Origin of the sequence: Pseudomonas sp. ERMR1:02, assembly GCF_002277815.1 — a bacterium.
Taxonomy (GTDB): domain Bacteria; phylum Pseudomonadota; class Gammaproteobacteria; order Pseudomonadales; family Pseudomonadaceae; genus Aquipseudomonas.
The window spans coordinates 1-57,671 of record NZ_NKJI01000009.1 but is presented as its reverse complement, the minus strand read 5'-3'; the positions used below and the strand labels follow the sequence as shown (position 1 = coordinate 57,671).

At 58.5% G+C, this 57,671-nt stretch carries 38 protein-coding genes, 1 other RNA gene and 13 pseudogenes; 10 read left to right on the top strand and 42 right to left on the bottom strand.

Annotated features, from left to right (window positions below; all coding sequences use genetic code 11):
• Positions 1 to 27: 27 nt before the first annotated feature.
• Positions 28 to 576 carry an adenine phosphoribosyltransferase gene (locus CES87_RS17470; RefSeq protein ID WP_128607114.1) on the top strand — a complete coding sequence of 183 codons (549 nt, stop codon included), beginning with the start codon at positions 28 to 30 and terminating at the stop codon, positions 574 to 576.
• 137 nt (positions 577 to 713) lie between these two features.
• On the opposite strand, the pseudogene CES87_RS17465 reads toward CES87_RS17470, so the two are convergent.
• The 6 genes and pseudogenes from CES87_RS17465 to CES87_RS17440 all read right to left on the bottom strand — a co-directional run bounded on the left by CES87_RS17465 (position 714) and on the right by CES87_RS17440 (position 8,432).
• Positions 714 to 1,860, bottom strand: a pseudogene (locus CES87_RS17465) (acyl-CoA dehydrogenase family protein).
• Between the two features lie 184 nt (positions 1,861 to 2,044).
• Positions 2,045 to 2,645, bottom strand: a pseudogene (gene recR, locus CES87_RS17460) (recombination mediator RecR).
• A 61-nt stretch (positions 2,646 to 2,706) separates the two neighbouring features.
• Positions 2,707 to 3,739, bottom strand: a pseudogene (locus CES87_RS17455) (NADP-dependent oxidoreductase).
• A gap of 269 nt (positions 3,740 to 4,008) precedes the next feature.
• Positions 4,009 to 4,347, bottom strand: coding sequence for a YbaB/EbfC family nucleoid-associated protein (locus CES87_RS17450; protein ID WP_007933349.1), 339 nt, complete (start codon positions 4,345 to 4,347; stop codon positions 4,009 to 4,011).
• Between the two features lie 67 nt (positions 4,348 to 4,414).
• Positions 4,415 to 6,489, bottom strand: a pseudogene (gene dnaX / locus CES87_RS17445) (DNA polymerase III subunit gamma/tau).
• A gap of 242 nt (positions 6,490 to 6,731) precedes the next feature.
• A complete protein-coding gene (locus CES87_RS17440) occupies positions 6,732 to 8,432 on the bottom strand; it encodes a bifunctional diguanylate cyclase/phosphodiesterase (RefSeq protein WP_128607113.1) in 1,701 nt (566 codons plus the stop codon).
• Positions 8,433 to 8,727: 295 nt separating this feature from the next.
• On the opposite strand from CES87_RS17440, the gene CES87_RS17430 reads away from it, so the two are divergent.
• Positions 8,728 to 9,042, top strand: coding sequence for a helix-turn-helix domain-containing protein (locus tag CES87_RS17430; protein WP_128607112.1), 315 nt, complete (start codon positions 8,728 to 8,730; stop codon positions 9,040 to 9,042).
• 174 nt (positions 9,043 to 9,216) lie between these two features.
• Here CES87_RS17430 and ffs read toward each other — a convergent pair.
• From ffs to CES87_RS17400, 6 genes and pseudogenes are all read right to left on the bottom strand, one after another.
• Positions 9,217 to 9,312, bottom strand: an RNA gene (ffs, locus tag CES87_RS17425) — signal recognition particle sRNA small type.
• 259 nt (positions 9,313 to 9,571) lie between these two features.
• Positions 9,572 to 10,737 (bottom strand): annotated as a pseudogene (locus CES87_RS17420) (putative zinc-binding metallopeptidase).
• Positions 10,738 to 10,903: 166 nt separating this feature from the next.
• On the bottom strand, positions 10,904 to 13,261 hold the full coding sequence (ligA, locus tag CES87_RS17415; RefSeq protein ID WP_128607111.1) for an NAD-dependent DNA ligase LigA: 2,358 nt from the start codon (positions 13,259 to 13,261) through the stop codon (positions 10,904 to 10,906).
• Between the two features lie 176 nt (positions 13,262 to 13,437).
• Positions 13,438 to 14,298: a cell division protein ZipA gene (gene zipA, locus CES87_RS17410; RefSeq protein WP_128607110.1), complete on the bottom strand. Its 861-nt coding sequence runs from the start codon at positions 14,296 to 14,298 to the stop codon at positions 13,438 to 13,440.
• Positions 14,299 to 14,555: 257 nt separating this feature from the next.
• Positions 14,556 to 18,044: a chromosome segregation protein SMC gene (gene smc / locus CES87_RS17405; RefSeq protein ID WP_128607109.1), complete on the bottom strand. Its 3,489-nt coding sequence runs from the start codon at positions 18,042 to 18,044 to the stop codon at positions 14,556 to 14,558.
• Between the two features lie 2 nt (positions 18,045 to 18,046).
• Positions 18,047 to 18,705 (bottom strand): annotated as a pseudogene (locus CES87_RS17400) (GntR family transcriptional regulator).
• Between the two features lie 309 nt (positions 18,706 to 19,014).
• Between CES87_RS17400 and xdhA the strand changes: the two are divergent.
• The 5 genes and pseudogenes from xdhA to guaD all read left to right on the top strand — a co-directional run bounded on the left by xdhA (position 19,015) and on the right by guaD (position 25,113).
• Positions 19,015 to 20,420: pseudogene (gene xdhA, locus CES87_RS17395) on the top strand (xanthine dehydrogenase small subunit).
• On the top strand, positions 20,413 to 21,123 hold the full coding sequence (locus CES87_RS34350) for a molybdopterin cofactor-binding domain-containing protein (protein ID WP_371858219.1): 711 nt from the start codon (positions 20,413 to 20,415) through the stop codon (positions 21,121 to 21,123). Before xdhA ends, CES87_RS34350 begins: the two are co-directional and overlap by 8 nt.
• Positions 21,059 to 22,808, top strand: a pseudogene (gene xdhB, locus CES87_RS17390) (xanthine dehydrogenase molybdopterin binding subunit). The gene CES87_RS34350 and the pseudogene xdhB overlap by 65 nt, the downstream one beginning before the upstream one ends.
• Positions 22,809 to 22,925: 117 nt before the next feature.
• Positions 22,926 to 23,783 carry a xanthine dehydrogenase accessory protein XdhC gene (xdhC, locus tag CES87_RS17385; protein ID WP_128607108.1) on the top strand — a complete coding sequence of 286 codons (858 nt, stop codon included), beginning with the start codon at positions 22,926 to 22,928 and terminating at the stop codon, positions 23,781 to 23,783.
• A 25-nt stretch (positions 23,784 to 23,808) separates the two neighbouring features.
• Complete coding sequence (guaD, locus tag CES87_RS17380) at positions 23,809 to 25,113, top strand: guanine deaminase (RefSeq protein ID WP_128607107.1); 1,305 nt, start codon at positions 23,809 to 23,811, stop codon at positions 25,111 to 25,113.
• Positions 25,114 to 25,283: 170 nt separating this feature from the next.
• Here guaD and CES87_RS17375 read toward each other — a convergent pair whose 3' ends face one another.
• A complete protein-coding gene (locus tag CES87_RS17375; RefSeq protein ID WP_096512714.1) occupies positions 25,284 to 26,048 on the bottom strand; it encodes a GntR family transcriptional regulator in 765 nt (254 codons plus the stop codon).
• 328 nt (positions 26,049 to 26,376) lie between these two features.
• On the opposite strand from CES87_RS17375, the gene CES87_RS17370 reads away from it, so the two are divergent.
• Positions 26,377 to 27,567, top strand: a complete 1,191-nt coding sequence (locus CES87_RS17370) for a benzoate/H(+) symporter BenE family transporter (protein WP_128607106.1) — start codon at positions 26,377 to 26,379, stop codon at positions 27,565 to 27,567.
• Between the two features lie 164 nt (positions 27,568 to 27,731).
• Here the strand turns inward: CES87_RS17370 and CES87_RS17365 are convergent, their stop codons facing one another.
• Complete coding sequence (locus CES87_RS17365) at positions 27,732 to 28,076, bottom strand: YggL family protein (RefSeq protein WP_128607105.1); 345 nt, start codon at positions 28,074 to 28,076, stop codon at positions 27,732 to 27,734.
• A gap of 233 nt (positions 28,077 to 28,309) precedes the next feature.
• On the opposite strand from CES87_RS17365, the gene dacB reads away from it, so the two are divergent.
• Positions 28,310 to 29,770 carry a D-alanyl-D-alanine carboxypeptidase/D-alanyl-D-alanine-endopeptidase gene (gene dacB, locus CES87_RS17360; protein ID WP_128607104.1) on the top strand — a complete coding sequence of 487 codons (1,461 nt, stop codon included), beginning with the start codon at positions 28,310 to 28,312 and terminating at the stop codon, positions 29,768 to 29,770.
• Positions 29,771 to 29,883: 113 nt separating this feature from the next.
• Here the strand turns inward: dacB and CES87_RS17355 are convergent.
• A pseudogene (locus CES87_RS17355) lies at positions 29,884 to 32,282 on the bottom strand (diguanylate cyclase).
• 199 nt (positions 32,283 to 32,481) lie between these two features.
• The gene (gene rlmKL, locus CES87_RS17345; RefSeq protein WP_128607103.1) at positions 32,482 to 34,752 is read right to left on the bottom strand and encodes a bifunctional 23S rRNA (guanine(2069)-N(7))-methyltransferase RlmK/23S rRNA (guanine(2445)-N(2))-methyltransferase RlmL; all 2,271 of its coding nucleotides are present in this window, start codon (positions 34,750 to 34,752) and stop codon (positions 32,482 to 32,484) included.
• Positions 34,753 to 35,280: 528 nt separating this feature from the next.
• Here rlmKL and rmf point away from each other — a divergent pair.
• The gene (gene rmf, locus CES87_RS17340) at positions 35,281 to 35,496 is read left to right on the top strand and encodes a ribosome modulation factor (RefSeq protein WP_128607102.1); all 216 of its coding nucleotides are present in this window, start codon (positions 35,281 to 35,283) and stop codon (positions 35,494 to 35,496) included.
• Between the two features lie 253 nt (positions 35,497 to 35,749).
• Here rmf and CES87_RS17335 read toward each other — a convergent pair.
• The 26 genes and pseudogenes from CES87_RS17335 to sctN all read right to left on the bottom strand — a co-directional run bounded on the left by CES87_RS17335 (position 35,750) and on the right by sctN (position 57,646).
• Positions 35,750 to 36,768: pseudogene (locus CES87_RS17335) on the bottom strand (quinone-dependent dihydroorotate dehydrogenase).
• Positions 36,769 to 36,850: 82 nt separating this feature from the next.
• Entirely contained in the window at positions 36,851 to 38,227 is a 1,377-nt protein-coding gene (locus CES87_RS17330; RefSeq protein ID WP_256590954.1) for a hypothetical protein, read from the bottom strand.
• A 48-nt stretch (positions 38,228 to 38,275) separates the two neighbouring features.
• A complete protein-coding gene (locus CES87_RS33205) occupies positions 38,276 to 39,952 on the bottom strand; it encodes a hypothetical protein (RefSeq protein WP_256590959.1) in 1,677 nt (558 codons plus the stop codon).
• A pseudogene (locus CES87_RS17310) lies at positions 39,939 to 40,658 on the bottom strand (EscJ/YscJ/HrcJ family type III secretion inner membrane ring protein). Before CES87_RS17310 ends, CES87_RS33205 begins: the two are co-directional and overlap by 14 nt.
• Positions 40,655 to 40,963 (bottom strand): type III secretion system inner rod subunit SctI, encoded by a 309-nt coding sequence (sctI, locus tag CES87_RS17305; protein WP_128607100.1) that lies wholly within the window; start codon positions 40,961 to 40,963, stop codon positions 40,655 to 40,657. Before sctI ends, CES87_RS17310 begins: the two are co-directional and overlap by 4 nt.
• A gap of 59 nt (positions 40,964 to 41,022) precedes the next feature.
• Positions 41,023 to 41,295, bottom strand: coding sequence for a type III secretion system needle filament subunit SctF (gene sctF, locus CES87_RS17300; protein WP_128607099.1), 273 nt, complete (start codon positions 41,293 to 41,295; stop codon positions 41,023 to 41,025).
• Positions 41,296 to 41,305: 10 nt separating this feature from the next.
• Positions 41,306 to 42,480, bottom strand: a pseudogene (locus tag CES87_RS17295) (PrgH/EprH family type III secretion apparatus protein).
• Positions 42,481 to 42,605: 125 nt separating this feature from the next.
• The gene (locus tag CES87_RS17290; RefSeq protein WP_128607098.1) at positions 42,606 to 43,055 is read right to left on the bottom strand and encodes a transglycosylase SLT domain-containing protein; all 450 of its coding nucleotides are present in this window, start codon (positions 43,053 to 43,055) and stop codon (positions 42,606 to 42,608) included.
• Positions 43,052 to 44,701 (bottom strand): winged helix-turn-helix domain-containing protein, encoded by a 1,650-nt coding sequence (locus CES87_RS17285; protein WP_128607097.1) that lies wholly within the window; start codon positions 44,699 to 44,701, stop codon positions 43,052 to 43,054. The genes CES87_RS17290 and CES87_RS17285 overlap by 4 nt, the downstream gene beginning before the upstream one ends.
• Before the next feature lie 207 nt (positions 44,702 to 44,908).
• A complete protein-coding gene (locus CES87_RS17280; RefSeq protein WP_322784189.1) occupies positions 44,909 to 45,154 on the bottom strand; it encodes a phosphopantetheine-binding protein in 246 nt (81 codons plus the stop codon).
• A gap of 145 nt (positions 45,155 to 45,299) precedes the next feature.
• The gene (locus CES87_RS17275; RefSeq protein ID WP_128607095.1) at positions 45,300 to 45,854 is read right to left on the bottom strand and encodes a hypothetical protein; all 555 of its coding nucleotides are present in this window, start codon (positions 45,852 to 45,854) and stop codon (positions 45,300 to 45,302) included.
• A 91-nt stretch (positions 45,855 to 45,945) separates the two neighbouring features.
• Complete coding sequence (locus tag CES87_RS17270) at positions 45,946 to 46,452, bottom strand: hypothetical protein (RefSeq protein ID WP_128607094.1); 507 nt, start codon at positions 46,450 to 46,452, stop codon at positions 45,946 to 45,948.
• A gap of 247 nt (positions 46,453 to 46,699) precedes the next feature.
• Positions 46,700 to 47,493: pseudogene (locus CES87_RS17265) on the bottom strand (IpaD/SipD/SspD family type III secretion system needle tip protein).
• Between the two features lie 299 nt (positions 47,494 to 47,792).
• Positions 47,793 to 48,854, bottom strand: a complete 1,062-nt coding sequence (locus CES87_RS17260) for a cell invasion protein (RefSeq protein WP_128607093.1) — start codon at positions 48,852 to 48,854, stop codon at positions 47,793 to 47,795.
• Positions 48,855 to 48,878: 24 nt separating this feature from the next.
• Positions 48,879 to 50,648, bottom strand: a complete 1,770-nt coding sequence (gene sctE, locus CES87_RS17255; protein WP_128607092.1) for a type III secretion system translocon subunit SctE — start codon at positions 50,646 to 50,648, stop codon at positions 48,879 to 48,881.
• A complete protein-coding gene (sicA, locus tag CES87_RS17250) occupies positions 50,645 to 51,133 on the bottom strand; it encodes a type III secretion system translocator chaperone SicA (RefSeq protein ID WP_128607091.1) in 489 nt (162 codons plus the stop codon). Before sicA ends, sctE begins: the two co-directional genes overlap by 4 nt.
• Positions 51,134 to 51,353: 220 nt before the next feature.
• A complete protein-coding gene (locus CES87_RS17245) occupies positions 51,354 to 52,388 on the bottom strand; it encodes an EscU/YscU/HrcU family type III secretion system export apparatus switch protein (RefSeq protein WP_128607090.1) in 1,035 nt (344 codons plus the stop codon).
• A complete protein-coding gene (gene sctT / locus CES87_RS17240) occupies positions 52,363 to 53,169 on the bottom strand; it encodes a type III secretion system export apparatus subunit SctT (RefSeq protein WP_128607089.1) in 807 nt (268 codons plus the stop codon). Before sctT ends, CES87_RS17245 begins: the two co-directional genes overlap by 26 nt.
• A 4-nt stretch (positions 53,170 to 53,173) precedes the next feature.
• Entirely contained in the window at positions 53,174 to 53,428 is a 255-nt protein-coding gene (locus CES87_RS17235) for an EscS/YscS/HrcS family type III secretion system export apparatus protein (RefSeq protein WP_128607088.1), read from the bottom strand.
• Positions 53,429 to 53,438: 10 nt separating this feature from the next.
• Positions 53,439 to 54,098, bottom strand: coding sequence for an EscR/YscR/HrcR family type III secretion system export apparatus protein (locus CES87_RS17230; protein ID WP_128607087.1), 660 nt, complete (start codon positions 54,096 to 54,098; stop codon positions 53,439 to 53,441).
• Entirely contained in the window at positions 54,095 to 54,385 is a 291-nt protein-coding gene (locus tag CES87_RS34345) for a FliM/FliN family flagellar motor switch protein (protein ID WP_322784188.1), read from the bottom strand. The genes CES87_RS17230 and CES87_RS34345 overlap by 4 nt, the downstream gene beginning before the upstream one ends.
• Positions 54,386 to 54,555: 170 nt before the next feature.
• Positions 54,556 to 54,840, bottom strand: coding sequence for a hypothetical protein (locus CES87_RS34340; RefSeq protein ID WP_322784187.1), 285 nt, complete (start codon positions 54,838 to 54,840; stop codon positions 54,556 to 54,558).
• 2 nt (positions 54,841 to 54,842) lie between these two features.
• Positions 54,843 to 55,010 carry a hypothetical protein gene (locus tag CES87_RS34335; protein WP_322784186.1) on the bottom strand — a complete coding sequence of 56 codons (168 nt, stop codon included), beginning with the start codon at positions 55,008 to 55,010 and terminating at the stop codon, positions 54,843 to 54,845.
• The gene (locus CES87_RS17220) at positions 55,007 to 55,924 is read right to left on the bottom strand and encodes an invasion protein (protein WP_128607086.1); all 918 of its coding nucleotides are present in this window, start codon (positions 55,922 to 55,924) and stop codon (positions 55,007 to 55,009) included. Before CES87_RS17220 ends, CES87_RS34335 begins: the two co-directional genes overlap by 4 nt.
• Positions 55,921 to 56,376, bottom strand: coding sequence for a type III secretion protein (locus CES87_RS17215; RefSeq protein ID WP_128607085.1), 456 nt, complete (start codon positions 56,374 to 56,376; stop codon positions 55,921 to 55,923). The genes CES87_RS17220 and CES87_RS17215 overlap by 4 nt, the downstream gene beginning before the upstream one ends.
• Positions 56,360 to 57,646, bottom strand: coding sequence for a type III secretion system ATPase SctN (gene sctN / locus CES87_RS17210; RefSeq protein ID WP_128607084.1), 1,287 nt, complete (start codon positions 57,644 to 57,646; stop codon positions 56,360 to 56,362). Before sctN ends, CES87_RS17215 begins: the two co-directional genes overlap by 17 nt.
• Positions 57,647 to 57,671: the final 25 nt, after the last annotated feature.

The following is a 57,671-nucleotide window of genomic DNA, read 5'->3' as shown; positions in this document are numbered from 1 at the left end:
CGTTTGCAGCCCTGCCAGGACACGACGATGGTCTTCGACTCCTTCGACATCAAATCCCTTATCCGCCCCGTGATCGACTTTCCCAAGCCGGGCGTGATTTTTCGCGACATTACTCCGTTGTTCCAGTCGCCAACGGCACTGCGCCAGGTCATGGACAGCTTCGCCCATCGTTACGTCGAGGCCGATTTCACCCACATCGGCGCCATGGATGCCCGTGGTTTTCTGATCGGTTCGGTGCTGGCTTATCAGTTGAACAAGCCGCTGGTGTTGTTCCGCAAGCAAGGCAAGCTGCCAGCCGATGTCCTGGCTGAGGGTTACGCCACCGAATACGGTGAAGCTTTTCTTGAAGTGCACGCCGACAGCTTGTGCGAAGGCGATTCGGTGGTGATGTTCGATGACCTGATCGCCACGGGTGGCACCCTGATTGCGGCGGCGAACCTGATTCGACGCATGGGCGCTCGGGTTCATGAGGCGGCTGCGATCATTGACCTGCCGGAACTGGGTGGCTCGCAGCGGCTGGAAGATATGGGCATTCCTACGTTCTGCCTGACGCAGTTTGCGCTTACCGATAGATAAGCGGCGTCTACATGGACGCCTTCGCGGGCAAGCCTCGCTCCTACAGGAATTGTGATTGCCGCTGGATTCGGGCACTACATGAAAATCTGTAGGAGCGAGGCTTGCCCGCGAAGGCGTCAGCCGCAACACAGCAAATCTCAAAGCCCCATCTGCTTGCTGATGATTTCGTTCATCACTTCCCGCGTCCCGCCCCCAATCGAAAGAATCCGGTTATCCCGGTACAGCCGCTCCACCAGACTTTCCCGCATGTAACCCAAGCCACCGAGGATCTGCACCGCATCCGTGGTAATCCGGTCCGCCGTGTCGGTGGCAAATTCTTGGCCATGGAAATCTCCTTGATCACGCTCTGCCCAGCGGCCATTTTCGCCGCCTGGCGATAGGTGAATTCCCTCGATACTTCCAGTTCAGTGGCCATTTCGGCGAGGCGATGCTGATCACCTGGAACTTGCCGATGGGTTTGCCGAAGGCTTCACGTTCTCGTGCCCATTTCAGGCTTTCCTCCAGGGCGAGCTGCGCGGTCATGTTGGCCATCAGGGCCAGTGCCAGGCGCTCGCTCTGGAAGTTGCCCATGATGCAGACGAAGCCCATGTTTTCGCTGCCGATCAGATTGCCCACAGGCACCCGGCAATCGTCGAAGAACAATTCGGCTGTGTCTGATGCCCACCAGCCCATTTTCTTCAGTTGCCGCCCCACGGTGAAACCGGGTGTGCCCTTCTCGATCATTAATAGGCTGATCCCGGTGAAACCCGGCTCACCGGTGCGCACCGCGACAGTGTAGAAATCCGCGCGCACGCCACTGGTGATAAAGGTTTTGCTGCCGCTGACCCGGTAAACATCACCGTCACGCACGGCGCGGGTTTGCAGATTGGCGACGTCGGAACCACCGCCGGGTTCGGTGACAGCCAGGGCGCTAATCTTCTCGCCCGACAACACCTGCGGCACGACACGGTCACGGACTTCAGGCCTGGCCCACTTGAGAATCGGCGGCAGACCGATATCCAGTGACCCAAGCCCCGCCACCAGGCCACCCGAGCCACAGCGCATCAGCTCCTCGGTTGCGGCGACCTTGGCGAACAGATCGCCTTCGTGGCTCCCGCCAAGCGCTTGCGGGTAACCGATACCGAGAATCCCCGCCGCGCCGGCCTTGAGATAGAGCTCACGGGGAAAGCTTTCGGCTTCCTCCCACTGATCGATGTCCGGAAGAATCTCACGTTCGACGAAACGTCTGACGCTGTCGCGGACCAATTGGTGGCTGGGATCGAAGTATTCCTGAAAGGCAGGCATCGGCGAACTCCACTGAGGGTTCAGCGAAGTTAACCGAGCGCTTGCTTGGTTTTCAACAGGATTGTGTGAATCAGGGGGACCGAGGCGGGCCCTTCGCGGGCAAGCCTCGCTCCTACAAGGTTCGCGCGAATTACTGTAGGAGCGAGGCTTGCCCGCGAAGGCGTCGGTCGAATCGCCACAATGCTTAGAGAGTGATGGGCTTACGACCGGCAAACGAATGCGCCAACGTCCCGCCATCCACCAGTTCCAGCTCCCCTCCCAGCGGCACGCCATGGGCGATGCGCGAAGCGATCAGGCCTTTGTTGCTGAGCAATTGGGCGATGTAGTGCGCCGTGGCTTCGCCTTCCACAGTCGGGTTGGTGGCGAGGATCACTTCAGCGAACGTACCCGCCTCCTCGATCCGCGCCATCAACTGAGGAATGCCAATAGCCTCCGGCCCAGGCCGTCGAGGGGTGACAGGTGGCCCTTGAGCACGAAGTAGCGACCGCGAAAACCGGTCTGCTCGACGGCGTAGACATCCATCGGTCCTTCCACGACGCAGAGCAGCGTATCGTCACGACGGTTATCGGCGCATTGCGGGCAGAGATCATCTTCTGTCAGCGTGCGGCACAAACGGCAGTGACCAACCCTTCCATGGCCTGACTCAGGGCCAGTGCCAGTCGCGAGCCGCCGCTGCGATCACGTTCGAGCAACTGCAATGCCATGCGCTGGGCGGTTTTCTGACCCACGCCAGGCAAAACTCGCAGGGCATCGATCAGTTGGCGAATCAAAGGGCTGAAGCTCATGGGAAAAAGTCCGACATAACAACGAGACGCGGTTTATACCCGCGCCTCGAATGAGCGTCAATTAATGCTGGGCGACCCGAACCACCAGTTTGCCGAAGTTGCGTCCTTCAAGCAGACCGATGAACGCCGAGGGCGCATTTTCCAGGCCATCGACCACGTCTTCGCGAAACTTCACCTTGCCGTCGCGCACCCACGGCGCCACGGCGCTGGCGAATTCCGGCTGACGGTCACCGTAGTCGTCGAACACGATGAAGCCCTGAATCCGCACGCGCTTGGTCAGCAACGTGCGCTGCAATAGCGGCAGGCGATCCGGCCCGCTCGGCGCTTCGCTGGCGTTGTAGGAAGCAATCAGGCCACACAGCGGAATCCGCGCCTTGGATTGAGCAACGGCACCACCGCATCGAACACCTTGCCGCCGACGTTTTCGTAGTAGATGTCGATACCCTTGGGGCACGCCTGAGCCAGTTCATCGACGAAGTCCGGGCTCCTGTGGTCGATACAAGCATCAAAGCCCAGCTCTTCAACCACGTAGCGACACTTGTCCGCGCCACCGGCCACGCCGACCACGCGCAATCCTTTGATCTTCGCCACTTGCCCGACCACCGATCCCACTGCGCCGGATGCGGCCGCGACCACCAGGGTCTCGCCGGATTTCGGCTGGCCGATGTCCATCAACCCCATATAGGCAGTCATGCCCGGCATACCCAGTACGCCCAGGGCCATCGACGGGCTCGGCAGCCCTGACGGAATCGGCATGATGCTGCGACCGTCATTGATGCTGTGGCTCTGCCAACCGGTAGCACCTACCACCAGATCGCCCTCTTGAAACCTGGGATTGAGCGAACGCTCAACCCGACTGACGGCGCCACCGGTCATCACCTCACCGATTTCCACCGGGGCTGCGTAGGACGGCGCGTCGCTCATGCGTCCGCGCATATAGGGTCCAGCGACAGATAAAGAGTCTTGAGCAGCACCTGACCGTCGGCCAGATCGGGCAGCGCGACCCGCTCCAGACGAAAATTTTCCGGCGTCGGCGCGCCAACCGGGCGCGAGGCCAGGACGATGCGCTGGTTGAGGGTCAATGGATCGGACATGTCAGCGTCTCCTTTGGTCGATGAGTTGAATATAGGGAGCAGACCTTGATGAAGGTATCGCGTTCGATGTTTCTACTTTAAGACCGAGTCGACTTCTTCGCGAGCAAGCCCGCTCCCACATTTGATCTCCAGTATTCACAAAACCCATGTGGGAGCGGGCTTGCTCGCGAAGAAGGCCTCAAGGACAACACATCTCCAACAGCCAGGAACAAAAATGCCAGGCGCGATGCCTGGCATTTTATGTAGCCCATCCGACGCGCTTTAGCGAATCAGAACGGCAGTTTCATGCCCGGTGGCAGTTGCATGCCAGCGGTCATACTGCCCATCTTGTCCTGGCTGTTGGCTTCGATCTTGCGCACGGCGTCGTTGACCGCCGCAGCGAATACCGCTTCCAGCATTTCCTTGTCGTCTTCGCTCAGACCTTCAACCAGGCTTGGGTCGATGGTTACGCGCTTGACGTCATGACGACCGGTCATCACCACGGTGACCATATCGCCACCGGCTTTACCGGTGACTTCGGCGTTGGCCAGTTCTTCCTGCATCTTGGCCATTTTTTCCTGCATTTGCTGCGCCTGCTTCATCAGGCCGGCCATGCCACCTTTCATCATGGTAATCACCTCAAAAGTACTTGGATTAAAACGGCGTCCGGCCCTTTCGGCCGAACGCCTTCAGTTATTAGCCCTGACTGACCAGGGCTTCGACAGGTTCAATAGTATCGTTACGGATCACCGCACCGAACTGCTGCATCATTTGCTGGATGAACGGATCGCCGTGGATCGACTCTTCGGCCTCGCGCTGACGGTCGGCACGACGGCGAGACGCCGCCTGGGCAGGGGTTTCCTGCTCGGGCTTGATCAGCTCCATGCTCAGGGTCAGGGACGCCCGTGGTACTGATTCAATGCTTCGTTGAGGCGACGCTGCTGTGTGGCGTTGAACAAGGCGCTGTGGGCAGGGTCCAGGTGCAACAGCCAATTGTCGCCATCAACTGCGATCAACGTGCAGTTGGCGGCGATGCTGCCGGTCATGCCGGAGATCGGCAGTTTCGGGAACAGCTCCAGCCATTGCAGGGCCAGCCCCGTGGCCGGCGCGGCGGCGGGCTCAGGCTCGGGTTCCGGCGTCGGCTCGGCGGCATGCTCGCTGGCCAGTTCATCGAGGTAGCTGTAAGCCGAATCCATGTCCGGCTCGATGTAGTCCTCGTCCAGCGGCGGCTCGTCGTCCTGATCCATGCCCGGCGTGGCGGCATCGACTTCGGCCACGGACGGTTCCGGAATCGGCGCAGCGGCCCACTCCGGTGCGTCCGGCACTACGCTGTCAGGCGTCGGCAACGGCATCGGTGGCAATTCGGGTTGTTCGCTGGCGGTTTCCAGCACCGGCTCCACTGCTGGCTGCTGGACGGCGGCCGGCTCGATCGGGTCATTCCACGGCAGATCGACAACTTCTTCGACCACGACCGCCTCGACTACAGCCTCAGGTGTCACCACCGGCGCAACCGGCTCAGGTGCGGGAGCTGGCGCCGGAGCAACGACTGGCGCAGGCACGACGGGGGCAACTGCCGCAGCGACTACCGGCGCAACAACGGGCGCGGCAGCCACGGATTTGGCGGAATCAACTGTGGCCTGGCTGATCCCCACTGGCTTTAGCGATTGCCTCGGGGCGTCCGCGGAGTCGGCGGGCCGGAACGCAAGCATCCGCAGCAGCACCATTTCGAAGCCGCCCCTTGGGTCTGGCGCCAGCGGCAAGTCGCGGCGGCCGATCAGGCCCATCTGGTAATAGAACTGCACATCTTCGGCCGGCAGGGCCTGGGCCAGCGCGAGCACCCGGTCACGGTCGCCATGACCATTGTCGACGCCCTCAGGCAAGGCCTGGGCGATAGCGACACGGTGCAGCACGTTGAGAATTTCCGAGAGCACGCCGTTCCAGTCCGGGCCTTGTTCGGCCAGGTGACGGACGGCTTCGAGCAAGGCCTTGGCATCGCCTTCGATCAGCGCATGCAGGACGTCATAGACCTGACCGTGATCGAGGGTTCCGAGCATCGCCCGCACGTCGGCGGCCATGACTTTACCTTCACCGAAGGCGATCGCCTGGTCGGTGAGGCTCATGGCGTCGCGCATCGAACCATCGGCGGCGCGGCCCAGCAACCACAGGGCATCGTCTTCGAACGGCACGTTCTCAACACCAAGCACATGGGTCAGGTGCTCGACCACGCGCTCCGGCGTCATGTTCTTCAGGGAGAACTGCAGGCACCGCGAGAGAATCGTTGCAGGAAGTTTCTGCGGGTCAGTGGTAGCCAGGATGAATTTTACGTAGGGTGGCGGTTCTTCGAGGGTTTTCAGCAGCGCATTGAAGGAATGGCTGGAGAGCATATGCACTTCGTCGATCAGGTAGACCTTGAAGCGTCCGCGACTCGGCGCGTATTGCACGTTGTCGAGCAGTTCGCGGGTGTCCTCGACCTTGGTCCGGCTTGCGGCGTCGATCTCGATCAGGTCGACAAAGCGGCCTTCATCGATCTCGCGGCAAACCGAGCACTCGCCACAGGGCGTCGAAGTGATACCTGTTTCACAGTTCAGGCATTTGGCGATGATCCGCGCGATGGTGGTCTTGCCGACCCCGCGCGTACCGGTGAACAGGTAGGCGTGGTGCAGCCGTTGGCTGTCCAAGGCATTGATCAGAGCCTTGAGCACATGGGTCTGGCCGACCATTTCGCGGAACGAGCGCGGACGCCATTTACGTGCAAGAACCTGATAACTCATCGAAAACCATCACTACTGGGAAGCAGAAGCGGCTAATGCTAGCGGAGCAAGGCCAAAATTGCATCCGGTGCGCTCGTCTAATCTGGCTAAGCTGCTTTTTGTTGCGCCCTGTGGAGGCGGGCTTGCTCGCGAAGGCGGCGAGTCAGTCGACATCAATTTTGAATGAAAAACCGCTATCGCGAGCAAGTAGAATCGTCGACCGCCGCTCCCACATTTGATCTTCATACGCCTGACAATGGAGTTCATGCCACTTGATCCGGCGCCTGCCATTGCGGCGGTACAACAAACCCTGCCACCCACCCCGGAACTTCTGTGGACGGCATTGGCCGGGCAATGAAATAACCCTGGGCCACGTCGCAGCCCAACTGCAACAGCAACTCACCGTGCTCGACGCTTTCCAGTCCCTCGGCAATCACCTGCCGACCAAACGCCCGGGCCAGGCCGATGATCGCGGTGGTCAGGGCACGGTCGTCGCCGTCATGCAGAATGTCGCGCACAAAGGATTTATCGATTTTGATGGTTTGGGTACGTAACCGCTTGAGGTAGCTCAGGGGCGAATAACCCGTGCCGAAATCCTCCAGTGAAAACTGTACCCCCAGTGCCTGACAAGCCTGTAAACAGTCGCCGACGTGCTGGATATTCTCAATGGCGACCGACTCGACAATTTCCAGATCAAGTCGCTGCGGCGCAACCCTGGCATGCCGCGCCAGGACGTTTTTGAGCCGATCGACAAAATCCGCCCGCTGAAAATGCCGCGTCGCGATGTTGACGCTCACCGGCCAGTCGTGCCCGGCTTGCCGCCACTGATCCAGCTGCGTCAGCACCTGATCCATCACCCATTCGCCGATTTCGACGATCAGGTCGGTCTCTACAACCAGCGGCAAAAAATCCCGGGCAGGTACGATGCCGTTTTGCGGGTGCTCCCAACGCAACAACGCCTCGAAACCGACGACTTCGCCGCGACGCATGTTGACCTTGGGCTGAAAATGCACGCGCAACTCGTCGCCAATCAGCGCCTGACGCACCCGCTCAACGGTCTGGTGAGTGACCTTGACCTCTCGATCCCGGGATACATCGAATAGATGAAAACGCTTGCGGCCGCTCTGCTTGGCCACGTACATCGCCTGATCGGCGTGGCGCAACAGGGTTTCGGCATCTTCGCTGTCGCGGGGGAACAGCGTGACGCCGATGCTGGCAAACACATTGATATCCTTGCCATTGAGCGAGTACGGCATCGAGATTGCGTCCAGCACCCGGTTCAGCGCCGCGCGCAATTCCGGCAAGTCCCGTACATAACGCAACACCAGCACGAACTCGTCACCGGCCAGCCGCGCCACCACATCCTCGCTGCGTACGATGCCGCGCAATCGTTTGGCTACTTCCACCAGCAATAGATCACCGCTGGCATGCCCGTAGCCATCGTTGACGGCCTTGAAGCCATCGAGGTCGAGCATGCACACCGCCAAGGGAATACTTTCCTGACGCGAGAACTCCAGCGCCTGATCCAGCAAGTCCGCGAGAAACGCGCGATTGGGCAACCCGGTCAACACGTCATGGCCGACTCGCCATTGCAGGGAATGCAGCAGCTGCCGCTTTTCGCTGATATCGAAACGAATCGACAAATAACGCTGCACGCGTCCGGTGGCTTTATCCAGGACCGGCACCATAGTGCTTTCGACCCAATACAGACTGCCATCTTTCGCACGGTTGCAGATTTCGCCCTTCCAGACGTTGCCAATGGCGATGGTGCGCCACATGCCGGCGAAAAACTCGGCCGAGTGCATGCCGGAATTGAGCATGCGATGATTTTGCCCGAGCAGTTCTTCCCGGCTGTAGCCGGAGACCGCGCAGAATTGATCGTTGACGTGGGTAATCCGGCCGGTCAGATCGGTCTCGGAAAAAATCGCGGCGGCATCCACGGCCCTGCGGTACTTCTCATCCATGAGTCAGACTCGCTGTTGCTAACATTGGCGGCGCAACCCTATGAGTCGGCAACACTCATACCGAAAACCTTTTGCAAGGTATGAGGGCTAACCAAAGACTCCCGCGACGCTGTGAGCGAGCGCCAAGTTGGCTCTATTATATTGATCGAACTTCTGAGAACAGGCCACTAAGTGCCCATTTTTGGCGGCGATTCTACGAAATACATCACATTTTGCAAGACAAGGTGATGAATCATGCCGTTGTCTGTTGCAAAAATCTGTCGTTAAGTTCTTGATTCAAAATGGGAATTGAGCGATGCAAATTTCAAGTTTGGGTCCGGCCATTCGACGCTACCGCAAGGTCGCGGGGCTCACTCAGGCTGAACTTGGCGAAAAAACCGGTTTTGACCCCAAAACCATCAGCCGCTTCGAAACGGGTACCTACACCCCCAGCGTGGACGTACTGTTCCTGCTTGCCGATGTGCTGGGCGTGAAGCTGAAAGCCTTTTTCGCCGATCTGGGCGATGAGGATGAACAGCGGGCGTACCTGTTCGATGTCATACATAAAGCCACCCCGAAGGATCTGGGAAAGCTGATCGCAGCGGTTGACCAGGCCTTGTCCAAGCCTTAGAGCCAGAAAAGAAAAAAGGAGGCCGACTTGTCATTCAACAGGTCGGCCTCCTTTTCATGTCGTTTCACAAATCGGTAACGACAAAAAACCGCCATGGACAAAATCCATCGCAGCGCAATAAAAGTATTTTCAAATAGAAACGCGAAGAGGGTTCGCGTGGCGTTAAGGTGGCGACCCCACCAGCCACACCCCGGCACACAATGTTCCCGCTGTGGCTGCTGCCTTCCGGCTCTGACCAGGTTCACGGGTAATCGTTGCGGGGGACCAATGGGGTCACCATAACGCTGCCCACCTGACGGTGAGCCGCGCCATTGTACCTATCTGAGACGAAGTTACAACCGTTCGCACGGATTAAAAAATATGAGCAGCTTCAATGACATGCAGAACGCAAAAAAGACCTCTGTAGCAGCTGCCGAAGGCTGCGTTCGGCTGCGAAGCAGTCGTGTAGTCAGGCAACTCTTTTTATCAGATATACCGCGTGTACCGGATTGACGACTGCTACGCAGCCGAACGCAGCCTTCGGCAGCTGCTACAGGTCTTGCAGCACCTCATCCGCCCTGCCGCCCTCGCGCTGAATCACCAGATGAATAAAGTGCAGCTTGGCGATTACCGCCGGTGGCAGCACGAAGGGATAAAAATCCGGCTGCCCATGCTGCGCGACAGCTCATTGAGCATGCCGGCCAGTTCGATCCAGGCGTTGACGAACGACAGGAATGCCGCTGCGCCGGGATGTTGTGGGTCGTAGAGGGTATCCGGTGGAAATGGCTGATAGTCGAAGTCCATTTCCCGGGCACTCATGCCAAACCCCAGCGCCGTATCCACCGCGTCTATCATGTGCAGGTAATGCGCCCAGGTTTCAGCCCAGTCTTCCCAAGGGTGCATGGTGGCGTAGGCGCTGACGTACTGCTGTTGCCAATCAAGCGGCGCTCTTTGCTGGTAATGCCGATCCAGTGCCTCGGCGTAGCTGGCGCGTTCATCGCCGAACAACCCGCGGAACAGTTCCAGCCAATCGCTGTTGGCGATCAACCGGTCCCAATAGTAGTGCCCGACCTCGTGACGAAAATGCCCGAGCAATGTGCGATAGAGTTCGTGCATCTGCACTCGAACCTGTTCGCGATGGGCGTCATCGGCTTCTTTGATATCCAGGGTAATCAAACCGTTGGCGTGCCCCGTGGTCGGCGGTTTGCCTTCGAGGTCCACGCCGACGAAATCGAAGGCCAGGCCAGCCTCTTCGTCGACGGTTTTGGGAATCACCTGCAGACCCAGGCTGACCAATTGCGCGATCAGACGCCGCTTGGCGGTTTCCACCTTGCACCAGCGTTCGTGGTTTTCGGCTATCGATAGATCAGGAATGGTGCGATTCAGGCTACAGGCGATGCACAAGGCATCATGATCATTGGCGGGCAGCAACCAATTACAGGCTGCGGGGGAATCGAGATTGGCGCAACGGCGAAACAGGCCAGCCTCGGGATCGACATCAAGTAACCAGGTGTCCGATTGCACACCCGGTTGCAATGAGGACAAGCGACTCTGTTCCGGCTGATAGCCCAACGCCGCCGAACAAGCCAGACACTGACTGTTGCGAAAGAACAGCGACTGCCCGCAACGACAGGGCCAGACCTTGCTGTTACGCGAACTTTCACCAATGAAAGGCGCGGCGATGCGCGAGCTGAGCTGTTCGAAGAAACGGTACATGGCGATCTCTCCCTGAGGCTTGCCAAGACTAGATCATTCCCCGACGAAGATCGTTCCCACGCTCTGCGTGGGAATGCATCCCGTGACGCTCTGCGTCACATACAAAAGCGGAACGCGGAGCGTCCCTGGCGGCATTCCCACGCAGAGCGTGGGAACGATCATGGCATCACACGGATATGCCGTGCGTGCTCAGAAACCCGACAAACGCTTCTTCATCCAGCACCTTCAACCCCAGTTCATTGGCCTTGGTCAACTTTGACCCCGCCCCCGGACCCGCCACCACGCAATGGGTCTTGGCCGATACCGAGCCGGCGACTTTGGCGCCGAGGCTTTCGAGCTTGTCCTTGGCCACATCGCGGCTCATCAACTCCAGGGAGCCAGTCAGCACCCAGGTCTGGCCGGCCAGCGGCAAACCTTCCACGACTTTCTTTTCGCTGTGCCAGTGCATGCCAAAATCGGCCAGTTGTTTTTCGGCAGCTTCGGCCTGCCGACGATTGTCCTCGACCGCAAAAAACTCACGAACCGAGTTGGCCTGCTTCTCCGGCAACGCCTGACGCATGTCCAGCCAGTCAGCGCTGATCACCGCTTGCAGCGAACCGAACTTGTCGGCGAGTTTCTGTGCCCCGCCCGGCCCGACCAAAGGAATATGCAGCTTGTCGAGGAAACCACCCAAGGTCGTACTGGCGGCAAATTCGGCGCCCAGTTCGCCCTGATCCTGAATTTGCAATCCGTGCTTGAGCAGATCGGCGATCACCTGCTGGTTATGCGCATCCTCAAAGAAGCTGTGAATCTCATGAGCGACTTCAAGGCCGACATCCGGCAGGTACGTCAGCACTTGCGGCAGCGCTTTTTGCACCCGTTCGAGCGAGCCCAGCGAACGCGCCAACACCTTGGCCGTCTCTTCGCCGACATCGGGAATTCCGAGGGCATAGATGAAGCGCGCCAGGCCCGGCTTCTTGCTGTCTTCGATGGCGCCGAGCAGGTTCTTGCTCGACAGTTCAGCAAAGCCTTCCAGATCCACCACTTGCTCAAACGTCAGGGCGTACAGATCGGCTGGTGAATTCACCAGGCCTTCATCCACCAGTTGCTCGACACTCTTCTCGCCCAGACCTTCGATGTCCATCGCGCGACGGGAAACGAAGTGAATGATCGCTTGCTTGAGTTGCGCGCCGCAGGCCAGTCGACCGACACAGCGATACACCGCGCCTTCAGTGACGGTCTCGCGGCCCTTGCTGCGTTTGACCAGTTGCGTACGTTCGACGTGGGAGCCGCAGACCGGGCAGCGTTCCGGGATTTGCACCGGCCGCGCATTGTCCGGGCGACGCTCGGTGACCACTTGCACCACTTGCGGAATCACATCGCCAGCGCGACGAATGATCACCGTGTCGCCGATCATCAGGCCAAGACGCGCCACTTCATCCATGTTGTGCAGCGTCGCGTTGGCCACGGTGACACCGGCGACCTTGACCGGTTTCAGACGCGCCACTGGCGTGACCGCACCGGTGCGGCCAACCTGAAACTCCACGTCGAGCAACTCGGTGAGTTCTTCCATGGCTGGAAATTTATGGGCGATGGCCCAGCGCGGTTCGCGGGCGCGGAAACCCAGCTCACGCTGGGAGGCAATACTGTTGACCTTGAACACCACGCCGTCGATTTCATAGGGCAACGCGTTGCGGCGTTCGCCGATATGGCGGTAGTAATCCAGGCACTCATCGATACCGTTCGCCAGCTTCAGTTCATGGCTGATCGGCATGCCCCAGGCTTTGAGCTGTTGCAGATTGCCGATATGAGTGTCGGCGAAATCCGCGGACACCTGGCCGATGCCGTAGCAGCAGAATTCCAGTGGTCGGTTGGCGGTGATTTTCGAATCCAGTTGACGCAGACTGCCCGCCGCCGCATTGCGCGGGTTGGCAAAAGTCTTGCCGCCGACCTCCAGTTGCGTGGCATTGAGCCGCTCGAATCCGGCCTTGGACATGAACACCTCGCCGCGCACTTCCAGAGTCGTCGGCCAACCGGCGCCGTGCAGTTTCAATGGAATGTTGCGCACAGTGCGCACGTTGACGCTGATGTCTTCGCCGGTGGTGCCGTCACCACGCGTGGCACCGCGCACCAGCACGCCATCCTGATACAACAGGCTGACCGCCAGGCCATCGAGTTTGGGTTCGCAACTGTATTGAACCGCCGCGCCGCCGCCGAACAGATCACCGGCCGGCAAATCCAGGCCCTCGGTTACCCGGCGATCAAACTCGCGCATGTCGGTTTCTTCGAACGCGTTGCCGAGGCTGAGCATCGGCACTTCGTGGCGCACCTGGGTGAAAGCCGACAACGCCGCACTGCCCACTCGCTGGGTCGGCGAGTCGCTGGTGATTAGTTCGGGATTGGCTGCCTCGAGCGCCTTGAGTTCGCTGAACAACCGGTCGTACTCGGCGTCCGGAATGCTCGGTTCGTCCAGCACATGATAGCGATAGTTGTGCTGATCCAGCTCGGCACGCAGTTCTAGAATGCGGTTTTTGGCGGCGGTCATGGGTGTTCTCTCATAAAGCAAAAGAGCAGCCGAGGCTGCTCAATTTGTGGTGCGGCGTTGATTCATTGTAGGAGCCAGGCTTGCCGGCGAAGGCGAACTCAAGTACGCCATCGCCGGCAAGCTTGGCTCCTAAAGGGCGTGGCGGTCGCGGCACGAACGCCCACGCGATCCCGAATTCAACGTTTCTGGGTCAGGGCGCGACGCTCGAACTCAACGATGCGCTGACGGTAGTGCTCGATCGTTTGGGCAGTCAGCACGCTGCGCTGATCGTCTTTCAGTTCGCCGTTCAGCTCCTGGGACAGTTTGCGCGCCGCGGCTACCATCACGTCGAAGGCTTGCTTGGGATGACGCGGGCCTGGCAGACCGAGGAAGAAACTTACCGCCGGTGTACTGAAGTGATCGATGTCATCCAGATCGAAGACGCCTGGCTTGACCGCGTTAGCCATCGAGAACAGGACTTCGCCATTGCCAGCCATGCTTTCGTGACGGTGGAAGATGTCCATTTCGCCAAAGCGCAGACCGCTTTCCAAAATGTTCTGCAACAATGCCGGGCCTTTAAAGCCCGCCGCGTCACGGCAAATTACGCTGATCACCAGCACTTCTTCGGCTTGTGGCTGATCTTTTTCGCTGACCGAAGTCGAGGCCTTGGTATCTTCAACAAAATCGTCATCGCGGCTGCTGAAGCTTGGGCCGCTAGCCAGATCGAGGTTGAGGTTCAAGTCTCCCTGGGACGGCTCGCCCCCGCGTTTACCGCGCTTGGAGCCCGATTCACGGGTTTCGCGGGGCTCGCGTGCCGGCATGCTCACCGACGGTAGATCCTGCTCGTCCAGATGCGGTTCCTTATGGTCGTCCAGCACGCGGGACGGGCCCAACAGCTCGGGGCTGGTGTCCTCGTCCGGCAGATTGGACAAACTTCGGTCAAGACGGAATTTCAGTTTTCCCTTGCCGCCGCGCATGCGGCGCCAGCCATCGAAAAGAATACCGGCAATGACAATAATGCCGATGACGATCAGCCACTCGCGCAGACCGATTTCCATGTAATCCCGTGCCTCTATAAAAAATGCTGAAAAATAAGGGGTTTACAACCTGTAAACACCTTTAAAACGTGGCGCCAACTCTATGTTCTGACAGGCGTTTTACCCACGTATACGAAAAATTGACATTAAACTAGCACGACCAAAGGTAACTTTACACCGTCTATAACATTGGCTTTAGCGAATATGTCGATTGGCCAGCAAGTTAAGACCAGTAAATTGTCTTACAGTCGTTCAACACTTGTCCTACAGTCGGCGACTCAGGCATCCACCATCGCCATCGCCTCCTCGACATCCACTGCCACCAGACGCGAACAACCGGGCTCGTGCATCGTGACACCCATCAGTTGATCCGCCATTTCCATGGCGATCTTGTTGTGGGTGATATAGATGAACTGCACCGTTTGCGACATCTCTTTAACCAGCCGTGCGTAGCGTCCAACGTTAGCGTCATCCAATGGCGCATCAACCTCATCGAGCATGCAGAACGGCGCCGGGTTCAACTTGAAGATCGCAAAAACCAGGGCCAATGCCGTCAGGGCTTTTTCGCCACCGGAGAGCAAATGAATGGTGCTGTTCTTCTTTCCGGGCGGCTGCGCCATGATCGTCACCCCTGTATCGAGTAGATCTTCGCCCGTCAGTTCCAAATACGCGCGACCGCCACCGAAAACTTTTGGGAAAAGCGCCTGTAAACCGCCATTGATCTGATCAAAGGTATCTTTGAAGCGGTTGCGCGTTTCCTTGTCGATCTTGCGAATCACGTTTTCCAGTGTCTCGAGCGCTTCCACCAGATCGGCGTCCTGCGCATCCAGATAACGTTTACGCTCGGATTGTTGCTGGTATTCGTCGATGGCCGCGAGGTTGATCGCACCGAGGCGCGCAATGCGCGCTGCAATACGCTCGAGTTCTTCCTCGGCGGCTTTTTCGCTGGCTTCGGCGGTCAGCGTGGCGAGCACACCATGCAGGTCGTAACCGTCTTCGAGCAACTGGTCCTGCAATGCCTTGCGGCGCACGGTCAGGGCTTGCCATTCCATGCGCTGGTGTTCGAGCTGACTACGGATCAGCTGCGATTGCTGCTCGGCCTGGCTGCGGCGTTTCTCGGCATCACGCAATTCGCGGTCGGCATCTTCCAGGGCGATCTGCGCGGTCTTGAGTTCTTCGTCGACGGTCATGCGCTTGTCGAGCAACTCCTCAAGTTTCAGACGCAGCTCTTCCAGCGGTGCTTCGCCCTCCTCCAGATTGAGGCTCAATTGCTCACGCTTTTCGGTCAGGCGCTCGGACTGCATTTCCAGACGCTCCAGCGCCTGGCGCGTCGAATCATGCTGCGCCTTGAGAGAACCCAGGCGCACCGCCAGTTGATGGGCGTGATCCTTGTGCTGCCGTGCCTCCTGACGCACTCGGTCAAGTCGCTCGCGCAAGCTGTCGCGTTGGGCCAGCAGCAACTCGCGCTGCTCAGTGTCCAGCGCCATGCTGTCGAGAGCTTCCTGCAATTGCAGGCGCGCTTCTCCGATGCTTTCGTGCTCAAGAGTGCGTTGTTCGCCCAACTCGGCAATCTCTTCATCGAGGCGGGTGCGGCGCAAGGTCAACTGTTCGGCCTTGGCTTTGCCGGCCGACAATTGAGCTTTCAATTCGCCTTGCTGACGGGCTTCGTCTTGCAGCAAACGACGCAAATGTTCGCGGCCGTTTTCTTGCTGACGTTGTTGCGCCCGCAGGTTTTGCAACTGACTTTCCAGGGTTTCGACGGTGGCTTCAAGCGCTTCGCGATCTTGGCTCAGTTGCTGAATTTCCTGACCACGGGCCAGCACACCGCTTTCTGCTTCACTGGCGCGGCGCACGCGCAGGAAGTGCCGGCCAACCCAGTAACCGTCGCGACTGATCAGGCTCTGCCCGGCGGCCAACTGACCGCGTAGGGCCAGGGCCTGCTCAAGACTTTCCACCGGTTTGACCTGGCCGAGCCACGGCGAAAGATCGATCTGCGCCTCGACCTTGTCCAGCAAGCTGCCAGGCACTCGCACGCCATCGCTGACCGGGCTGAGCAAACGCAGATCGCCTTGGGTAAACCCGGACAGATCGAAATCGTTGAAGTCGTCCACCAGCACCGCTTGCAGGTCGGCGCCGAGCACGGTTTCTACCGCCAACTCCCAACCGGCTTCCACTTTCAGCCCTTCAGCGAGTCGCGGGCGATCAGCCAAATGCTGTTCGCGCAGCCATTCTGCGGTGCCAGTGCCTGGGTCGAGTGCGGCTTGTTGTAAGGCTTCCAGCGAAGCCAGCCGCCCATTGAGCCGTTGCAGATCGCCCTGCGCCTGTTGCTGCGCCGACAGCGCTTGCTGCAATTGCTGGCGCAGTTGTTCAAGCTTTTCAACCTGAGCTTCTTCACTGGTCTGCAAATCCTCGAGGGTCGCCTCGGATTCAGCGAGTTGCTCATTGAGCTCCATGATCGCCGCATCTTCCGGGTCCGCCGAGAGCAAGGCGCGTTCTTCACCGAGGCGCTTCTGGCGATCGGCCAGACGCTCCAGGCTGGTTTCCAGCTGCTGGATACGCGACTGCTGGACTTCGGCCTGACGCCGAGGCTCGGCGGCGGTCAGGTTGAATGTGTCCCACTGCTCCTGCCAGCCGTGCATGGTGGTTTCGGATTCTTCCAGCGCGGCGGCGGCCTCTTCGGCAGCGGCGCTGGTAATTTCCTGCTCCGGGGTGAGTGTGTCCAGCTCTTCACCGAGGGTCAGCAGCAAGGTGCGGTCAAGGCTCAGGTGCGATTCGGTTTCCAGGCGCGAACGCTCGGCTTCTTTCAAGTCGTCCTGCAACTGGCGCAAGCGCTGCTGACCGTGCTGGATGCTCTGCTCGACCCGGGCGATGTCGCCGCCGACCGAATAGAAGCGCCCCTGCACCAGATTGAAGCGCTCGGACAGATCATGGTGCCCGTCACGCAAGCGTTCGATGCTGGCATCGGCGTTGCGCTGCTCGGCCACCAGCGCTTCGAAACTGATTTCCTGGGTGCCGATGATCGCTTCACGCTGGCCAACCTGATCGTTCAGATCCTGCCAGCGCAGGGCCGACAGTTGCGCCTTGAGCTGACGCTCCTCGCCCTTGAATTCCTGATACTTCTTGGCCGCCTCGGCCTGACGGTGCAGGCGTTCGAGCTGACGTTCGAGCTCTTCGCGCAAGTCGGTCAGGCGGGCGAGGTTTTCGTGAGTACGGCGGATGCGGTTTTCGGTCTCGCGCCGGCGCTCCTTGTACTTGGAGATCCCCGCCGCTTCTTCGATGAAATTGCGCAGGTCTTCGGGCTTGGACTCGATCAGCTTGGAGATCATCCCCTGCTCGATGATCGAGTAGCTGCGCGGGCCCAGGCCGGTGCCGAGGAAAATGTCGGTGATGTCCCGGCGACGGCATTTGGTGCCGTTAAGGTAATAGGTGGTCTGGCTGTCGCGGGTCACTTTGCGGCGAATGGAAATCTCCGCGTAGGCCGCGTATTCACCGAGCAGGGTGCCGTCGGAGTTATCGAACACCAGTTCGATGCTCGCCTGACTCACCGGTTTGCGGCTGGTGGAACCGTTGAAGATGACGTCGGTCATCGACTCGCCGCGCAAATTCTTGGCCGAGCTCTCGCCCATCACCCACCGCACGGCATCGATGATGTTCGACTTGCCGCAACCATTGGGCCCGACCACCGCCGCCATATTACTGGGGAAGTTCACCGTGGTCGGATCGACGAAGGATTTGAATCCTGCCAGCTTGATGCACTTGAGCCGCACGCTTAAGCGTCCGTCAGGGCAGAGATCACCAGATCGCAACTGCGCTGGCCGTAAGCCGTCAGCACTTCGCGGATCTGTGGAAAGTCACGGGCAACCACGGCGGCGAGCAGGCGTTCGAACAGCTCCAGATACTCGCTCATCGAGGCCTTGCGCTGATCCAGGGCAAGGAAGTAGGCACGACTCATGGCCGGCTGCAGATTCTCGACGGTTTCCTGTAGATAAGGATTGTTGGCGAACGGATACGTGGCGCGCATCACATTGAAACTGTCGTCGACGAAGGTATGAATGTCCTGACGTTCGTAGCTGGCGGTCAGGCGCTGCTGGATCTGCACGAACGGCGCCAGGTCGGCCTGGACTTTCCAGCCAGTGGCCACGGCGTTGGCCAGCAGGATGTACATCTCGCCCATCAGCGTGCACAGGCTCCGCACCTTGTGCGCGGTGAGCTCGGTCACGTGGGCGCCACGTCGCGGAAGGATCGCGATCAGGTGACGACGCTCGAGAATCAACAAGGCCTCGCGGACCGAACCACGGCTGACGTCGAGCGCCTGCGTGACCTTCTGTTCCTGGATGCGCTCCCGGGCTTCATTTCACCACGAATGATGCGTTCGGCGAGGTGGTGAGCGATTTGCTCGGCGAGGCTGTCCGGCGCCTTGAACGTCATGGTTGTCCTTCAAACTCTTCGATCTGCACAAGCGGCGCAGTGTAGCGCAATTGATACGTCTTGGCGGAGTGCCCGGCCGGCGGTTTTTGGCACGATTCAAGCAAAAAGCAGCCTATCCCGCGAGGTCAATACTGTAGGAACGAGTCGGTGATCGACGAAATGCACTTTCCTGACCTTTAAGTCAGAAAATCATTGACCGCAAAGTCAGACCTGCTAAATTCAGGTCAAGTCGGTTAACAACAATAATGAGTCTGCGAGGCCTTCCGTGATCCAGTTTTACTAAACCAGGAACTCCGTAGCGAGCACGCCCTGGACCCGAACCTGACCGTGCTCAACTATCTGCGCGACCATGTGGGCAAACCGGGCACCAAAGAAGGCTGCGCCAGCGGTGACTGTGGGGCGTGTACCGTGGTGGTCGGCGAGTTGCAGACGGATGACGCTGGCCGCGAACACATTCGCTATCGCAGTCTCAACTCGTGCCTGACGTTCGTTTCGTCCCTGCACGGCAAACAACTGATCAGCGTCGAAGACCTCAAGCACAAAGGCGAGCTACACAGCGTGCAGAAAGCCATGGTCGAGTGCCACGGCTCGCAATGCGGCTTCTGCACCCCCGGTTTGTGATGTCGCTGTTTGCCCTGCAAAAGAACAGCGACGAGCCGGATCATCACAAGGCTCACGAAGCCCTGCCGGCAATCTGTGCCGCTGCACCGGTTATCGGCCGATTCTGGAAGCTGCCGAACAGTCCTGCTGCGGCAAACAGCCTGATCAGTTCGATGCCCGTGAAGCCGAAACCATCGCCCGCCTGAAAGCCATCGCACCCACCAATATCGGCGAACTCAACAGTGGCGACAAACGCTGCCTGGTGCCGCTGACCGTTGCCGATCTGGCCGACCTCTACGACGCTATCCACAAGCCCGCCTGCTGGCCGGTGGCACGGACCTGGCACTGGAAGTCACGCAGTTTCATCGCACCCTGCCGGTGATGATCTACGTCGGCAACGTCGCCGAGATGAAGCGCATCGAACGCTTTGACGACCGCCTGGAAATCGGCGCCGCCACCGCTCTCTCCGACTGCTACGACGCGCTGAAGGCCGAGTACCCGGACTTCGGTGAATTGCTGCAACGCTTTGCTTCCCTGCAGATCCGCAACCAGGGCACCCTGGGTGGCAACATCGGCAACGCCTCGCCGATCGGTGACTCGCCACCGCTGTTGATCGCATTGGGCGCGCAGATCGTCCTGTGCAAGGGCGAAACCCGGCGCACCATGGCCCTGGAAGATACTTCATCGATTACCGCGTGACGGCGCGCCAGGAAAGTGAGTTCATCGAGAAGATCATCGTGCCGCGCGCCAGCGCAGAGCAGCTGTTCCGCGCCTACAAGGTATCCAAGCGTCTGGACGATGACATCTCTGCGGTTTGCGCAGCCTTCAATATCCGCCTCGAAAACGGCGTGATTGCCGACGCCCGCGTGGCATTCGGTGGCATGGCGGCGATCCCCAAGCGTGCCAGCGCCTGTGAGACCGTCCTGCGCAATGCACCCTTCAACAGCGCCACCCTCGAACGCGCCTGCGCTGCATTGGCCGAAGACTTCACACCGCTCTCGGACTTCCGCGCCAGCAAGGAATACCGCCTGCTCAGCGCGCAGAATCTGCTGCGCAAATACTTCATCGAACTGCAAACACCGCACATCGAGACCCGGGTGACCGCTTATGTCTAATCATCACGCCGTAGAGAAGACCCAGGCCGAACTGGCTGAACTGTTCGCCAAGGACCTGACCACCGGTGTCGGCCGCAGCGTCAAGCACGACAGCGCCGCCAAACATGTGTCCGGTGAAGCGCAGTACATCGACGATCGCCTGGAATTCCCCAATCAGTTGCACGTGTACGCCCGCCTTTCGGATCGCGCCCACGCCAGAATCATCAGTATCGACACCGCGCCGTGCTACGCCTTCGAAGGTGTGCGCATCGCCATCACCCACGAGGACGTGCCGGGCCTGAAGGACATCGGCCCGCTGATGCCCGGTGACCCGTTGCTGGCCATCGACACGGTGCAGTTCGTCGGGCAGGTGGTGATGGCCGTGGCCGCCTGTGACCTGGAGACCGCACGCAAGGCCGCGATGGCCGCGGTGATCGAATACGAAGACCTGGAACCGGTGCTGGACGTGGTCGAGGCCTTTCGCAAAAAGCATTTCGTGCTGGACAGCCACACCCATCAACGCGGTGATTCAGTGGGCGCATTGGCGACAGCGAAAAATCGTATCCAGGGCACGCTGCACATCGGTGGCCAGGAACACTTCTACCTGGAAACCCAGATCTCTTCGGTGATGCCCACCGAAGACGGCGGCATGATCGTCTATTGCTCGACCCAGAACCCACCGAAGTGCAGAAACTGGTGGCCGAAGTGCTGGACGTGTCGATGAACAAAATCGTCGTCGACATGCGTCGCATGGCGGTGGTTTCGGCGGCAAGGAAACCCAAGCCGCGAGCCCGGCCTGCCTGTGCGCGGTGATCGCGCACCTGACCGGTCAACCGACGAAGATGCGCCTGCCACGGGTCGAAGACATGTTGATGACCGGCAAGCGCCATCCCTTCTATATCGAATACGACGTGGGCTTGACGACAGCGGGCGCCTGCACGGCATCCAGCTGGAACTGGCGGGTAACTGCGGCTGTTCGCCAGACCTGTCGAACTCGATTGTCGACCGCGCCATGTTCCACTCGGACAACTCGTATTACCTGGGCGATGCGACGATCAATGGCCATCGCTGCAAGACCAACACCGCGTCGAACACCGCTTACCGAGGCTTCGGCGGCCCGCAAGGCATGGTCGCCATCGAAGAAGTGATGGATGCCATTGCCCGCTATCTGGCCCTCGATCCGCTGGCAGTGCGCAAGGCCAACTACTACGGCAAGACCGAGCGCAACGTCACTCATTATTACCAGACCGTCGAGCACAACATGCTCGAGGAAATGACCTCGGAACTTGAAGAAAGCAGCCAGTATTTTGAGCGCCGTGAGGCGATCCGTCGTTACAACGCCAACAGCCCGATCCTGAAAAAAGGCCTGGCGCTGACCCCGGTGAAATTCGGTATCTCCTTCACCGCCAGCTTCCTCAACCAGGCCGGTGCGCTGGTGCACGTCTACACCGACGGCAGCATCCACTTGAACCACGGCGGCACCGAAATGGGCCAGGGCCTGAACACCAAAGTCGCGCAGGTTGTGGCTGAAGTGTTCCAGGTGGAAATGGACCGCGTGCAGATTACCGCGACCAACACCGACAAAGTGCCGAACACTTCGCCGACGGCAGCGTCCAGCGGTGCCGACTTGAACGGCAAGGCTGCGCAAAATGCGGCGGAAATCATCAAGCAACGCCTGGTGGAATTTGCCGCGCGGCAATACAAGGTCAGCGAAGAGGACGTGGAGTTTCACAACGGCCACGTACGGGTTCGCGATCACATCCTGACCTTCGAGGCGCTGATTCAACAGGCGTATTTCAATCAGGTGTCGCTGTCGAGCACCGGCTTCTACAAGACCCCGAAAATCTACTACGACCGCAGCCAGGCCCGTGGTCGGCCGTTCTACTACTTCGCCTTTGGCGCGGCGTGCTGCGAAGTGCTCGTCGACACCCTGACCGGCGAATACAAAATGCTGCGCACCGACATCCTCCATGACGTCGGCGCCTCGCTGAACCCGGCCATCGACATCGGCCAGGTCGAGGGTGGTTTCATCCAGGGCATGGCTGGCTGACCATGGAAGAGTTGGTGTGGAACAACAAAGGCAAGCTGATGACCAACGGCCCGGCCAGCTACAAGATCCCGGCCGTGGCGGACATGCCGCTGGACCTGCGGGTGAAACTGGTGGAAAACCGCAAGAACCCGGAAGACACGGTGTTCCACTCCAAGGCTGTGGGCGAGCCACCCTTCATGCTCGGCATCGCCGCGTGGTGCGCGATCAAGGACGCGGTGGCGAGCCTGGGCGATTACAAACATCAACCGAAAATCGACGCACCGGCGACGCCGGAGCGGGTGTTGTGGGGTTGCGAGCAGATGCGGCAGTTGAAGGTGGCTAAGGCTGCCGAAACCGAGGTTGAGTTGGCTTCGCTCTAAGAACGAGGCGCTGCCTTCGCGGGCAAGCCTCGCTCCTACAAGGGCAATGCAAAACCTGTAGGAGCGAGGCTTGCCCGCGAAGAGGCCCGAACAGACAACAACGATGTCGAGGTGAACATGTACAACTGGATCGACGCCCTCGCCGACCTGCAAAACCGGGGTGAACCCTGCGTATTGGTGACCATCATCGAAGAGCTCGGCTCGACGCCGCGCAATGCCGGCTCGAAGATGGTCATCAGCGCCAACCAGACGTTCGACACTATCGGTGGCGGGCATCTGGAATACAAAGCCATGCAGATCGCCCGCGAGATGCTTGTCAGCGGCAAACAGGACACCCATCTGGAGCGCTTCAGCCTCGGCGCCAGTCTGGGCCAGTGCTGCGGTGGCGCGACGGTATTGCTGTTCGAACCGATGGGCCAGGTCCAGGCGCAGATCGCCGTGTTCGGCGCCGGTCATGTCGGCCGGGCGCTGGTGCCGCTGCTCGCCAGCCTGCCCTGCCGGGTGCGCTGGATCGACTCGCGGGACGCCGAATTCCCGGAGCAGATCCCCCACGGCGTGCGCAAAATTGTCAGCGAAGAACCGGTGGATGAAATCGACGACCTGCCCGCCGGCAGCTACTGCATCGTCATGACCCACAACCACCAGCTCGACCTCGAACTCACCGCCGCGATCCTCAAACGCAACGACTTCGCCTACTTCGGCCTGATCGGCTCGAAAACCAAACGGGTGAAGTTCGAACACCGTCTGCGCGACCGTGGGTTTGACAGCAGCGTGCTGCAACGCATGCGCTGTCCGATGGGCATCGGTGAAGTCAAAGGCAAGTTGCCTGTGGAAATCGCCATCTCCATCGCCGGCGAAATCATCGCCACCTATAACGCCAATTTCGGCCAGCACACCGCCAGCGCCGAACCGATTGCCAAACTGCTGCCCGCTTCACGCCGCAGTCAGGCCGCAAACCTCAAAGCCTCCAATTGAGCTGCTTCATAAATAGAGAGCAACCATGCCACTGACTCGCAAAGCCTACCGCGCCGCCATCCTGCACAGCATCGCCGACCCTGCCGAAGTGGGTATCGAGGCCTCCTACGAGTACTTCGAAGATGGCTTGCTGGTGGTCGATAACGGAAAAATCAGTGCCCTGGGCCACGCCAGCGAATTGCTGCCGACCCTGGCGGCCGATATCGAAATCACCCAATACCAGGATGCGCTGATTACCGCCGGCTTCATCGACACCCACATCCACCTGCCGCAAACCGGCATGGTCGGCGCCTACGGCGAGCAATTGCTGGACTGGCTTAACACTTACACCTTCCCGTGCGAAAGCCAGTTCGCCGACAAGGCCCATGCCGACGAAGTCGCGGACATTTTTATCAAGGAACTGCTGCGCAACGGCACCACCACCGCACTGGTGTTCGGCAGCGTGCATCCGCAATCGGTTAACTCGTTCTTCGAAGCCGCCGAACAGCTGGATCTGCGGATGATCGCGGGCAAGGTGATGATGGACCGCAACGCGCCGGACTACCTGACCGACACCGCCGAATCCAGCTATGTCGAAAGCAAGGCGCTGATCGAGCGCTGGCACGGCAAGGGTCGCCTGCACTATGCGGTCACGCCGCGCTTCGCACCGACCAGCACCCCAGAACAACTCGCCCTGGCTGGGCAGTTGCTCAGCGAATACCCGGATCTGTACATGCAGACCCACATCAGCGAAAACCTCAAGGAAGTCGAGTGGGTCAAGGCGCTGTTCCCGGAGTGCGAGGGCTACCTCGACGTCTACGATCACTACCAGTTGCTCGGCGAACGCTCGGTGTTCGCCCACGGTGTGCACCTGTGCGACGACGAGTGCGCGCGCCTGGCCGAAACCGGTTCGGCCATCGCCTTCTGCCCGACTTCGAACTTTTTCCTTGGCAGCGGTTTGTTCAACCTGCCGATGGCCGAGAAGCACAAACTGAATGTCGGTTTGGGCACCGACGTTGGCGGCGGCACCAGTTTCTCGCTGCTGCAGACCCTCAACGAAGCGTACAAGGTGATGCAAATGCAAGGTGCGCGCCTGAGTCCGTTCAAGTCGCTGTACCTGGCGACCCTTGGCGGCGCCCGCGCGTTGCGACTGGAGGACAAGATCGGCAACCTGCAACCGGGCACCGACGCCGACTTCCTGGTGCTGGACTACAACGCCACGCCGCTGCTGGGTTATCGCTTGAAGCAGGCCAATACCATTGCCGAGACGTTGTTTGTGCTGATGACGCTGGGGGATGACCGGACAGTGCTGCAGACGTATGCGGCGGGGAATCTGGTGCATCAGCGGTAAGAAATTGCAGGCATAAAAATCCCCCGCAATCGTCAGATTCCGGGGGATTTTTTATGCCCCTGTAGGAGCGAGCCTGCTCGCGATGGACTCGAGGGCGCCGCGGGGTATCAGGCTTCCCGCGTAATCGTTGACGACCATCGCGAGCAGGCTCGCTCCTACAGGGGGCGATGTTAGATTTTCGCTGGCGAACGCCCTGGCTTCTTGGTCTGCAACAAATGCGAAAACACTGCATGCAAATCATCCGACGCACTTTCTTCGTCGAGGTTGAGTTTGCTGTCGATGTGATCCATGTGATGCATCATCAGGTCCACTGCCAGCTCAGCGTTGCGCGCTTCGATCGCGTCGATCAGCTGGGTGTGCTCGTCGTAGGAGCAGTGGGAACGGTTGCCGCTTTCGTACTGGGCGATGATCAGCGAGGTCTGCGATACCAGGCTGCGCTGGAAGCTGATCAACGGGGCGTTTTTCGCCGCTTCAGCCAGTTTCAGGTGAAACTCGCCCGACAGACGGATGCCCGCGCCACGATCGCCACGGGAGAAGCTGTCGCGTTCGTCGTTGACCATCTGGCGCAACTCGGCAATTTGCTCGGCGGTGGCATGTTGAACCGCCAGCTCAGTGATCGCACGCTCCACAAGACGCCGGGCCATAAACACCTGACGCGCCTCTTCGACACTGGGACTTGCGACCACGGCGCCGCGATTCGGCCGCAGCAGCACCACGCCTTCATGGGCCAGACGCGACAGCGCGCGGCGAATGATGGTGCGGCTGACCCCGAAAATTTCCCCCAGCGCTTCTTCGCTCAACTTGGTGCCGGGCGCCAGGCGCTGTTCGAGGATGGCCTCGAAGATATGCGCGTAGACAATATCGTCCTGGGTACCGCTGCGGCCGGCTTTACCTGCTCGCGGTTGTTTCTTGAGGGGTTGCAACTGTTCGTTCATGGGCACTCGAGTCGGGAGAACTGCGGCGAATTGACCGTGACTGTAATACGGCACAGTGGGTCGCTGGCAAGTATCGCGTAAAAAACACTGCGATTGTACACAATGGACGGTGGCAACACGACTGTACGGCTCTTTGTCGCTTCCGCTGTATAGCAACGCCTGCTTACATTTGAGTTTAGGCTTAAACCCGTAACTGTAGGAGCGAGCCTGCTCGCGATGGTCGTCAACGATAACGCTGGATGCCTGATTCCCCTCGGCGCTCTGACGTTCATCGCGAGCAGGCTCGCTCCTACAGGGGGATTTCATCAATACCAGGATCACTGCCGTCATGAACGACACGACGCACACGCAACTGCGCCCATTGGCCGACACGTCACCCTCAGCCATCGTCGCCGGGTTCATCGCCATGATGACCGGCTACACCAGTTCCCTGGTCCTGATGTTCCAGGCCGGGCAAGCGGCGGGCCTGACCAGCGGGCAGATTTCGTCGTGGATCTGGGCGATTTCCATCGGCATGGCGGTGTGCTCGATCGGCCTGTCGTTACGCTATCGCACACCGATCACCATCGCCTGGTCGACCCCCGGCGCTGCACTGCTGATCACAAGCCTGGGCGGCGTGAGTTATGGCGAAGCCATCGGGGCCTATATTACCTGCGCAGTGCTGGTGACGATTTGTGGCCTGACCGGTAGCTTCGAGCGCTTGGTGAAAAAAATTCCCGCATCACTGGCAGCGGCATTGCTGGCGGGGATTCTGTTCAAGATCGGCAGCGAAATTTTCGTCGCCGCCCAGCATCGGACCGCACTGGTGCTGGGCATGTTCTTCACCTACCTGGTAATCAAACGCTTATCACCGCGCTATGCGGTATTGGGCGCGTTGTTGATCGGCACAGCATTGTCAGGGTTCATGGGACTGCTGGACTTCAGCGGTTTTCATCTGGAAGTGGCCACGCCGGTCTGGACCACTCCGCACTTCTCCCTCGCCGCGACGATCAGCATCGGCATCCCGTTGTTCGTGGTGGCAATGACCTCGCAAAACATGCCGGGCATCGCCGTGTTGCGCGCCGACGGCTACAGCGTGCCGGCCTCGCCACTGATCACCACCACCGGTATCGCTTCGTTGCTGCTGGCGCCGTTCGGCTCCCACGGGATCAACCTCGCGGCCATCAGCGCGGCGATCTGCACCGGGCCGCATGCCCATGAGGATCGCAACAAACGCTATACGGCAGCGGTGTGGTGCGGGATTTTCTACGGGATCGCAGGTGTTTTTGGCGCGACACTGGCTGCGTTGTTTGCCGCACTGCCCAAGGAATTGGTGCTGTCGATTGCAGCATTGGCGTTGTTCGGCTCGATCATCAACGGCCTGAGCATTGCCATGAGTGAAGTGAAGGAACGTGAAGCGGCGCTGATCACCTTTATGGTCACGGCGTCAGGGCTGACGCTGTTTTCCATCGGTTCGGCGTTCTGGGGGATTGTTGCGGGGGTGGTCACGTTGATGATTTTGAATTGGCGCAAAGCTTAGGGACCTCAAAAGCTTCGCGGGCAAGCCTCGCTCCTACAATGGTCTCCTGTAGGAGCGAGGCTCGCCCGCGAAGGCATTTCCGGGATCGCCATCGCAACCAAGCCATGAACCAAAAAGCAGGCACAAAAAAACGGCGACCCTCGGGTCGCCGTTTTTTCAGATCATCAAGCTACCGGATTGATCGGCTTTTCCGGGTACCAGACGTCCATCAGCGGGCTGACTTCAACGCTGGTCAGCTCGGTGCGGCCTTTGAGCCAGGCTTCAACGGCAGCGCGCTGTTCAGCGCTGACCGAGCCACGCTTCTGCAGGCAAACCAGACCGTAGTCGTCACCGCCAACATAACCCAGACCGTTGGCTTCCATGGCTTCTTTGAGGAACGCATCGAGGAAAGCATCAATGGCTTCATCAGCCAAATCTTCTTTGAAATCCAGGTTCAGCTCGAAACCCAGCTCTTGAAATTCATCAACGCACAGTTTTTTGCGCAGACGCTGGGAACGGTTAGTCGCCATTGGAACAATCCTCTTAAGTAATAACGGCCGGCACTTTACCAGTTTAAGCCGCCGATTGCCCGCCTCTGAACGGCGCGCGCCCTACCGCCGGTAAAAAAATAGCCGATAACAAGACCAAGGCACGGCACAAGCCACGACACCTTGGGGCATAATGCCGACACTTTTGTGACCGCTGAGGGTTTTCATATTCACGCCCTCGTCTTTTCCCCCTCGACTGTAGGGTTTTATTTCAGATGATCAAATCGTTGCGTCCACTGCTGCTGGCTAGCCTCCTATTTCCGCTGGCCCTCCCCGTTTCCGCTGATCCGATCAATACCGCTTTGTCGCCCAATGTTGAAAAAGCCCTCAAGGCCAGCAAGTTGCAGGACAACGCCCTGTCGCTGGTGATGATTCCGCTCACCGGGCCCGGCACCGCCACCGTTTTCAACGCTGATGTTTCGGTCAACCCGGCCTCGACCATGAAACTGGTGACCACCTACGCGGCCCTGGAAATGCTCGGCCCGAACCACCAGTGGAAAACCGAGTTCTACACCGATGGCACCCTCAGCGGCGGCATCCTCAACGGCAACCTCTACCTCAAGGGTGGCGGTGATCCGAAGCTGAATATGGAAAAACTCTGGCTGCTGATGCGCGACCTGCGCGCCAACGGCGTGACCCAGGTCACCGGCGACCTGGTGCTGGATAAAAGCTTCTTCGTGCAACCGCAACTGCCGGAGTTCAACGACGACGGCAACGATGAGAACAAACCGTTCCTGGTCAAACCCGACTCGTTGCTGGTTAACCTCAAGGCCCTGCGCTTTGTTGCGCGCAACGACGGTGGTCGGGTGCTGATCTCCGTGGAACCGCCGATTGCCAGCATTCGCATCGAGAATCAGGTCAAAGCGGTCAATTCCAAACAGTGCACCGGCGGTGTGCGTTACAACCCGGTTTCTCAGGCCGATGGCAGCGTGACCGTGACGGTCGGTGGCCAATTGGGTGATGGTTGCAGCTCTCAAACTTACCTGTCGCTGCTCGACCACGCGACCTATACCGCCGGTGCCGTGCGTGCAATCTGGAAAGAGCTGGGTGGCAGCATTCAGGGCAAGGACGTTCTGGCGCCAACGCCTAAAGACGCCAAGGTGCTGGCGCGGGCGTTCTCGCCGGATCTTGCGGAAATCATTCGCGACATCAACAAATACAGTAACAACACCATGGCCCAGCAGCTGTTCCTGAGCCTGGGGCAGAAATTCCGCACCGATGCCGATGCCGACGACGCCAAGGCTGCCCAGCGAGTTGTGCGTCAGTGGCTGGCGAAGAAAGGCATCACCGCGCCACACCTGGTGATGGAGAACGGGTCTGGCCTGTCCCGCGCCGAACGCGTCAGCGCCCGGGAAATGGCTTCGATGCTGCAAGCCGCATGGCGTAGCCCTTACGCCGCCGAGTACATCAGCTCGATGCCGATAGCCGGCACCGACGGCACCATGCGCAAACGCCTGAAGACCACCGCGATGCGCGGTGAAGCTCACGTCAAGACCGGCACCCTGAACACCGTGCGCGCAATCGCCGGTTTCAGCCGTGACATCAACGGTAATACCTGGGCGGTGGTAGCGATCCTCAACGACAAGGCCCCGTTCGGCGCATCGTCGGTGCTCGATCAGGTGCTGCTGGATCTGTATCGCCAGCCGAAACTGCCACAGACAGCTTCGGTGTTGTAAAGCTGTAGGAGCCGGCTTGCTGGCGAAAGCGGAGTGCCAGGCATCATCAATGTTGACTGATGCGCCGCCATCGCCAGCAAGCCGGCTCCTACAGGTTTTGTGTACTACCCGAATCAGTTAATCTCCCCCTGCACCCGATCCCTACCCTCCTGCTTCGCCGCATAAACCCCCGAGTCCGCCCGCAGCAACAGCGCATCCGCGCCCTCGCCGCACCGCCAACTGGCAATCCCGAAGCTGGCGGTCACGACCCCCACTTCATCGATCGGCGCACTACGCAACCCTTGCCACAGCTCCAGCGCCAGAACATAGGCGTGTTCACCGGCAATATCCGGGCACAGCACCATGAACTCTTCACCGCCCAAACGGCAGAACACATCCGTGCGCCGCAGCCGATGACCAATACGCTCGCACACAGCCCGCAACACCCGATCGCCTACGGCGTGACCATACTGATCATTGATGCGTTTGAAGTGGTCGATGTCGAGCATGATCACCGACAGCTCGCCGCCACCGCGCTCCACCCGGGCCATCTCGGTAGTCAGTCGCTCCTGGAAATAGCGGCGATTGTGGATACCGGTCAGTGAGTCGGTGACCGACAGCGCGCGCAGTTCTTCCTCTACCCGCTTCAAATCGGAAATATCCGAAATATAGCCATGCCACAGCACGCCGCCACCGGGGAGCTCTTCCGGTGTCGCCTCGCCGCGGACCCAGCGCAGGCCACGCTGGGGCAACTGCACGCGGTACTCCTCGCGCCAGGGGCTGAGGGTGTCCGCCGAGGCCCGGATCGAAGCGCGGACGCGAGTCGTGTCTTGAGGATGAATCCGCATGAAGATCGCTTCGGCGTTGAGCAGCAATACGTCCGGGTCCAGTTCATAGATCTCGCGAATGCCGTCGCTGGCGTAGATCACACTGAAGCGACCGTCGAATTCCATCTTGAACTGGTAAATGCCGCCAGGCACATGGGCGCTGAGTTTCTTCAACAACAGGTCCCGCGCAGCCAGCGCTTCGTGCACGCGTTTGCGTTCGGTGATGTCGATGCAGACCGCCAGGTGCCCGACCCACAGGCCTTGCTCGTCGAGCACCGGAGTGGCCAGCATATTGACGATCAAGTGACTGCCATCACCACGCACCAGTGTCCACTCCCGCGCTTCGTGCCCGCCCTCAAGGCTGCCCTCGACCAGCATCGCGTGGCAGGCCGGCACCGGCTTGCCAAAAAGCGCGCTTAACTCGACGGAACGAGCGGTGAGTTCCCGGGGCAGATGCAGGTTTTCCAGGGTCATGTGCCCCACCACTTCGGCGGCGGTGTAGCCCAGCATTTGTTCGGCACCGGCATTGAAGGTGCTGATTACCCCCGCAGGTCCGTGGCAATGATCGCCACTTGGGTGGCGGCATTGAGCACGCCGCGCAACTGGCCGTGGGTTCCTCGCAGCTCCTGTTCGCGAGCGCGCAATTGCTCGGTCCGCTGCTCGACCATTTTTAGCGCGCGCTGCCGCTGACTGACCAGCACGTAGAGCAACGCGCTGAGCAACACACTCAGCAAACCACCGAGCACCACCATGGTGGTGACCGAAGAATGGTTGGCGAGCAGAAAAGTTTCGCTGGGCTGGATGTCGACTTGATAGTCATGATCAGCCAGGCGCAACAGTCGGGTCGCGGACAACTCACTGACGGCGGGAGCGTTCGGCGACTCGAACAGCACCTCGTGCTGTTCATCTGTGGATAAATCGAGAATGCGCACCGAGAGATAATCACGGCCCGCCTCCGGCAAGTCATCGGCCAGCAACTGACGCATGCTGATCACCGCCATGACATAACCGAACGGTTTGCTGATTGCGCCCTCCGGACTATTGCGCAGCATGACGGGTGCGACCAGTAGCACGCCCCGCGCATACGCCGGTTCGATGCTGACCAGGTGCATCGGTTGCGATACCGCCATGCGCCCGTGCTGATCGGCACGCTCCAGAGTCGCACGTCGCAATGGTTGAGCCAGCAAGTCGTAGCCGAGCGGCGAACCGAGTTTGCTTTGCGTTTGGCTGTACAGCACCACCACATACTCATCCCGCTCGGCGGCCAATTGCAGTTGGCCGTCGGCATTGAGTTCGCGCACGGTAAACCCACTCAGGCCCTCAGCCCGCACACGCTGCTCGAACGACGCACGCTGGTCGCCAGTGACCCGTTCGGCGAACGAGTACGCCTGGGTCCGGTGCAACAGAGGTTGGGTATAGCCGTTGAATTCCTCACGGGAAACCGTATCGGAATTGGCAAAGAACCGGCGCAGGCCATCGAGGCGCTGCTCCTGATCTTCGAAACGTTCTTCGATGCGGCTGTAACGTTCACTGGCCAGGAGTTGGAAACGTTGCCGCAATTGATGGTGAAACAGATTGAGTGTCGACCAGGCCAGCAATCCGGTGAGAATTCCGCCGACGAACAATACCAGGAGCGCGACCAGCCAGGCCGAAACATCTTCGCTGATAAAACCCAGGATCTTTGGGCGCACGGCGTGCAGCGACATAAACGCAACTCAAAACGCCAGGTGCGGGAAAGCCCTTTGGCCCTGAGTTGAGTTATAGCTATTAGCCATCAATTTGACCAGCACCCTGTAGGAGCGAGCTCTGCTCGCGATGGTCGATAACGATTACGCGTGCTTACTGGGTAAACGTGGCGCTCTCAGGTTCATCGCGAGCGCGCTCGCTCCTACAGGGGGTCAACCATCAACGTGCCGTGATTTTCCAGGCGCGGTGGATCTTGGCATTACGGGCAAAATCCGGATCAATGGTCTGAGCGGTGATCTCCTCGACGGCATAGCGCTGGCTGAGGTTTGGCTCCAGCTCGAACTTGCGGAAGTTATTGGAGAAGTACAAAACACCGCCGCTTGCCAGCCGTGCCATGGCCAGGTCGATCAATTGCACCTGGTCACGCTGCACGTCGAAGATGCCTTCCATGCGCTTGGAGTTGGAGAAGGTCGGCGGGTCGATGAAGATCAGGTCGTACTCTTCACGACTGGCTTCGAGCCAGGCCATTACATCGCCCTGCTCCAGACGGTTCTTGTCGGAGAAGCCATTCAACGACAGGTTGCGACGCGCCCAATCCAGGTAGGTTTTCGACAAGTCGACGCTGGTGGTGCTGCGCGCACCGCCCTTGGCCGCGTGCACACTGGCGGTGGCGGTGTAGCAATACAGATTGAGGAAGCGTTTGCCGGCCGCCTCTTTCTGAATGCGCAGGCGCATCGGTCGGTGGTCGAGGAACAGGCCGGTGTCGAGATAATCGGTGAGGTTGACCAGCAGCTTCACGCCGCCTTCATTGACCTCGACGAACTTGCCCTGCGCAGCCTGGCGCTCGTACTGCTTGGTGCCGCTCTGGCGCTCGCGACGCTTGACCACCACGCGGCTCTTGTCGATGTTCAACGCCTGCGGAATCGCCGCCAGGGCATCAAACATGCGCGCCGAGGCTTTTTCCGGGTCGATTGATTTAGGGGCGGCGTATTCCTGGACGTGGACCCAATCTTGATACAGGTCGATGGCCATGGAGTATTCCGGCATGTCGGCATCGTAGACGCGGTAGCAATCGATGCCTTCACGCTTGACCCACTTGCCCAGGGCCTTGAGGTTCTTTTGCAGGCGGTTGGCAAACATCTGCCCGCCTTCGCTCAGGCGTGGCTGTTCGACCACCGGCGCGGGCGCCGGAGCCGGTTTGATCGGATTGCCGTTCTTGTTGTACTGGCGCTCTTGCGGCTCGCTAGGGGCTTGATCGTAGGCCGCCTGTTCACGCTCGGCTTGACGTTGCTCCGGGGTGCGACGCTCGCCCGTCACGAACTGATCCGGCAATACCTTGATCAGCAGCAGCTTGCACGGCAAGGCGCCGTTCCAGAACGAATACTGTTTGTGGCTGCGGATGCCCATGCGCTTGCCCAGGTCCGGCGCGCCGGTGAACACCGCCGCTTCCCAGTTCAGGCAGGCCTGACGCAGACGTTCGCCAAGGTTCTGGTAGAGGTAGAGCAGGCTCGCCTCGTCGCCCAGACGCTCGCCGTATGGAGGGTTGCAGATCACCAGGCCTTTCTGGTTCTGGTCGGGACGCGGCTCGAATGTCGCAACTTCGCCCTGATAGATTTTGATCCACTCGCTCAGGCCGGCACGCTCGACGTTGTTGCGGCCCGGTTGAATCAGGCGCGGATCGGCTTCGTAGCCGCGAATCCACAGCGCTGGTTTGGCCAGGCCGGCAGCTGCACGCTCGCTAGCTTCTTCATGAAGTTTTTTCCACAACGCCGGGACGTGACCCAGCCAGGCGGTGAAGCCCCACTGCTCGCGGCGCAGGTTCGGCGCGATATCGGCAGCGATCATCGCCGCTTCGACGAGGAATGTACCGACACCGCACATCGGGTCCGCCAGCGCGCCGCCTTCGGCCGCGATACGTGGCCAGCCGGAACGGATCAGGATCGCCGCCGCAAGGTTTTCCTTCAGCGGTGCCGCGCCCTGCTGCAGGCGATAGCCGCGCTGGTGCAGGCTGTGGCCGGAGAGGTCAAGGGAAAGAATGGCTTCGCCACGGTCCAGACGCAGGTGGATGCGCAGGTCCGGGTTGAGTTTGTCGATGGACGGACGGTCGCCCTGCGGGGTGCGCAGTTTGTCGACGATGGCGTCCTTGACCTTCAGGGCGCCGAAGTGGGTGTTGTCGATACCCGAGCCGTGACCGCTGAACTCGACGGCCAGGGTGCCGTCATTAAGCATGTGGTCTTGCCAGTCGATGTCCAGCACACCGTGATAAAGATCTTCGGCGTCTTTCATCGGGAAACGCTTGAGCACCAGCAGCACCCGGTTGGCCAGACGCGACCACAGGCACAGGCGATAGGCGGTTTCCATGGTAGCCATGCCGCGCACGGCAGAAGTGTGCTCACGTGCTTCCTCAAGGCCAAGCCCGACGGCTTCCTCGATGAGCAGGCCTTCAAGGCCTTTTGGGCAGGTGAGGAAGAGTTCGAAACGATCGGACATGAGGATTTCTTTGCCTTTGGCTGAGTGGACCGGCAACGCATTGCCGGCCCGGTTTTCAATCAGGCGCTTTCTCGAAGAGCGCCCGCGTGGCACGAAGGTGTGCCGTTCCACCCTGCTGCTCGGGTTAAATGAGCTTAGATGCAAGGACAGATAAAAAAGTTGATGCAACAAAATGTCATAAGTCGACCCTTCGTCGAATAATGCCGCACTGCAACGCGAGACATTCTCACCAAAGGATTAACCCCGACATCCTGCGGGGGGCCGATCATACAGGGCTTTGACCAATAAAAACGCGACGAACATCATGTTACTTATGGCCATAGCACATTAACGGTTACGTCCTTATGACAAAACGATCATTCCCTCGATGTGACGCATTGGTTAGAACTCAATACAGGTTGGCGCCACAACGGACGTCAACACCTTGGCTCGCCACGCCGGCAGCGAGCCCCCAACGGCAGAGTTTTCTGCCAGACCTCGATTGAGGTCGACGCGATAAAAACAGTCAACAAGTGAGGGCTACACCCTATGAGAAGACTTAAGCGTGATCCGTTGGAAAAAGCATTTTTGCGCGGATATCAATATGGCGTTGGTGGCAAATCCCGTGAGCTTTGCCCATTTACTCTACCGTCGGTACGCCAAGCCTGGATCAACGGCTGGCGAGAAGGACGCGGCGACAACTGGGACGGTATGACCGGCACTGCGGGAATCCATAGACTCAACGAACTTCACGCCGTCGGCTAACACACAGGGCACACACTCCGACACGACAATCTGACTCGTAACGAATTAACCACGCACGTCCCATCCGGACGGCGGGCTCCGGCCCAGGGGCTCCTTTTAAGGAGCCCTTTTTTATGCCTGCTATTTGGTCTTCTTGAATCCTGTAGGAGCGAGCACGCTCGCGATGGTCGTGAACGATGACACTGGGTGCCTGACACCCCGCGGTGTTCTCAGGTACATCGCGAGCATGCTCGCTCCTACAGGGAGGTGCGCTTTATCTCAGAGCTGCGATGGCGTCGACGGATTCGCGGATGAGCGCCGGGCCTTTATAGATGAAGCCCGAATAGATCTGCACCAGGCTCGCACCCGCGGTGATTTTCTCGGCCGCGTGCTTGCCTTCGGTGATACCGCCCGCCGCGATGATCGGCAGGCGACCGCCCAGCTCCGCCGCCAGCACTTTCACGGTGTGGGTGCTCTTGTCGCGAACCGGTGCGCCCGACAAACCGCCGGCCTCGTGACCATGCTCCATGCCTTCGACGCCCACGCGGCTCAGGGTGGTGTTGGTGGCGATGACCGCGTCCATGCCGGTTTCGATCAACGCTTGGGCGACCTGCGCGGTCTCTTCATCGGTCATGTCCGGGCGATCTTGATCGCCAGCGGTACGTGTCTGCCATGACGCAGCGCCAGTTCCGCGCGGCGCGTGGCCAGGTCGGCCAGCAACTGCTTGAGCGAGTCACCGAATTGCAGGCTGCGCAGGCCCGGGGTATTCGGCGAGCTGACGTTGACCGTCACGTAGCTGGCATGGGCGTAGACCTTGTCCAGGCAAATCAGGTAATCGTCGACTGCACGCTCGACCGGGGTATCGAAGTTCTTGCCGATGTTGATACCCAGCACGCCCTTGTACTTGGCGGCCGCCACGCGTGCCAGCAGGTGATCGACACCCAGGTTGTTGAAACCCATGCGGTTGATGATCGCCTCGGCTTCCGGCAGACGGAACAGCCGTGGCTTGGGGTTGCCCGGCTGCGGGCGCGGGGTGATGGTGCCGATTTCGACAAAACCGAAACCCAATTGCGCGAAACCATCGATGGCCGCGCCGTTCTTGTCCAGACCGGCCGCCAGACCCACCGGGTTCGGGAAGTCCAGGCCCATGACATTCACCGGCATCTTTGCCGGGGCCTTACACAGCAAGCCGTTGAGCCCCAGACGCCCACCCGCGCCGATCAGGTCCAGGGACAGATCGTGGGAGGTTTCCGGGGAAAGTTTGAACAACAGCTGACGGGCCAGGGTGTACATGGGCGGGTTTGACTCAAGGCGGCGAAAAGTGGCGGCGATTATAGCCGGGGTTAGTGTAGACAGGCGACCTCTTTGCCTTGGCTCAAGGGACTTCGGTCTCCTTGAACTCATAACTGTTACCGCCGTATTTGGTACAGCCGAAGACCAGAAACGGGTAGAGAAAAGTCGCCATAAGCGCGGTGCTGCCAATCAAGTAATGCGCTTGATCGTCTTCGGCGGCCTCGGAATCAACGAGCAACCACGTTACCGCACTCATCATCAAAGTGATGGCATGGCCCATGGAGAGTCGCATTGCCCCAATATTGAGTAGCGCGTCCGCCCATTGCGACCGAGTAGGCTTTTGTACACCGGCAAGCACCTTCAGCTCCATTTGCCTTTGAGACTCAGGGTCAAAAAAAACCGAGTCCTGCCCCGGTGAAGGAGACAACACATGCCAACTCTTGGCAAGAATGGAGATGACGTCATCCAAGGCCATGCCAAAGCCATTCAACAACCCTTTGATTGCATCTGCCCCAAGACTGTAACCGAGTCCCGCCGCAGCCCTCGCGGGGCCACTCAGCGGTGCCAGTTGACCCAACTCCGCCAGTAAAAACTGAGCTGCGCCATAGGCACCGGCCGATAACCCGGTGGTCCGCACGTTGGCAGATCCCGCATTATCCAGTAGTGGGATGAAGGCGTTGAACAAACCTCTGACCAGTGTGTAAATCAACCCGCCGCTTACGGCCGGTAGCAACTTGTTGATCGCGCCATTGAAATGCGCCGCTATAAGTACTCCCAATGTTACAACCGCCATGCCGACACGTCCCAGGCGCGAGGCTGGGCTCGCTGTCCCGTTACACTCATTTCGAATGGCCCCTATCAAGGTTAACGCCGGTCCAATAAGTGTTATCGCCACGACTGCCCATGCACGAGATGCCTCACTGGAGTCGCCTTCACGCAAGGCTTGCTCGATGTGATAACCAGCGGCCTGGCGCAGCACCTCAGTCAGAGCAACAATCAGTCCCGTGCGCCCGGTGACATTGAGCAGATTGAGTGCAGGGCCTTTGGCAGCTTCAAGCCACTCCATGCCTGCTTGAAGCATGGTCTGCATTCGGCTTTCACGGGTTTGCTCGGTATCTGCGGCATTCAATGCACCTACCTGAACATACAGTTCTTCAATTACGGAATACTTGGGAAATTGCCCATTTCCAACGAAGGTGCGTACCTCCTCTAGCACTCTCTGGTCCGTCTCACCTATTTGACTTTTAATTTGCTCTAACTGACTCGTAACTGCCCGGTCTAGCCGTTCCACGCCTGCTGAGATTTGCCTGCTCGTCCCCAGCTCACTTACTTGAATGTGAGGCGACTCAATCAATGCTGATGGATCAAGCGGTTCTCTGATCGGCATCGAAGTGCTTACTGCCGAGTCGTTATTGGAGCCAGCGACTCGTACTGGCGATCCAGCAATCGATTGAACCATCGCTATGTCTCTTTAATTAATTAAGGATGTTGTCCTGTTGCAAACGCCTCACCACTCACTCCTCTCCCACGCATCGTCCTCCATTGGCTGGAACACCTCGCGCATGTAGCTCTTGACGAAAAGGTCCACGCCAAACGCCAGGCCGTTGGCGCCGCTGACTTCCTTATAGAGCAGCGAGTCTTTCAACTTCTCGTCTTTCAACCGAACCAGAACCTGTAGCGTGACTGCCATCAATGCCTTGGCAGTGGGGTACGCAGGTGATTTTCCATCCGCACTGCGCAATGAGCGCAGATACTCGTAAATGACCTTCTCTCCCCGCCCTTCCATGGCCAACAGCGATTGATACAAGTGCTCGAACTCAATGTCCGGGCGCTTACTGTCAGGCAGCTCTTGGCTGGCGGCGAGCAAGCGCGACTCCAGCGTCTCGACCGACGAAGTCCCATCGCGTTCAAGCGTGCTGGAACGGGATTCAATCTTCATGGCGAAGCTCGCTTGGGACGTTTGAGTGATATCAGAAGTGCGCCCGGTGAAGCTCGAACACAGCTGCGCAAGCGCCTGCATCGAGGTCTGATCCAGGCAACGAACCGCCTCCGGAAGGTTTGCGACGCACGCCAACAACCGCGGCTCCAGTCGTTGCCGGGCGGCTTCAACATCGAATTCGAGCAGTTGATCTGCGAGCCGCACCACGTAGCGCTCCTGCAAGTGATACTCGAGGACCATCTCGCCAGACCACAGCCTGTGCAATCGCTCGCGCAGTTCATTGCCTTGCGACCGAAAGTGCACCGGCAATAGCACTTGCAACACCGCGCCGGAGTCGCGCGCTTGCTCCGCCAGCCACCGCTCCAGCATGGCGTCCAGCCATTCGGAACGACTCAAGGCGTGTGAGAGCAACTCGCCAGTAGCCTGCGCAAGATCCTTGCGCAATTGCAGCCCCAGCGCCTGCGACGCCAGCAAGCCGTCAGCCAGATGCCCCGTCGCGCGCAAGATGCCCTCGGCATAGCCTTCCTGAAAGGCCTGGGCATGAATCGCCTCGGCGTCATGCCGGGCCTGCTCGACACAATCACGGGCCCAGCGTTGCGCCTGATGCTGCAAGGTGCGACGTCGACGCGCGGCAGCAATGTCTTCGCCAGACAGATGCGCATCGCTCGACTCAGGGACTTCAGTCAGGGTTCGGATAGAGTCGAGCATGCTGCACCGCCAAAAAGAAAAGAGCTGTATCGGGTTCTGTGACCGGCCATTGCTTGTGCAAGCGAACAACCGGCTCGGAAAACTGCAAGACCAGGCGTTGCAGCACATGGGCGGTATCTGCTCGTGCCAGCTCCATAACGCATTGAGGCCAGCGGCTTCGACCTGTTCCAGGGAGACAGGCCAGCGCTCGATCGGCGGGCCGCTTCCGGCTCCCTGGCCGAGACCTGCGAACCGTCGAACCGGCAATGGCAGACTAAGCAATGCCGCGCCTCGCGCCAGATCGGGCATCAAGCGATAAGCACCCATCAGCCTTGCGATATAGGGCAATTGTCGCCAATGGCGAATCCATTGAGTCGCCACGACGGTCAGCGGCACCGAAGGCCACGGCCCTTGCAATTCGAGTCCTTCAAGCAATATCCGGTTGAGCAGGTTTCTTGCCTCTGGCCCATCGAATCCCACCGGTACAGGCAGGCGCTGCGGGTGCAAATAACTCAGAGGCTCGGCGAGAATTGCCTGCAGACATTCAGCGTGTGCCATCACGCCGCCCTGCGCTTGATTGGCGGTAGGCCAGGCTGTGCCGCTGACCAACAGTAATCCGCTCACCAGGGCCACCAACCATCCCCAGTGCGATTGCCCCTGCGTTGCCGCCACGGATGGTGCGACATGCTGTGTCGGTGAGCGCTTGGACAGAATGACCGAAATGTTCTCGTACTCGACAGCCGCAAAACTGTTCTTGAGAAATCGCTTGATGTCGGTGATCAGTAACTGCGGTTCGATGTCGCGCTCATGCACCGCAACGGCCGAGAGATGAATGGGCGCTGACTTGCGCCCACCTTCGCCGGCGTCCAGGTCGTAACTGACATGTACCCGCGCAGAACCACACCTTCGAGCACACCCAGCGACTGCTCGATGCGCTGCTCCAGCGCCGAATAAAGCCGGGCTTTTTCAGCGCGTGGCGAGCCACCAGCGAGTCCGCAGGAAACATCTCAGCCACTTGCAGGCGTGGTCGCGAAGGCAACGAATAGAGGTTGAGCAAATCAACCGCTGCGGAAAAATCGACCTGGTCGACTTTCACCGCATAGCCGGATTTGCCAGCGTCGATTTTAACCGCCGCGATGTTGTTGCGTTGCAGCACCGAGAGCACTTCATTGGCCTGTTGCTGGTCCAGCCCTTCGAGCAGATTCGATTGGCGACACCCCGCCAACATCAGGCACAACAGCATCAACAACACGACTGGTTTCATGACGAGCGCAACAGGGTTTCGGCCGTGCCCACCGCTTTGCGGACCAGCGTGTTGAGCAAGTTGATATCCACGTTGTATTGCCCGGTCAGCTCCTGCAATTGCGCCAATACTTCAGGGCTGGTGATGTCGGGGCTTTGCATCAGCTGATTGATCGCGGAAACATCCCGCTCGCTGCTGACCGCAGAACCGCCAAACGCTTCTATCAACCGTGACTCCAGGGAAACGATCGGCCCTTCCTGCGGGCCGCGTAATTGCGTGAAGGCTGTGCGCTGGATTAACGAACCGGCAATATTTTGAATAGACATGCGATGCACTCATGAAAATGGCCATCGTCACGCAGCAATGGCCGGTCAAAGAGGAAGACTTAGCGAGCGGCCTGGATGATCGCCATATCGATATCCTTGAAGCCCTTGATCGTGTTGGTCTGGGCGTTTCGGAACACCGTATAGGACGAAAATGCAGTTTGGTAAGCGGCGAGCAACGCGGGGTCCGACGCATCTTTCTTAAGTTCGGTCAGAGCATTATCCAGCGCGTCCTTGAGTTTTTGGGCACCGTTTTCGAATGCCTCGGCTTGACGCCCGAGGAAATCATCAGCGTAAGGGTTAGGAAACGCTGGAATTCCAATATCGCCTGACATGAATCACCTTCTATCGTTGTGTTGGAAAATGCCAAGACGACGAAGTCATCTTGATGTAGCCCTGCCGGCCGGTTTGAAACGATTTACCCCTGAGCACGTCGTCCATGAGCTCGACAGTGAAATGCACGTAGCGATCCCCCCACTGCCGGTAAAACCCGTCGAAGTACTGGCGAGCGGCGGACAGTTCGGAGTCCTGCAAGTTGCCGGCAAGGGCAAACGAGACACTGTCCCCGTGCTCGACCCGGTTGTAGGTCAGTGAAAGGCGTTGCAAACCTTCCTGCGCCAGATCGGCGAGTAAGTGGTCATCCTGCATCTGCACCGTGACTTCCCGGGCATAGGGAGCTGCCGCCAGCAACACATCGATCAGTCTTTTCTGCTTCTGGGAGTCAGCAGATTGCGCTGGACGCTCAGCAGCAGGCGCGGTATCGACGGGTCCTTGAGATCAAGCGAATGCCAGGCCAATTGCGGATCATGCTCGATCAGCAGTTGCTCCAGCCGACGACGTTCCTGTTCCATCACCAGCACTTTGCCGCTCAGGTTGTTGTGGCGCACCAGCACTTGCCGACTCCAGCCGGCATCGCGTTCGGAATTCACAAAAACATAAACCGAATCGTCACGGCCGCGCAGCACCTCGACCTGTGCACTGGCGCCGGCGATCAATGCGCGGATATCGGATTCGGGTGCTGGCTCCGGCACCGACGACCAAAAGCCAACCGCGACGACAAGCCCAGCCAGCGCCAGACCGCCAGCGACCCATCGAGTCAAAGGTCCACGCCACCACTCAAAAGCGGGTACATCGGATGAGTTGCCGTGTTGCTGTTGCAGAAGTTCAGGCACCCAGGATTGGCCTTCAGGACGCAAGGCGATTTGCAGGCCGCCGATCTGCACCCTGGTCTGAAAGGCACAGTGGCGTAATTCGGCTGACTCGTTGAGCAACCGTAACGACAGACCATCAGGTGAGGCTTGATCGACCAGCACCTCAAAATTGCATCCACCCTGCTCCAATGGAATGAAGATGGCATCCGCCGGGACGCTGGCAGTCAGGGCCCCCTCCCCCAGCAAACCCACAGCCGCTACCACGAACAAGGTCGTGGTTTCGCCGAGGGTGAATTCGCAGCCTTGCAGCGGACCGTTGAGGATCCGCAGAACGCAGGGCTGCTGGGTGAGGGCCGTCAGAACTGTCACCGTTAAAGCTCCAGAGCTGTGAAATGAGCGGGCATGTTAGAAAGGCTGGCTGCGAGATTCCTGATCGAATTCTGCCGATTGCGACCGGTAGACGATCAGAATCTTCAGCCAGCCTGGCGCCGTCACTATCGCGCCAGGGCGATTGCTTGATAGCGCTGCCAGACCTTGCGCGCATAGCGAAGACGCGCGGCTTGCCGGTGGGGTGAATTGCCCGCGTTATAGGCGCCCACCGCCGTCCAGTTGTAACCGTAACGGGCGATAAAACCGGCAAGCACCGAAGCACCGACTTCGACCGACAGGCAAGGATCAGCCAGCAAACGCTGCTCGGAAATGCCCTGGGTTTTCAATCGGAGCAGATGACTGCTGTTGATCTGCATCAGCCCGATATCACGCGTACCATCCTTGTTGTAATTGATTGCATCCGCCAATTGCCCTGACTCGACATCGGCAATTGCCTGAAGCAGTTCAGGTTCGATTGCATGCTTCTCCCCCGCCCGACTCCAGCAGTAGGCATGCGCCTGACCCGCGCCGAAACACGCAAGCAGGATTAGCCACTTGATCCTGCGCTGCGTCATGCCAGACGCCGCCCTTCATCCAGCGCAGGGCGCTTGTGTGATGGGAAATCCAGCGTCGGTGCTTGATACCGAACATCTGTCGCACGCTGCAAGGATTGCCAAAGGGGTGCGACTACTGATCCGCCCTGCAACGGTGACGCTGTTACGCCTATCGCCGAAGGCTCCACCAAGCGCAACCAGTTTGCATACTGGTTGCGGGCAGTGAGTGGATTGGCCCCGAACAGCACGTTCCAGGCCGCCAGCCCCTGCTCACCGACGGCGCTTTCAACCAGCCCAGCCAGATCGAGTTCGTACCAGGCTGCCGCGTACTGGCCGAAATACGCCAACACCACAGCGTGCAAAATAACCAGCAGAGGGCTGCGCGCACCATCTTGCTGCAAGGATCGACGAGCCATGAGCAGTGTTTCTGCGGGGCTTTGCGCCAGGGCGATACGTACGCGCAAGACCTGCGCCCGGACGCAATCGGGGTCATGCACCAGACAATTGTCGATACTCTGCGCCGCCTGCTCATTGCGCCGCCAGAACCAGTGATGCCACGCATGGAAGTAGTGAACGTCAGCCTGATCGGCAGTCAACAAACAGCGTTTGAAAAGCACCTGGGCCGCCTGCTCGCAACCGCGCAGGCTGGTGAGCAGGGCCAGGCGAGTCAATGCCAGAGAACTCGAAGGGTCGAGCATCAATGCATTGGTTATCGCCGCCTGCGCCTCTTCAATCGCACGCCCCTGATAGCACAGGCCGATCATCGCCTGCCCCAGCCACGCATCCGCCAAGCCGCACCAGGCGGGCGCATATCCAGCATCTTGCTTAAGGCATTGTCGAAATTGCACCAAGGCATCGCGCAGGCTTTGCGGGGTGTGCTGATGCACGCTGCACAAACCATTGAGATAGGCCACCGCGGCCGGATATGAGCCACAGGAATCACCGACAGGACGCAACCTGGGAACGCGCTGCGCAACTACACAAGTCAACGCTCCAAGTGCTTCCCCTAGGTCACGGGCGTCCAGCGTCTGCCCATGCAACAGCGCGTGATCACTGCCCCGGATCAACTCGATCGACCATTGGTGTTGCGCACTCGTATCGGTAAGCCGCCCACTCAGGCAGTAGTCCACGGACAATTGCCCAACCAGCGACTGCACATCAACCGGTTGTTTGCATGAGGCCATTAATCCTGAGGGAATGACGTGCAGCGCACCGCCGAACGCGGTGGTCAACTGACGAATCATCACATCCTGCAGATCCAGCGCCGCCGACTGGTCCAGATTGCGAAAAGGCAGAACGGCCAGCGAAGGCGCCGAGGCCTGCGCCTGCCCCGGCTCATCTAGCTCAACAACCGGACAGGTGAATCGATAACCCTGGCCGTACACGGTCGCAATGAAATCCTTGTTGTCCTTGAGCAGCTTGCGCAGTGCGTAAATACAGCGGGTCAACGACTCCTCGGCGGCATCCATCTCGGGCCATACCAGATCCAGCAAATGATCCTTGTTGACGACCGTACCCGCTGACTTCAGTAGCAGGCGCAGTACGTTCAACTCTTTGGGGGGGACGTGAACTCCTTGTCCATCTCGCATCAGCGTTCCATCGCTTTGCAATTGCCAGTGGTCAAAAACGAATGACTTGACCGGCGTTTGATCAGTTGCACTGTCCATAATTGGAGACTTCTCTATAGAAAGGTACTGAAGCGCAAATGAGCCTGTGGCTGGTCAGGCTCAAGATGACACGGTGCGTGACTATAGGAAGTTGAGTCGGACTAATCCGTAGGACCGGACCCGTCAAATCAAGAGAATTTCGGTAAAAGTTGTAGGTATATTCGCTGGCGTGTACTTACCGCCATCATTAAAACCGACTACCGTTAATCACCTCATCAAACTCATCTCCCTCACCAAAATACAAATATCTTTCACCGTCTTCCACTCCTCCACCCCTGATTCAGACAACTCAATACCGAACATCTCGTTCAGTGCCATCACGACTTCAACCATACTTATGGAATCCATATATAAATCCTCCACCAATCGCGACTCAACCTCAACTTGCCGACGACCAACAAACAAAGTGGCAGCCAACACACATATTACCTGACGATCAATTTCAAGTTCCACGCTCAATATATCCATCTATTCGCAAATCGCCGTAGACTCTAAACCTTTCAGAAATAACATTTTTCTGCAAAAATATTTGTATTTGAGACATAAAATAATCAATCTACTTCCGCAAAAAAATCGACACAAGCACCATAAGTGAGCATTACAAATCAAATATAAACGGATTACTCACAGCACCAAAATTTGGTATTCCGGCAATGGATCCAATGGTATCTGTTACAGGAATAAAATACCGCCCACCATTTCTACTTAGAATCATATCAATAACCCCATTCCCTTTTAGGCAATCAATAATCTCATCAAGACCAAAAGATCTTGCATTGTTAAGCGGGTGATCGGCTTTATTCACCCATACATGAAGATGTAAAGTTGCTGTCTTTTCGGCTACTGGAAAATGAAAAAAAAGCTTTACCTTATCAACGTCACGATCAACGCCATACACGCTGAACAGATTTTCAAACACATCCTCCCTCAATTTTTCCAACATGGGGATATCTCCCACGTCAAAATCAAGAATAGACGAAAGATATTTGACACCAGTCCCTGACTCTATCTCATATAAAGAGCGGTTTCTGTCGGCAAAATTTTCTTTCCGCTGTTCATCAAAATGCAAATCACAGTTCCCATCCAGCCCATTAATAAAAGACATATTTTGATTCGGGTGAATTGCCCACGCTCCTAACGTGATACCGGACATCCTGTCCTTTAAAAACGTAGGCTCCTCTGAATATTCCTTGAAGTCCACATAAGGCAAATTTGGAAAAATCAAAAACCCGTTAGAACTAGCGTTAATGGGAGAAAATACGAAAACCGTTCTTTAGCAAGATCAAAACCCGACAAATCTTTACACGGAACCATATCAAGAAGATCCCGTAAAACTGCGTTACGCCTACAACATCATGATAAGTATTCTTTAACATTTCCAGACTAGCCTTATTAAAGGCCAGTACATTACATTCTGGAGATTGATATTTTTTTGCACCTACACCCGAATAAAACCGAAACTCACCATAACGATCTCCGGAGTTTTGGTCAGAAACAAACAACCCGGATTCCAGCTTAGACTCTCCATCAAGAGCCTTATGTGAAAAAACAACAGGGGATCGCCTATCAAGTGCATACTCCAATTTTACTAATGAAGCATCTACACCAAGACCATCCAACTTTCGCTGCAATACATCACTGGAGTTATTTGCGGTAACGAGAGACGATCGTACCCTCTCCCCATTTTTTTCTAAAGATGGACTTTCAACACCTCTATAATATGCTGCATTTATAGATAAATCAGAGCTCAATCGCGGCCCCATAACTTTCTCCAGCCAGCTTTAAAATTACAATTGAAAAATTAACTTACCTTTAAGGCCCTGCACCTTCCGCACAAAACATTTAGCCAGTCCATCTAACAGATCACAAATTCCGCACCACCAAAAAAAAAAAAAGACCAAGCGACACTCTTAGTGCGCAGTACAACTTCACACCCCGCTCGACGATTAGTTTCTGCAAACCCTATTACGCTTAACTACCACCCCTGAATCCTGAAACTCAGAAATTCAACATAGCCTTCAACATGTCGGCAAATTGATTCAGATGCGATGAAAGCGTTTTATTGAAATTGTCATGATAAGAGTTGGCATTCGAATACTTCTGCGTGAAGGACTGCAGCATGTTTTTCATGCGCTCTTCCTGGGCGTTGAAGCCGGTTTGCCAGGCCTGGAATCTCGCGGTGTCCCATGTCACGGTATCACCCGCCGGAAGGCTGTTCTTCATGGTCAACAACGGACCTGTATCGATGACTACGCAATAGGTGCCATCGGCATTTTTCTTGACGCAACCGGGAGGTAGGCCAAGTGCTTCTTGCCACTTCTTTGCCTCTTCCTCGCTCACACCACCGCTACCGGGTTTCGGGAACAGCACAGAGGCCGGGTTGGGGTGGCTGTATTTTCCAGCAGTTTATCCAGCGCATCCCGCAATGCGCCGGTGTTCAGAGTGACCTCTTTGCCGTCGTTCGCCCCTTCAATCCAGTCCTTCAACATCGCGGTTATATCTGTGTTGAAGTCTTTGAAGAAGTCCGAGTAGGCGGCGATGATGTGCTCGTAACCGGCCAGGTAGCCCTTCTTGATCAGGTCGATGAGTTCGAGCAGTTTGTCGAAGAAGTCATTGGATGATTTCACGCCGACATCGAATTCTTCCGTGTTCTCGTCCGACAGAAACTCGTCCCGCAAATCGCACAAGATGCGCTGCAGCTCTTTTTCAATTTGCTGACGCTGCTCCAGAGGCAAGGTTTCAGTGCAATGAGTGATTACCCCGCCGCACACTCGCAGCTGCTGAGTCCACATTTGAGAGCGGTTGCGCTTGGCCTGCAACTGTTCAGCAAACTCCGCAATGAAGCTTTGTACCCCGCCATCAGCTATGCCTGCCTCTACGGTTTTCTGGATAGACGACGAACACCTCAGCATATTCTCGAAATTTCGATTCAGTGTTTTAACCGAGCGATCGAGCAACTGCGTCAGGGAAAAAGTGGCATGTACTTCAGCCGGCATCTCAGGGGGCGGCGGTGCATCAGTGACGACGCTGAAATCAACCAATGATCTGATGGTTGGGAGACCGGAATCGGGAATTCTCATATTTTCCCCTGTTAAGCACTGATGGCGCGAATGACGTCAGCACGGGACTGGAAAAGCTGCATCACCATTTCCATCAACTTCTGCAACAACGCCGCCTCTGCCGAGTCTCTCTGGCCGACTTCATCGCTCAAACTCTTCTGCGTGCTCTGCGCACTCTGCTGCAATACCTCCTGTTCCCGCGCGGCGTGCTCGGATATGCGCACCATGCTGGACACGACCTGACTCATGCTCATCGACATGGCGTTGAGCGCGCGACCGATTTCGAGTTTCTTTTCAATGCCCTTGGTACCCATCTGGCTCAGCCAGTCCGAGGTCTGCGCGACCTTCTGCGCTTTGAGGATTTCTCCGTCAAACCACGCCTGTTCCTTGGCTGTCAGCGTTGATCCCGATGGCTTGAAATCGACTGAAGTCGAGCGACCGAAATCATCGAAAGTTTTAATCTTGTAGGTGGTTTGCGGGTTCCAGTCATCACGGCCGCGATCATGTTTGAGGTCGTTTCCGATGTTGTTGGCGTCCAGGGAGTCGCGCTTGTGCAAGCTGATGTCCGCATGCTTGAGCCCCTGCCCCTGAAAGGTCTTGAACATGGCAAAACCCGCGATGGCGCCAGAGACCACGGCCGCAGTTATGGCGCTGTTGAGGGCAGCCTTGCCCGACTCGACAATGGCCGCGCCCTGGGACTTGGCAGCGTCGGCGGCCAAGACGCTGAAATGCCCACGCACTGCAGCATTCGCAACCCGCGCGAGGTTCAGCGCAATGATCGCGACCACCAATACATTCGCGTGTTTCTCCCAGGCGCCCGGATCGAACACCAGGTCGCGTACTTCGTCGCTGAGTGTCATGGAGGTCGCCAATAGCGCTTGGCCGCCGTTTTCGTCAGGCTGATAGGCTTCAATGGCGCGTTCGAACTCTATTGCCGATGGAACTCGGATATCAGCGGTCTTGAGGATCTGTTTGTCGATCTGCGCGATATTCCCTGTAAAACCCTTCAATACATCGAGTTTTTTATCGGCAGGAATTGCTTCCTGCGGGCTGGTCATTGGGCGCGAACTCATCACACGTGTGATTTCGGTCATCAAAAATTCCTCTTATCTATGCGTTCAAACATGCCGAACGATTTGCAGGCTGACGTTATGGCTGCGCTGCATATCGGCAAACACCTGCTCGATCTGTCTGGTCCTGTCCTGCATCGCCTGGCCGTAGTCCTCGACCAACCGCGTGAGGTAGGAGGTGATTTCTTCACTGATCGCCATGCGCACCCGTACGTCAGCCAAATGCACGGCAGCCTGGGCCTGGTGCGCACCGCTTCTGATCTGCAATCCGCCCTGCACCGCCACGTTGCCGAACTCGGTGGCGACCTGCGCGATCTCAAGGTTGGCGGCGTAACGGGCGAGGGTCACAGGGTCGGCGCCATGGGTGAGAAAGCTGCGCAACTGCGTCAGAATCAGGGTAAACATGTTGCTGAACGATGATGCCATTTGCTTGAGTGCCTGCACCGCCACCGGCGCGGCCTGTGCGATGACCGCCGCCAGTTTCGAAGCAACGGCGCTGATCACCGGCCCGATCACTTGAACACCGACAACAGCCACCAGGGCCACAGCAGCGATGGTTGAGGCAATCCCCTGAATCATTCCAGCGATCTGCGCGATGTCTTTCGCGGTTTCTTCATCGACGCCTACGGCAATTAGCAACCGGGTATAGAGGTCAGTGAACAGCTTGATGGCTTCTTGCATCACCGTGGTCAGCGGTTTCATGGCCTCAGCCATAAACGACGTGCCCGTCGCTTCCTTGACCACTGCATCGGAAATCATGATTGCCGCGCCAATCACGCCCACCGCGATGAGGACCGGATTGGCGGTCAGCACGCCGGCAACGATAGTGGCGACGGTCAATATCGCGCCAACGATTGCGCCGATGCAGCCCATGGTTTTTTGCAACGCCTCGGCTTTGCGGACTTCTTCCAGATACTTTTCCGACTCAAGCTTCATGTGTTCTTGAAGCTTGGCCTGCAGCTCCTGGAACAGCTCCTGACTGAGTTCTTCCTTGTTCTGCGCCGCCTCACCGAGCATCTCGATGATCTTCAAGCGATTAAGCAGCGCCAATGCGCTGCTGCTCAATGCCTTCTCGTTGCTTTCCTTGATGGAGGAGCCACCCAGTCCGGCCTCCTGCACTTTCACGGCCACGGCAGCCAGGACTTTGGCACTGGCATTGGCGGTTTCGATCAGTTTCAGGTGAGTGTCGGTCGCCTTTTGCAAGGTCTGGGTGTGGCCCGCCAATTCGCCCTTAAGCTGATCGCGCAACGCCAGTTCGCGAGCATACTCAGGGGAATCCGGATCCAGCCCAGCCAGTCGCGCCTCGCTGGCATCCAGCAGTCCCTGACAATGCTGGACTCGCTCTTGCAGTTGATCGAGGTGTTCCTGACTGCTGCCGATGGCGCCTTCAGCGGCTTCCAGTGCTTCGACAGCTGCTGCGTATTCAGCAGCCAGTTTTTCATGCCCCTGCTGTTTGGCGCCGGCCATACTTTGCAGCATCGCCAGACGATTCTTCAGCTTGTTGACATCGACCTCACCGATAAGCTCGCTGATCATCGCCATCAACAGCGTGAACAAATCACCATTGGTTTCCTGTTTATTACCGTCAGCACGCGGCGGTGGTGCATACAGCACTGGCCTTCCCGCGTCACCGGTGGAGGGGCCGTGCTGGCCTTCGAAATTCACCGACATCAGATGAGCCAACGCTTCCTGGCCGGCCTTCTGATGATCCGCAGTCCTGGCAGCCTGGGCGGCGGCCTTGCCGTATTTTTCAAAGGCTTCAGTTCGGCTCAACGCCCCCTGAAATACCGGATTGAAGGTGCTTCTGATTTCACTCATGTTCCGTTCTCCGAACAGTCCTTTTCAATTTGACTCAAAGTGTCGAGATACACCCTGGCCTGCTTGCGTAGGTCATCTTCCGTGGCTTGCTCAAGCACATACTCGAAACACAACCTGGCCTTGCCGATCCTGCCCAAGGCAAGTTGGCACTGGCCGGTGTAGAACATGGGGCGCCAGTCGCTCTTGCCCTGAGCGAAGGCGATCGCGTAGAGGTCTATCGCTTTCTGATGGTTCTGTTTGAGTTGGTGCACCGCCGCCAACCCCATCCAGTAATGGCTGTTGTAAAAGTCGTAGATGCACAGGAAGTGAAAAAACTTCTCGGCATCGTCCAGCCGACCCTGCTCATAAAACTGGTAGGCGAAGGCATACAGGCTATTCATCTGCTCATCGCTGATGCCCTGCACATCCTTCAACGCCGCGCCCGCGAGCACAGCGTCCACGACTTCCAGGGCGACCTGTTCATCTTGTTTGTTGTTGCGACTCATCAGCCACACTCCTGAAAAAACGTCAGCGCTGCTGACGTATGCATTGAGCCAAAGCACTGCTGAGCACGCTGCCAAATTGCGCTCATGCCAACCCTTGAACTGGAGAAAGCCTCCCTGTAGGAGCTGGCTTGCCAGCGAAGGACGCAAAAACGACACGGTTAACCAACAAATACGCGTAATCGTTAACGACCATCGCTGGCGAGCCAGCTCCTACAGGGGTTTAGGCTTGTTCGACCTGCTCTAACCAGATCAGCAGGCGCAACACTTCTTCGATTTCCTGCACCTGAAGGAAGCTGTAGCGCTGATGGGTCTTGAAGATCCGCCGGGCCAGCGCGATGTCGTTGATCACCGGCACACCGACCTCCTTGGCATAGGCTCGCACGGCCAGGGCCCGCTGGTTGGTTTCCATCAGCGAGATGAACGGCAGCACGGTGATTTCCGGCCGGAAGTACACGCCGATGGCGATGTGGGTCGGGTTGGCAATGATCATCCGCGAGCTGCGCACATCGGATCTGACTTGCTCCGACAACAGCTCCCGATGCAGGTCGCGACGACGCCCCTTGATTTGCGGGTTGCCGTCCTGCTCCTTGCGTTCGCGCTTGACCGAGTCCTTGTCCATCATTTGATCTTTCATGAACAGCCAGTATTCGCTGAGCGCATCGAGCACGACGATCAACAGGACGCAGCCAAGAAACGCCAACACCAACACCAGCAGCAAGTGTCCCCAGATCGCAAACAGATCCGGTGCCTGGGCGAACAGCTGGGCGAACAGCAATTGCCGCTGCGTAATCCAGACGATCCACAGCGCCATGGCGAAACTGCCCAGGTACAACAGCGCTTTGAAGGTGTCCTTGACGGTGCGCAGGCTGAACAGTTTCTTGAAACCATTGATCGGGTTCAGTGCGCCCAGATTCAACTTCAAGGCTTCGCTGGCCAGGGCAAAACCGCTTTGCAGCAACGCGGGCAATGCACTGGTCAAGACACACACCAGCAACAACGGCAGCAGCGCCTTGAGCCCCACGACTACCAGCATTGCCGAGTACTTCTGCAAGTCAGCGTCAAAATCGCTGGCGATAATGCGTCGATAGACTTCCATGATTTCAATCAGTGAACTGTTGAACACCATGTAGGTGATGCCGCACAGGGTCAGGCAAGTGACGACCAGATCCTTGGCCTTGAACGTCTGCCCCTTGCGTGATGCATCGCGCAGACGCTTGGCCGTGGGTTTCTCAGTTTTCGAAGCGCTGGACGACATCGCCCTCCTCCCCATCGCCACCCAGATAGTGCTCCAACGCCTGGGACTTCATCCCCATGCGCAGCACCTCGTCCGGCAGATGCACGCCGAAATACAGCATCAACACCACCAGCGCCACCAGGCTCTTGACCGTCAGCGACACCGAGAATGCATTCATCTGCGGGGCGTATCGCGAAAGCAAGCCAAGCAACGCCTCGCTGATCAACAGCGTGGCTACCACCGGCGCGCTGATCACCAGCGTCTTGCTCACCAGCGCATCCAGCAGACTCAACACTGCTGGCAGATGCATTTCGCAGCCGTTCACTGGCGCACAGATACGGTAACTGTGGCCGACGGTTTCGAGCATCAGCAGCATGCCGCCGCCTTCGAGATAGACCGCGGCGGCGAACAACTGGAGGAAGTTCGCCAGTTCCGAAGTGTCGACGCCGTTGGCCGGGTCCACGGTGCTGCTGAGCATCGCCCCGCGCTGGTTGTCGATCAGGTTGCCCATGGCATGCAGCACCCAGAACGGCCAGCACAGCAGGCACCCAAGCAGTGCCCCGATACCGGCCTCGCGCAGTAGCAGACCAAAGAACGCCAAGCCATCGAGCGCAGGCAACGGCACACCGACATAGGCCCAAAACCCCAGCGCCACCAACACAATGACCGCCTGGCGCGGTGCGCCGGTCAGCACTCCGCTGTTGAGAAACGGCAGCATGAAAAAAATCGGCGCCAGACGAGCAACACCCAGGATTGCGGCGGCAAACAAAGCATGCAGATCGAAAAACAGGCTCACCGACATCGTCCTAACCCAATGCCAGACGCATGACTTCACGACTGAAATCGAGCAGGGTTTCGCCGTACCAACCCGAGAGCAGAAACAGGCAGGCGGCGACCGCCAACAGCTTGAAGCCGAACGGCAGCGTCTGCTCCTGCAACTGGGTTACGGTTTGAATCAAGCCGACGACCAGGCCGACCACCGTGGCGACGATGATCGGCCAGGCCACCATCAACAGAATCAGGTACAGGGTTTTATTGCCGGCATAGACCAGATCGTTCATGAGCGCAGTCCTATGCCAGCAAGGTCAGGTATTGCTTGACCAGCCCGGTCGACAGCAGCGCCCAGCCATCGAGTGCGACAAACAGCACCAGTTTGATCGGCACCGAAATGATCACCGGGCTCATCATCATCATGCCCAGCGCCAGCAGGATGCTGGAGATCACCAGGTCGACGATCACGAATGGCAAATACAGGTAGAAGCCGATCTTGAAGGCACTTTTGATTTCACTCAGCGCATACGCCGGCAGCAGCGAAAACAGCGAGGGCGTGAGTTCTTCATCGGCAGGCACGCCGACCTCGTCTTCACTCTGAACCGCTTGGGCCCGCTCGAAGAACAGCGCCAATTCCGGGTCGGTGTACTTGCGCAAATAGTCCTTGTAGCCACCCAAACCGTTTTCGGCGAATTCCACCACCGACTCGATATCGGTGAAGGCCACCGCTTCTGCCTTGTAATAGCCGTAACCCTGCTTCATCACCGGGGTCATGACGAAAATCGCCAGCATCAAGGCAATCGCGTTAAGGGCCATGTTCGACGGCACCTGCTGCAACCCCAATGCATTGCGCACGATGACAAAGACGATGGAAAACTTGATATAGCAGGTGCCGGCTGCCACCAGAAACGGCAGCAAGGACGCGAACGCCAGCAGCGCGATCAGCGAGACGTCGTTCATCGCCGATGTTCCGATAAAATGTTCCGATAAACCTCAAGCAACTCCACACCCAACTGTTCGTCCAGCTGCACCAGCTCCCCACGGGCAACAGGCTTGCCATTGGCACGCACCTCGATGTGTCGCGCGGCATCGCCAGCCAGCGGAATCAGTTGCCCCTCGATGATCTGCGACAGCGTGGCGAGGTCGATTTCGTGGGTAGCCAGCACGAACTCCAGACGCACCGGTAGAGAGCCAAGATCAACATCCGGCCCGCTCTCTTGATTGGCATCGGCCACGCTCGTTTGCATGTGTAATCCCTCTTCAGTAAACGTGAAAACGCCGAGGCATCGATCCGCCAGCCAACATTGTTGAGTGCGCTGGATGATCCGCAGGACATCGCCCTCTTTCAGTCGTATCCGACTCGCGGATCTCAGATGACTGATGCCCAGCATCAGCTCCAGGCGCAGCGGTAGATCACTTAGCCATGAGCCAAATTCCAAGGGTCGCAGGCGACGCGTGTCGGTAATTGCGTTAACCACACGCGCCCCCCAGGGGTGTCGAGCCACGGCAAATCGTGGGTTGGAAGTTGCGCCAGGGCGATACATTCGATGTCGGACAGCTCCCGATAACGCAACGCCCCCACCTCCAGTAGCAACGGTCGCGGCACGGCCTGAAACAAACCGGCGATACTCGCCAGCGAGCACTCGACCGTCAGCAATGACTGCAACGGCGGGAGCGAGTGATACAGCCAGTCGCGGGCCATGATCAGCCCTGCCAATCCCCGGCGTCGCCTCGTCCACAGAAACGCAAATAGCCGGGTTGCCGAGTCGGCCGCCCCAAACCTGCGCAATAACCGGCGCGCTGCCAGTGGCGAACGACCTGCGCGCGGGCATGCGCTTGAGCGTCGACACGGCGCAACTTCAGCACGCTCATGCCGGAAGATCCTGTTGTTCGGCTTGCTCTTCGTCTGGCGACTGATGTGAGCCTTGGCGCTGCTGTTCACCATCGTTATCGGTCAGTTGCCAGCCGGGGTCGCGAATCAGTTCAAATGGCGTCTTGAGTTGATCGAAGACTAAGGCATTACTCGGGCTGAGCAGCAGATTCCGAGGGGACTCATCAGCCCCTCGACTAATCGTCACTTGCCCGCTGGCAGCACCATTATTGAACGGCACCTGCAGCAAGCCGCGATCCGGGCCCGTCAGGGTTTCGGGCATTACGTCGGGCACAGGCAGCGGTTGCAGCGTCGCTATCGCAGGAGCAGGAGCAGGAGCAGGAGCAGCAGATCGCGTAATCGGCGGCGCATGGCGCACGGTTTGAAGGCTCGTTAAAGCTTGGGGCAATTGCGCGTCAAAGGTGGGGGCCGACGCAACACTGGTATTGGCGGCACGATCCACCGGCAGCGGTTCGACCGTGTTCGATGGACGCTCGATCAGCGCCGGTTCAACCGCAAGCGCAGGGTGCGGGTTCAAATACGCGGGTGTTGTAACCCGGTCGATGGCGGGAGCGGCGAGCGCCATTTGTTGTGACAACGGGTGGTGCAACGGCTTACTGAATAGCGGGCCCGCTTGTGCAAAAGACACCCTCACCGAAGCCGTCGGCTGTGCCTCGTCACGCTCAACATCCGCCGTCCCCTGATCACTGGCCATCGATTGCCAAGCCACCGCACGGCCGGTTTCCACCGCCGGTTGATGACGCAAGATCAAGGTCGCCATCAGCTCCAGCACACCTTGCGGCAGCTCATCCTCTTGCACCGGTACGAGCGTGTCTTGCAGCTCATCAACGGAACCCTCGGTGCCGGGGTCCGTGGTTTGAACCGGCCCAGGTGAAATTACAGACACGTGCTTCATCGCCGAACTCCGCTCATCTCTTCTATCTCTCTTTCTTCCCGGCGCACATGCTCAAGCCGTTGCACACGCAACAGCTGCTGGACAGACCGCTCGTACTTGTCGTGTTTACGCTGCACAAAACGTAATTGCTCGCGCTGTTCCAGCAACAATTGCTCAACCTGCCGGCACTGCTGGTCTACGCGATCACGCTCGACACGCAGCAGATCGATCTGTCGACGGATCACCGCCTGCCTGCGCAACAGCGCCAACAACTGCCCGTGATCCAGCACACAGTCGTTCGCGCGATGGCTGTCCAACAGGCTTCGCAGCGCAGCCTCTTGCCCATCGAAATCGGCCCGTTCCGTTATCAGCGCCTGCAATTGCTGTTGCGTGCGCAGTACGGCCTGCTCGCCGCGCTGCCGACGGAACTGGCCGAACGCCAATAGGCGCCGCCGATCAGGTAATGAGTTCATGCAGAGTCCGCAACGCTTCTTCCGGTTCGCAACATTCTTGTGTGGGCTGACGCAGCCACTGGGTGAGCGCTTCTCGACGCTGCATCGCGTGGTCGTTGGCGGCGTCGGCACCCTGGGTGTACTCGCCCATATCGAGAAAAATCTGCAGTTGCTCAAGACGCGTCAGTGTTTCCCGGGTCGACGCTGCCAGTTGTTGTACCTGTGGCGTGGTGACTTGCGTCGCCACGCGACTGACGCTGCGCAATACATCAATCGCCGGGTAGTGCCCCTTGGCCGCAAGGGCACGGCTGAGGTAGAAGTGGCCGTCGAGAATGGAGCGGATTTCCTCGGCGATCGGGTCTGGCTCATCGTCACTTTCCAGCAGGACCGTGTAGAAGGCGGTAATGCTCCCGGATGCAGTCACACCAGGTCGCTCCAGCAAGCGTGGCAAGGCATCGAACACCGAGGCTGGATAGCCCCGCCGCGCCGGCGCTTCACCAGCCGCCAGGGCCAGGTCGCGACGAGCCCGGGCGTAGCGTGTCAACGAATCCAGCAACAACACCACACACCGGCCCTGGTCGCGAAAATACTCGGCGATGGCCGTGGCCTGGAGGGCCGAGTTGCAGCGATCCACCGACGAAAAATCAGAAGTGGCATACACCACCACGCAACGGGAGCGTTTTTCAGACTGGCGCAGATGCTCGATGAATTCGGTCACTTCACGCCCGCGCTCGCCGATCAGACCGATGACAAAAACATCCGCGTCCGTGTGGTTGATCAGCATGTTGATCATCGTGGTTTTACCGGAACCGGCAGCGGCAAAAATGCCGATGCGCTGACCGACACCGCAAGTCAACAAGCCATCGATGACTCGAATACCCGTGCGCAACGGTTGCGCCACCGGGCGCCGCTGTTGGTACGACGGCGGGTCGGCATCCACGGGATACTCCTGTTGCGCAACCCCTGTTGACGGCGCCAGGCGCTCGACGATCGTGCCCTGGGGATCGACCACGCTGCCGAGCAGGGCGTCACTGCAGGTCAGTAGCAGTGTCGAGCCCGTGGGAACGATCATCGACTCCCTGGACAAGCCCTTGGCATCGCCGAGCAAAGTGAGCAGGACGGCGCCGGGCTTGAAGCCAATGACCTGCGCCCTGGCCGCCACCTGCGGCGAGCGCCAATGCCGACGCACTTCACACACTTCGCCGATCACCACAGAGCCCAGCGCCGCTTCGATCAACGGGCCGCTCAACCGCAAGGGATGAGCGGCATGCCGCTCAAGACGCTCGTTCATTGGCGCACAATGCCGCACAGTTCTT

Coding starts and splice junctions, on each gene's coding strand:
- CES87_RS34340 (WP_322784187.1), bottom strand. CDS start 54,840: ATGGCCCGCGACTGGCTGTATCACTCGCTCCCGCCGTTGCAGTCATTG.
- CES87_RS17220 (WP_128607086.1), bottom strand. CDS start 55,924: ATGAAGCACGTGTCTGTAATTTCACCTGGGCCGGTTCAAACCACGGAC.
- CES87_RS17215 (WP_128607085.1), bottom strand. CDS start 56,376: ATGAACTCATTACCTGATCGGCGGCGCCTATTGGCGTTCGGCCAGTTC.
- guaD (WP_128607107.1), top strand. CDS start 23,809: ATGCCACTGACTCGCAAAGCCTACCGCGCCGCCATCCTGCACAGCATC.
- dacB (WP_128607104.1), top strand. CDS start 28,310: ATGATCAAATCGTTGCGTCCACTGCTGCTGGCTAGCCTCCTATTTCCG.
- CES87_RS17370 (WP_128607106.1), top strand. CDS start 26,377: ATGAACGACACGACGCACACGCAACTGCGCCCATTGGCCGACACGTCA.
- sctN (WP_128607084.1), bottom strand. CDS start 57,646: ATGAACGAGCGTCTTGAGCGGCATGCCGCTCATCCCTTGCGGTTGAGC.
- CES87_RS17330 (WP_256590954.1), bottom strand. CDS start 38,227: ATGGTTCAATCGATTGCTGGATCGCCAGTACGAGTCGCTGGCTCCAAT.
- sctE (WP_128607092.1), bottom strand. CDS start 50,648: ATGAGTGAAATCAGAAGCACCTTCAATCCGGTATTTCAGGGGGCGTTG.
- CES87_RS17365 (WP_128607105.1), bottom strand. CDS start 28,076: ATGGCGACTAACCGTTCCCAGCGTCTGCGCAAAAAACTGTGCGTTGAT.
- sctF (WP_128607099.1), bottom strand. CDS start 41,295: ATGTCAGGCGATATTGGAATTCCAGCGTTTCCTAACCCTTACGCTGAT.
- CES87_RS17290 (WP_128607098.1), bottom strand. CDS start 43,055: ATGACGCAGCGCAGGATCAAGTGGCTAATCCTGCTTGCGTGTTTCGGC.
- CES87_RS17440 (WP_128607113.1), bottom strand. CDS start 8,432: ATGGATGAGAAGTACCGCAGGGCCGTGGATGCCGCCGCGATTTTTTCC.
- sctT (WP_128607089.1), bottom strand. CDS start 53,169: ATGTCGGTGAGCCTGTTTTTCGATCTGCATGCTTTGTTTGCCGCCGCA.
- ligA (WP_128607111.1), bottom strand. CDS start 13,261: ATGACCGCCGCCAAAAACCGCATTCTAGAACTGCGTGCCGAGCTGGAT.
- sicA (WP_128607091.1), bottom strand. CDS start 51,133: ATGAGTCGCAACAACAAACAAGATGAACAGGTCGCCCTGGAAGTCGTG.
- CES87_RS17375 (WP_096512714.1), bottom strand. CDS start 26,048: ATGAACGAACAGTTGCAACCCCTCAAGAAACAACCGCGAGCAGGTAAA.
- CES87_RS33205 (WP_256590959.1), bottom strand. CDS start 39,952: ATGGCACACGCTGAATGTCTGCAGGCAATTCTCGCCGAGCCTCTGAGT.
- CES87_RS17450 (WP_007933349.1), bottom strand. CDS start 4,347: ATGATGAAAGGTGGCATGGCCGGCCTGATGAAGCAGGCGCAGCAAATG.
- CES87_RS17260 (WP_128607093.1), bottom strand. CDS start 48,854: ATGACCGAAATCACACGTGTGATGAGTTCGCGCCCAATGACCAGCCCG.
- CES87_RS17285 (WP_128607097.1), bottom strand. CDS start 44,701: ATGGACAGTGCAACTGATCAAACGCCGGTCAAGTCATTCGTTTTTGAC.
- CES87_RS17245 (WP_128607090.1), bottom strand. CDS start 52,388: ATGTCGTCCAGCGCTTCGAAAACTGAGAAACCCACGGCCAAGCGTCTG.
- CES87_RS17275 (WP_128607095.1), bottom strand. CDS start 45,854: ATGTCCGGTATCACGTTAGGAGCGTGGGCAATTCACCCGAATCAAAAT.
- CES87_RS17430 (WP_128607112.1), top strand. CDS start 8,728: ATGCAAATTTCAAGTTTGGGTCCGGCCATTCGACGCTACCGCAAGGTC.
- zipA (WP_128607110.1), bottom strand. CDS start 14,298: ATGGAAATCGGTCTGCGCGAGTGGCTGATCGTCATCGGCATTATTGTC.
- rlmKL (WP_128607103.1), bottom strand. CDS start 34,752: ATGTCCGATCGTTTCGAACTCTTCCTCACCTGCCCAAAAGGCCTTGAA.
- CES87_RS17235 (WP_128607088.1), bottom strand. CDS start 53,428: ATGAACGATCTGGTCTATGCCGGCAATAAAACCCTGTACCTGATTCTG.
- CES87_RS17470 (WP_128607114.1), top strand. CDS start 28: ATGGTCTTCGACTCCTTCGACATCAAATCCCTTATCCGCCCCGTGATC.
- xdhC (WP_128607108.1), top strand. CDS start 22,926: ATGTACAACTGGATCGACGCCCTCGCCGACCTGCAAAACCGGGGTGAA.
- rmf (WP_128607102.1), top strand. CDS start 35,281: ATGAGAAGACTTAAGCGTGATCCGTTGGAAAAAGCATTTTTGCGCGGA.
- CES87_RS34335 (WP_322784186.1), bottom strand. CDS start 55,010: ATGAGCGTGCTGAAGTTGCGCCGTGTCGACGCTCAAGCGCATGCCCGC.
- CES87_RS34350 (WP_371858219.1), top strand. CDS start 20,413: ATGTCTAATCATCACGCCGTAGAGAAGACCCAGGCCGAACTGGCTGAA.
- CES87_RS34345 (WP_322784188.1), bottom strand. CDS start 54,385: ATGCAAACGAGCGTGGCCGATGCCAATCAAGAGAGCGGGCCGGATGTT.
- CES87_RS17230 (WP_128607087.1), bottom strand. CDS start 54,098: ATGAACGACGTCTCGCTGATCGCGCTGCTGGCGTTCGCGTCCTTGCTG.
- sctI (WP_128607100.1), bottom strand. CDS start 40,963: ATGTCTATTCAAAATATTGCCGGTTCGTTAATCCAGCGCACAGCCTTC.